The sequence below is a fragment of the Cellulophaga sp. 20_2_10 genome, from assembly GCF_023476645.1.
Taxonomy (GTDB): domain Bacteria; phylum Bacteroidota; class Bacteroidia; order Flavobacteriales; family Flavobacteriaceae; genus Cellulophaga.
Map to the genome: position 1 here is coordinate 3,750 of NZ_JAMCOJ010000013.1, position 57,671 is coordinate 61,420.

The 57,671-nt window shown below is 31.8% G+C and carries 60 protein-coding genes (1 of these 60 only partly in view); 43 read left to right on the forward strand and 17 right to left on the reverse strand.

The features are described 5' to 3' along the window. Window positions 1–163: 163 nt before the first annotated feature. The 5 genes from M4I21_RS16645 (at window position 164) to M4I21_RS16665 (ending at window position 5,654) form a co-directional block, all read left to right on the forward strand. The gene (locus tag M4I21_RS16645; RefSeq protein ID WP_249560357.1) at window positions 164–493 is read left to right on the forward strand and encodes a hypothetical protein; all 330 of its coding nucleotides are present in this window, start codon (window positions 164–166) and stop codon (window positions 491–493) included. A gap of 182 nt (window positions 494–675) precedes the next feature. Then, window positions 676–1,206: a hypothetical protein gene (locus M4I21_RS16650; RefSeq protein WP_249560358.1), complete on the forward strand. Its 531-nt coding sequence runs from the start codon at window positions 676–678 to the stop codon at window positions 1,204–1,206. Window positions 1,207–1,336: 130 nt separating this feature from the next. After that, window positions 1,337–2,896, forward strand: coding sequence for a hypothetical protein (locus M4I21_RS16655; protein ID WP_249560359.1), 1,560 nt, complete (start codon window positions 1,337–1,339; stop codon window positions 2,894–2,896). A gap of 491 nt (window positions 2,897–3,387) precedes the next feature. Further along, on the forward strand, window positions 3,388–4,728 hold the full coding sequence (locus tag M4I21_RS16660) for a hypothetical protein (protein ID WP_249560360.1): 1,341 nt from the start codon (window positions 3,388–3,390) through the stop codon (window positions 4,726–4,728). A gap of 326 nt (window positions 4,729–5,054) precedes the next feature. After that, complete coding sequence (locus M4I21_RS16665; RefSeq protein ID WP_249560361.1) at window positions 5,055–5,654, forward strand: GNAT family N-acetyltransferase; 600 nt, start codon at window positions 5,055–5,057, stop codon at window positions 5,652–5,654. Window positions 5,655–5,884: 230 nt separating this feature from the next. On the opposite strand, the gene M4I21_RS16670 is transcribed toward M4I21_RS16665, so the two are convergent. Next, entirely contained in the window at window positions 5,885–6,478 is a 594-nt protein-coding gene (locus M4I21_RS16670; RefSeq protein ID WP_249560362.1) for a leucine-rich repeat domain-containing protein, read from the reverse strand. A gap of 234 nt (window positions 6,479–6,712) precedes the next feature. Here M4I21_RS16670 and M4I21_RS16675 point away from each other — a divergent pair, with 234 nt between their 5' ends. Both M4I21_RS16675 and M4I21_RS16680 read left to right on the forward strand, forming a co-directional pair. Continuing rightward, the gene (locus tag M4I21_RS16675) at window positions 6,713–7,210 is read left to right on the forward strand and encodes a TPM domain-containing protein (protein WP_249560363.1); all 498 of its coding nucleotides are present in this window, start codon (window positions 6,713–6,715) and stop codon (window positions 7,208–7,210) included. A 33-nt stretch (window positions 7,211–7,243) separates the two neighbouring features. After that, window positions 7,244–7,396: a hypothetical protein gene (locus M4I21_RS16680; RefSeq protein WP_249560364.1), complete on the forward strand. Its 153-nt coding sequence runs from the start codon at window positions 7,244–7,246 to the stop codon at window positions 7,394–7,396. A gap of 82 nt (window positions 7,397–7,478) precedes the next feature. On the opposite strand, the gene M4I21_RS16685 is transcribed toward M4I21_RS16680, so the two are convergent. Further along, a complete protein-coding gene (locus M4I21_RS16685) occupies window positions 7,479–7,871 on the reverse strand; it encodes a hypothetical protein (RefSeq protein ID WP_249560365.1) in 393 nt (130 codons plus the stop codon). A 442-nt stretch (window positions 7,872–8,313) separates the two neighbouring features. Here M4I21_RS16685 and M4I21_RS16690 point away from each other — a divergent pair, with 442 nt between their 5' ends. From M4I21_RS16690 to M4I21_RS16715, 6 genes are all read left to right on the forward strand, one after another. Continuing rightward, complete coding sequence (locus M4I21_RS16690) at window positions 8,314–8,907, forward strand: imm11 family protein (protein WP_249560366.1); 594 nt, start codon at window positions 8,314–8,316, stop codon at window positions 8,905–8,907. Between the two features lie 24 nt (window positions 8,908–8,931). After that, window positions 8,932–9,507, forward strand: a complete 576-nt coding sequence (locus M4I21_RS16695; protein ID WP_249560367.1) for a hypothetical protein — start codon at window positions 8,932–8,934, stop codon at window positions 9,505–9,507. Window positions 9,508–9,537: 30 nt separating this feature from the next. Beyond that, on the forward strand, window positions 9,538–10,329 hold the full coding sequence (locus tag M4I21_RS16700; RefSeq protein ID WP_249560368.1) for a hypothetical protein: 792 nt from the start codon (window positions 9,538–9,540) through the stop codon (window positions 10,327–10,329). A gap of 347 nt (window positions 10,330–10,676) precedes the next feature. Continuing rightward, window positions 10,677–11,078 (forward strand): hypothetical protein, encoded by a 402-nt coding sequence (locus M4I21_RS16705; protein ID WP_249560369.1) that lies wholly within the window; start codon window positions 10,677–10,679, stop codon window positions 11,076–11,078. 139 nt (window positions 11,079–11,217) lie between these two features. Further along, window positions 11,218–11,694 (forward strand): hypothetical protein, encoded by a 477-nt coding sequence (locus M4I21_RS16710; RefSeq protein WP_249560370.1) that lies wholly within the window; start codon window positions 11,218–11,220, stop codon window positions 11,692–11,694. Between the two features lie 197 nt (window positions 11,695–11,891). Then, on the forward strand, window positions 11,892–12,689 hold the full coding sequence (locus M4I21_RS16715) for a hypothetical protein (RefSeq protein ID WP_249560371.1): 798 nt from the start codon (window positions 11,892–11,894) through the stop codon (window positions 12,687–12,689). A gap of 3 nt (window positions 12,690–12,692) precedes the next feature. Here M4I21_RS16715 and M4I21_RS16720 read toward each other — a convergent pair whose 3' ends face one another. Then, the gene (locus tag M4I21_RS16720; protein ID WP_249560372.1) at window positions 12,693–13,736 is read right to left on the reverse strand and encodes a flavin-containing monooxygenase; all 1,044 of its coding nucleotides are present in this window, start codon (window positions 13,734–13,736) and stop codon (window positions 12,693–12,695) included. A gap of 285 nt (window positions 13,737–14,021) precedes the next feature. On the opposite strand from M4I21_RS16720, the gene M4I21_RS16725 reads away from it, so the two are divergent. Next, the gene (locus M4I21_RS16725) at window positions 14,022–14,486 is read left to right on the forward strand and encodes a hypothetical protein (RefSeq protein WP_249560373.1); all 465 of its coding nucleotides are present in this window, start codon (window positions 14,022–14,024) and stop codon (window positions 14,484–14,486) included. 37 nt (window positions 14,487–14,523) lie between these two features. Beyond that, the gene (locus M4I21_RS16730; protein ID WP_249560374.1) at window positions 14,524–14,763 is read left to right on the forward strand and encodes a hypothetical protein; all 240 of its coding nucleotides are present in this window, start codon (window positions 14,524–14,526) and stop codon (window positions 14,761–14,763) included. 168 nt (window positions 14,764–14,931) lie between these two features. Here the strand turns inward: M4I21_RS16730 and M4I21_RS16735 are convergent, their stop codons facing one another. Continuing rightward, entirely contained in the window at window positions 14,932–15,546 is a 615-nt protein-coding gene (locus tag M4I21_RS16735) for an FMN-dependent NADH-azoreductase (RefSeq protein WP_249560375.1), read from the reverse strand. A 118-nt stretch (window positions 15,547–15,664) separates the two neighbouring features. On the opposite strand from M4I21_RS16735, the gene M4I21_RS16740 reads away from it, so the two are divergent. From M4I21_RS16740 to M4I21_RS16795, 12 genes are all read left to right on the forward strand, one after another. After that, entirely contained in the window at window positions 15,665–16,030 is a 366-nt protein-coding gene (locus M4I21_RS16740; RefSeq protein ID WP_249560376.1) for a winged helix-turn-helix transcriptional regulator, read from the forward strand. Between the two features lie 125 nt (window positions 16,031–16,155). Continuing rightward, window positions 16,156–16,944, forward strand: coding sequence for a hypothetical protein (locus tag M4I21_RS16745; protein ID WP_249560377.1), 789 nt, complete (start codon window positions 16,156–16,158; stop codon window positions 16,942–16,944). Between the two features lie 176 nt (window positions 16,945–17,120). Further along, window positions 17,121–17,594: a hypothetical protein gene (locus tag M4I21_RS16750; RefSeq protein WP_249560378.1), complete on the forward strand. Its 474-nt coding sequence runs from the start codon at window positions 17,121–17,123 to the stop codon at window positions 17,592–17,594. 72 nt (window positions 17,595–17,666) lie between these two features. Next, window positions 17,667–18,149, forward strand: a complete 483-nt coding sequence (locus M4I21_RS16755; RefSeq protein WP_249560379.1) for a hypothetical protein — start codon at window positions 17,667–17,669, stop codon at window positions 18,147–18,149. Window positions 18,150–18,229: 80 nt separating this feature from the next. Next, a complete protein-coding gene (locus M4I21_RS16760) occupies window positions 18,230–18,931 on the forward strand; it encodes an SH3 domain-containing protein (protein WP_249560380.1) in 702 nt (233 codons plus the stop codon). Between the two features lie 345 nt (window positions 18,932–19,276). Further along, on the forward strand, window positions 19,277–19,930 hold the full coding sequence (locus M4I21_RS16765) for a sterol desaturase family protein (RefSeq protein ID WP_249560381.1): 654 nt from the start codon (window positions 19,277–19,279) through the stop codon (window positions 19,928–19,930). Window positions 19,931–20,075: 145 nt separating this feature from the next. Next, window positions 20,076–20,615 carry a hypothetical protein gene (locus M4I21_RS16770; protein ID WP_249560382.1) on the forward strand — a complete coding sequence of 180 codons (540 nt, stop codon included), beginning with the start codon at window positions 20,076–20,078 and terminating at the stop codon, window positions 20,613–20,615. Between the two features lie 18 nt (window positions 20,616–20,633). After that, window positions 20,634–21,467 carry a helix-turn-helix domain-containing protein gene (locus tag M4I21_RS16775; RefSeq protein WP_249560383.1) on the forward strand — a complete coding sequence of 278 codons (834 nt, stop codon included), beginning with the start codon at window positions 20,634–20,636 and terminating at the stop codon, window positions 21,465–21,467. A 194-nt stretch (window positions 21,468–21,661) separates the two neighbouring features. Continuing rightward, on the forward strand, window positions 21,662–23,164 hold the full coding sequence (locus M4I21_RS16780) for an aldehyde dehydrogenase family protein (protein WP_249560384.1): 1,503 nt from the start codon (window positions 21,662–21,664) through the stop codon (window positions 23,162–23,164). 194 nt (window positions 23,165–23,358) lie between these two features. Next, a complete protein-coding gene (locus M4I21_RS16785) occupies window positions 23,359–24,120 on the forward strand; it encodes a hypothetical protein (protein ID WP_249560385.1) in 762 nt (253 codons plus the stop codon). A 22-nt stretch (window positions 24,121–24,142) separates the two neighbouring features. Continuing rightward, entirely contained in the window at window positions 24,143–25,357 is a 1,215-nt protein-coding gene (locus M4I21_RS16790) for a hypothetical protein (protein WP_249560386.1), read from the forward strand. Window positions 25,358–25,409: 52 nt separating this feature from the next. After that, window positions 25,410–25,916 (forward strand): GNAT family N-acetyltransferase, encoded by a 507-nt coding sequence (locus M4I21_RS16795; protein ID WP_249560387.1) that lies wholly within the window; start codon window positions 25,410–25,412, stop codon window positions 25,914–25,916. Window positions 25,917–25,925: 9 nt separating this feature from the next. Here the strand turns inward: M4I21_RS16795 and M4I21_RS16800 are convergent, their stop codons facing one another. The 5 genes from M4I21_RS16800 to M4I21_RS16820 all read right to left on the reverse strand — a co-directional run bounded on the left by M4I21_RS16800 (window position 25,926) and on the right by M4I21_RS16820 (window position 35,695). Continuing rightward, window positions 25,926–26,681 carry a LytR/AlgR family response regulator transcription factor gene (locus M4I21_RS16800; protein WP_249560388.1) on the reverse strand — a complete coding sequence of 252 codons (756 nt, stop codon included), beginning with the start codon at window positions 26,679–26,681 and terminating at the stop codon, window positions 25,926–25,928. Window positions 26,682–26,767: 86 nt separating this feature from the next. Further along, entirely contained in the window at window positions 26,768–28,084 is a 1,317-nt protein-coding gene (locus M4I21_RS16805) for a RagB/SusD family nutrient uptake outer membrane protein (RefSeq protein ID WP_249560389.1), read from the reverse strand. 11 nt (window positions 28,085–28,095) lie between these two features. Continuing rightward, on the reverse strand, window positions 28,096–31,434 hold the full coding sequence (locus M4I21_RS16810; RefSeq protein WP_249560390.1) for a SusC/RagA family TonB-linked outer membrane protein: 3,339 nt from the start codon (window positions 31,432–31,434) through the stop codon (window positions 28,096–28,098). A 21-nt stretch (window positions 31,435–31,455) separates the two neighbouring features. Then, a complete protein-coding gene (locus M4I21_RS16815; protein ID WP_249560391.1) occupies window positions 31,456–34,032 on the reverse strand; it encodes a zinc-dependent metalloprotease in 2,577 nt (858 codons plus the stop codon). A gap of 91 nt (window positions 34,033–34,123) precedes the next feature. Then, window positions 34,124–35,695, reverse strand: a complete 1,572-nt coding sequence (locus tag M4I21_RS16820; RefSeq protein WP_249560392.1) for a sensor histidine kinase — start codon at window positions 35,693–35,695, stop codon at window positions 34,124–34,126. Between the two features lie 190 nt (window positions 35,696–35,885). Here M4I21_RS16820 and M4I21_RS16825 point away from each other — a divergent pair, with 190 nt between their 5' ends. From M4I21_RS16825 to M4I21_RS16835, 3 genes are all read left to right on the forward strand, one after another. Beyond that, window positions 35,886–36,605: a 3-ketoacyl-ACP reductase gene (locus M4I21_RS16825; RefSeq protein WP_249560393.1), complete on the forward strand. Its 720-nt coding sequence runs from the start codon at window positions 35,886–35,888 to the stop codon at window positions 36,603–36,605. 77 nt (window positions 36,606–36,682) lie between these two features. Beyond that, window positions 36,683–37,066, forward strand: a complete 384-nt coding sequence (locus M4I21_RS16830) for a hypothetical protein (protein ID WP_249560394.1) — start codon at window positions 36,683–36,685, stop codon at window positions 37,064–37,066. A 3-nt stretch (window positions 37,067–37,069) separates the two neighbouring features. Then, window positions 37,070–37,462 (forward strand): VOC family protein, encoded by a 393-nt coding sequence (locus M4I21_RS16835; RefSeq protein ID WP_249560395.1) that lies wholly within the window; start codon window positions 37,070–37,072, stop codon window positions 37,460–37,462. Between the two features lie 5 nt (window positions 37,463–37,467). Here the strand turns inward: M4I21_RS16835 and M4I21_RS16840 are convergent, their stop codons facing one another. Then, the gene (locus M4I21_RS16840) at window positions 37,468–37,830 is read right to left on the reverse strand and encodes a DUF983 domain-containing protein (protein WP_249560396.1); all 363 of its coding nucleotides are present in this window, start codon (window positions 37,828–37,830) and stop codon (window positions 37,468–37,470) included. Between the two features lie 96 nt (window positions 37,831–37,926). On the opposite strand from M4I21_RS16840, the gene M4I21_RS16845 reads away from it, so the two are divergent. The 6 genes from M4I21_RS16845 to M4I21_RS16870 all read left to right on the forward strand — a co-directional run bounded on the left by M4I21_RS16845 (window position 37,927) and on the right by M4I21_RS16870 (window position 42,618). Beyond that, window positions 37,927–38,802, forward strand: coding sequence for an AraC family transcriptional regulator (locus M4I21_RS16845; protein ID WP_249560397.1), 876 nt, complete (start codon window positions 37,927–37,929; stop codon window positions 38,800–38,802). A 32-nt stretch (window positions 38,803–38,834) separates the two neighbouring features. After that, the gene (locus M4I21_RS16850; protein WP_249560398.1) at window positions 38,835–39,719 is read left to right on the forward strand and encodes a LysR substrate-binding domain-containing protein; all 885 of its coding nucleotides are present in this window, start codon (window positions 38,835–38,837) and stop codon (window positions 39,717–39,719) included. A 77-nt stretch (window positions 39,720–39,796) separates the two neighbouring features. After that, window positions 39,797–40,723 (forward strand): YeiH family protein, encoded by a 927-nt coding sequence (locus tag M4I21_RS16855; protein WP_249560399.1) that lies wholly within the window; start codon window positions 39,797–39,799, stop codon window positions 40,721–40,723. Between the two features lie 90 nt (window positions 40,724–40,813). Continuing rightward, window positions 40,814–41,101: a putative quinol monooxygenase gene (locus M4I21_RS16860; protein WP_249560400.1), complete on the forward strand. Its 288-nt coding sequence runs from the start codon at window positions 40,814–40,816 to the stop codon at window positions 41,099–41,101. A 146-nt stretch (window positions 41,102–41,247) separates the two neighbouring features. Then, entirely contained in the window at window positions 41,248–41,811 is a 564-nt protein-coding gene (locus tag M4I21_RS16865; protein ID WP_249560401.1) for a TetR/AcrR family transcriptional regulator, read from the forward strand. Window positions 41,812–41,871: 60 nt separating this feature from the next. Continuing rightward, window positions 41,872–42,618 (forward strand): SDR family NAD(P)-dependent oxidoreductase, encoded by a 747-nt coding sequence (locus M4I21_RS16870; protein WP_249560402.1) that lies wholly within the window; start codon window positions 41,872–41,874, stop codon window positions 42,616–42,618. Between the two features lie 122 nt (window positions 42,619–42,740). On the opposite strand, the gene M4I21_RS16875 is transcribed toward M4I21_RS16870, so the two are convergent. Then, window positions 42,741–43,250: an acyl-CoA thioesterase gene (locus tag M4I21_RS16875; RefSeq protein ID WP_249560403.1), complete on the reverse strand. Its 510-nt coding sequence runs from the start codon at window positions 43,248–43,250 to the stop codon at window positions 42,741–42,743. A gap of 60 nt (window positions 43,251–43,310) precedes the next feature. Further along, window positions 43,311–44,258, reverse strand: coding sequence for an HU domain-containing protein (locus M4I21_RS16880; protein ID WP_249560404.1), 948 nt, complete (start codon window positions 44,256–44,258; stop codon window positions 43,311–43,313). A gap of 104 nt (window positions 44,259–44,362) precedes the next feature. Here M4I21_RS16880 and dprA point away from each other — a divergent pair, with 104 nt between their 5' ends. Further along, window positions 44,363–45,466: a DNA-processing protein DprA gene (gene dprA, locus M4I21_RS16885; RefSeq protein WP_249560405.1), complete on the forward strand. Its 1,104-nt coding sequence runs from the start codon at window positions 44,363–44,365 to the stop codon at window positions 45,464–45,466. Window positions 45,467–45,747: 281 nt separating this feature from the next. Continuing rightward, window positions 45,748–46,500 carry a BamJ family beta-barrel-assembly machinery protein gene (gene bamJ / locus M4I21_RS16890; RefSeq protein ID WP_249560406.1) on the forward strand — a complete coding sequence of 251 codons (753 nt, stop codon included), beginning with the start codon at window positions 45,748–45,750 and terminating at the stop codon, window positions 46,498–46,500. 29 nt (window positions 46,501–46,529) lie between these two features. Here the strand turns inward: bamJ and trpS are convergent, their stop codons facing one another. Further along, complete coding sequence (trpS, locus tag M4I21_RS16895; RefSeq protein ID WP_249560407.1) at window positions 46,530–47,498, reverse strand: tryptophan--tRNA ligase; 969 nt, start codon at window positions 47,496–47,498, stop codon at window positions 46,530–46,532. A gap of 146 nt (window positions 47,499–47,644) precedes the next feature. On the opposite strand from trpS, the gene M4I21_RS16900 reads away from it, so the two are divergent. Beyond that, complete coding sequence (locus M4I21_RS16900; RefSeq protein WP_249560408.1) at window positions 47,645–48,403, forward strand: lysophospholipid acyltransferase family protein; 759 nt, start codon at window positions 47,645–47,647, stop codon at window positions 48,401–48,403. Here the strand turns inward: M4I21_RS16900 and M4I21_RS16905 are convergent. The 4 genes from M4I21_RS16905 to recA form a co-directional block, all read right to left on the reverse strand. Continuing rightward, window positions 48,400–49,899, reverse strand: coding sequence for an outer membrane beta-barrel protein (locus M4I21_RS16905; RefSeq protein ID WP_249560409.1), 1,500 nt, complete (start codon window positions 49,897–49,899; stop codon window positions 48,400–48,402). The genes M4I21_RS16900 and M4I21_RS16905 overlap by 4 nt on opposite strands. A gap of 25 nt (window positions 49,900–49,924) precedes the next feature. Further along, complete coding sequence (locus tag M4I21_RS16910; RefSeq protein WP_249560410.1) at window positions 49,925–50,491, reverse strand: RNA polymerase sigma factor; 567 nt, start codon at window positions 50,489–50,491, stop codon at window positions 49,925–49,927. A 29-nt stretch (window positions 50,492–50,520) separates the two neighbouring features. Then, window positions 50,521–50,946, reverse strand: coding sequence for a hypothetical protein (locus tag M4I21_RS16915; RefSeq protein ID WP_249560411.1), 426 nt, complete (start codon window positions 50,944–50,946; stop codon window positions 50,521–50,523). A 141-nt stretch (window positions 50,947–51,087) separates the two neighbouring features. Beyond that, complete coding sequence (recA, locus tag M4I21_RS16920) at window positions 51,088–52,095, reverse strand: recombinase RecA (protein WP_249560412.1); 1,008 nt, start codon at window positions 52,093–52,095, stop codon at window positions 51,088–51,090. A 291-nt stretch (window positions 52,096–52,386) separates the two neighbouring features. Here recA and trhO point away from each other — a divergent pair, with 291 nt between their 5' ends. The 4 genes from trhO to M4I21_RS16940 form a co-directional block, all read left to right on the forward strand. Continuing rightward, window positions 52,387–53,418, forward strand: coding sequence for an oxygen-dependent tRNA uridine(34) hydroxylase TrhO (gene trhO / locus M4I21_RS16925; protein ID WP_249560413.1), 1,032 nt, complete (start codon window positions 52,387–52,389; stop codon window positions 53,416–53,418). A gap of 250 nt (window positions 53,419–53,668) precedes the next feature. Further along, window positions 53,669–54,892, forward strand: a complete 1,224-nt coding sequence (locus M4I21_RS16930; protein ID WP_249560414.1) for a PSP1 domain-containing protein — start codon at window positions 53,669–53,671, stop codon at window positions 54,890–54,892. Beyond that, window positions 54,879–55,358 (forward strand): gliding motility lipoprotein GldH, encoded by a 480-nt coding sequence (locus M4I21_RS16935; RefSeq protein WP_249560415.1) that lies wholly within the window; start codon window positions 54,879–54,881, stop codon window positions 55,356–55,358. The genes M4I21_RS16930 and M4I21_RS16935 overlap by 14 nt, the downstream gene beginning before the upstream one ends. 8 nt (window positions 55,359–55,366) lie before the next feature. Beyond that, window positions 55,367–57,671 carry the 5' portion of a penicillin-binding protein 1A gene (locus M4I21_RS16940; protein WP_249560416.1) on the forward strand. Its footprint extends 38 nt past the window's final position, so the window shows 2,305 of its 2,343 coding nt (coding positions 1–2,305); it begins with the start codon at window positions 55,367–55,369; its stop codon lies off the right edge, out of view.

The following is a 57,671-nucleotide window of genomic DNA, read 5'->3' on the forward strand; positions in this document are numbered from 1 at the left end:
TAGCAGGGCGTTGGCATTAATTAAAACCAAGTCACTAAAAACAATGAATGATTAAAAAAATATTCTCTCAATAATTAGATTTAAACCTTAATCAAGGTTTAAAAATATTTTTGAAAATAAAAATAATTATGAATAATAACCTTGAATATATATTTAGTCATTTATGAAAAATCTATTAAAGTATTCTATTTTTTTTGGACTAGTAGCTATTATAATTATTGTTCTAATTTATTTATACACACCAAATACAAGAGGAAGTGATGCAATGGGAAATGGTATTGCAGATGGATACAACACTATTGGATTTATGATATTTATTATTCCGTATTCACTTATAATTATATTTTCTTTTTATAAGTTTTTAATGAATCAATCTGAATTTGAAAATAAATCCATTTGGACTATTATTCATATTGTTCCATTCTTATTTGCTGTTTGGTATTTAGTTGGAAATTATATTTTACAACCTATTCTAGACGCTATACAAAATTGATTGTCAATGAAAAATATCTACTGCTAACACCATAAATAATTTATTACTAGTTCTAGCCTATTCACGAATACAGAAGCGTAGGGACTCGCGGACTTTCTATCTGTGATTTATTTACTAATTTAGTTCCTGAACAACGCAACAAGACATATATAAAAACGTTAGCAACTATTAAAACAAACTATATGAAAACAATAAAATTAATGTTTTGTCTTTTAATTTTCACTTCTTTCACAATTCAAAAAAATAAGAAAAAAATTGATAATAAAGATATTACGCTAGAAGTAAAAGCAGAAAAAACAGAATATAATAGTAATGGCTCTATTAATTTATATATTGTAATTAAAAATAATTCAGACCAAGACATAACAATATTACAACCTTCAAACAAATACGGATTTCAGATGGATTTTTTTAGGGTCGAATATGAATGCGAAGTTCAATATCCCTTTGAAACGACTCAAGCTCGAGTGATAAAAAAAACTGAAACAGATATAATTACAATTAAATCAAAATCAGAAATAGAATTAATATTAAAAGGAAATCTTTACAATGTAAAATGTAATAAACCAAAAATAACGGAAGTAATAGTTACTTATGACACTACTAAAGAACTATCAGAAAGGATTATAAGCAAAATTGGAGTTGAAGAAAATAAAATTAAAGAAAAATTAACAAAGTTAAAAATAGAAAACAATGAAACTACTATTGAATAATAATGCTTGCTAAAAATGCATAAAAAAAATGGGTTTTTGGCTAAGTTCTTAATCAAAAGTTGACTGCTTTTAATTCACGAATTACCCATAGCCTAAGTGCCAAGTGCAAATCATAAAACTCTATTACAAATTGAAGAAAAAAATACTCTTTAAAAATTATATTTTAGTACTATTGACTTTATTTTTAACCAATTGTAAAGACGTAAAAAGCACTAAAACGGAAATTAAATACGTTAATGCCGAATCAGGTTTAAATTATAGAGATAAACCTAACGGTAAAAAAATCGGCAAATTCAATTTTAATGATAAGCTAATTATAGAATCACACTCAGGTGTTTTTCAAAAAATTAATGATGGGGCTAATTCTTTAAATGGCGAATGGGTTAGTACATTATTACATAATAAAAAGGTATTTGTATTCAATAGTTTTCTATCGGATACCAAATCTAAATTAAAAACTCAAATTAATGCTGAAATTGATTCATTAACGGAGGTTCAAATAAAGAAAAACATTGCAGAAGAGCTCCGTAAATCTACACAAGAACGTATAGACGAATATCAAGTTTTTAGAAAAGAACAATTAGACTCATTTAAAGACAGGTATAAAGATCAATCTCCAGGACAAGAGATGCTTGAGAGTATGAAACTTGAAGCAAAATGGTCTAAACAAAGTAACGAAGGTATTAAACCTGTAAAAGACACTGTTGTGGTTACTGATGAAATTAGTTTACTATTAAACTTAAAATCAAATAGAGTTTTTTTAATTGATGCTGCTATTTTAAATTTTCACCAGAACAAAGTATTGTACCACAAAGAAATATTTAATATTAATGACCACTTTGTCTCCACTCAATCTGGCACTCTATTCCTTAGAAATCTTAAAAACGTTGAATTTATTGGCAGAAAGCAACGTGTATATTTCACCTGTTATAGATACGGGGAGTCATTGCTAGAAACGTTAGACGTTGAAAAATTTGTGTTCAAGAATTTCTGCTTCTATTATCCAACTAGACAAGAAGACCTTAAAAAGCAAGAAGAGAACCTGAACAAAGACTATTACGGTTTTTCTGCTATTAGAATAAGTGGAGGATATGGTAAATTTATTAATTGCAATATCAATGGAGCCTTTTTAGGAGCTGACCTTAACAATATATATAATGACAATGGGATACGTTTTGAAAACGCTGCGTTTACTAATATTCAAAAAAATGTGCTGGCATTAAATACTGCAAAGAATATTGTTTTAAATAATGTAAAGATTATGAATAATGATTGTAAATCAATTATTCAAATGAAAAGAGATGAAGGTAGTGGTTCTCATGGTAGAGAAGAAATTAGTATTCACAACAGTTTAATTACCAATAACAAAACCAAAAAGCTATTAGGGTTTGGAAAAAGCTTTGAAAACAAGCCTTTATCCAGTAATGTTTATTTTAAAAACTGTGAAATCAGTAATAACAGCTTTCAAAGAGCTTTCTTAAACTTTGACTACAGAAAAGAAAGGAATGCACAGTTCAACAGTTGTAACATAAACAGTAATAAAATTTTTGATGTTTATGAAGATAGTTCTTCTTTCTTCTTAAAAGGGGCTTATGATAATTCTGTGCAATTTAAAAAAACCACATTTAAAAATAATGATTGGAAAATTACCAGCGAAGAGCATAAAAAATATTTTAGCCGTTTAAACTAAAAGTAAAGTATTTATATTTAGCTACGTAATAAACAGAAACAATAGTGCTTTATCCTCTGGCTTAAGTTCCTTATATTTAAATGTAGCAGTAAGATAAAAACAAATTATTATCTATTCTTTCTATTGATCCGTTACATCAAAATTAGAGAATACCATTTTAGAGATTAAAAAACAGCGACAAACATATGCGGTATCTTTTTGCCATTTTACTATTACTATTTTTTTTCTCTAGTCGTACTATTCATAATAGTAAAAACGATCATAAAAGTCTTGCTATAGATTCTGTTTTAACTATAGACAATAGCAATTTTAGAGTAATTCGTTACTTTGAAAATCAAAGAGAGCAATCAGAAAAATTATATGACACTTTACTGTTCGAAAATAAGATAAAACCACCTAATCACTTTCGGTTTAAACTCTATGACCTCCATGAAGTTTTTTTTAGATGTTATAAAAAAGGGGATAATATTGTTATTAGCTATAATTTTTTAATGGAAAATTTATTCACACAAAAGAGATACTTTTTTCACGTGTATAATAATCTAGGTGAAATTAAAGATTTATCAAAAATTGACTATCTGAAAAAAGAAATTTCGTTACGTGATTGGGCTGGTAAGATGTTATATATTAATACAAAAAAAGATCTTCATTTTACCATAACCAATGACACTCTAAAAATATTAAGTGATAAAAAGATTGAAAGAACCCTTTTTTTTGAAAAAGATACCTTTATACAGGACTATGATTATAGCAAAATAGAAACTTTAAGCTATTTTGAAGAAACAGATAGTCTAAACGAAGGATTTGACTTCAGATTTATAAATATAGTTCCTGTAAAGAAAAAAGATACTATACTGTTTAGAAAGTGGTCTAATGGAAAAAATCAGCTCCTTTTAAAAAACAAAACTTATAAAATAACAACTGGCGAATTCATAGAATATTACAAAACAGGAGACTCTATATTTACTAAAGCTAAGTTTTATGTAAAAAATTTAACCAACAATAAGGAGTTTAGTTTTTACACCTATGCAAATTTAGGCACCAGTACATCTTATGCAAATGAAGAATTAACTGCGTTTGTATCATTAGATAAAAAGAACGACGACACCGGTATTTTTACCTCCAGTTTTGGAAGAACCTTAGAACCCTTTTTTATATATTTTAAAATAGAAAACAATAATTTAAGGATTAGTAACCTATACTCAGATAAATTTTACAGAAATCAAAGAACAACTTATAGTCTAGATACTTTACTGAATATTGGGGAGAATGATTTAATTGATATCAAAAAATTATGGAACAACCACGCACAAAATAACAATAGAATTTACTTAAACGATTATAATACAAAACATAATTTAAAACCAAAGGCAAACATTATTGTAACTCCCAAATATATAGACTATGAATACAATAGAAAAGAGCCTATACCAACAGAGCCACTTGTTTTTAATTTGACATTTGAAAATTATGGCCAATGCGATTTTCATCAATCTTTTGTTATTAATGATCAAATAGATTTTGAGCAAAAGGTAGCATACAATCTTACTTTTAATAAAGAATTTGCCAGCACCTTTAAAATTAAACTAGATCAATACGTAATAGGAAGCAGTCATCAAACATTCACATTAAAAAAGGTAGGAAAAAAAATCATACTAGAAAATGAGTTCAGGACTCAAGATGATACAGGAATACTTGAGACTATCTTTTTTATTTTTGAAAAAGTAGAAAATAAGTATACACTTACAGAAGCATATCAGCACCATAACCATTACAACTATTATTCGGAAATAAAATTAATAGATGGTGTTTACATCTTAGATTCAGATTAAAAATATAAGTGCAAAAATTTAAAGCATACTAATGAATAGGCTATACAGGCTTAAGCAAAAGGTTTTCGTGTTTTTATAAGGTCTTGAAATTTTTGGTTCCAAGGCTTAGGGCTTGTTTTGGATTATAAAAAGCTTATTTACAACAGCTATAATTAATAGAGGGCTTGGTACTTATTATAAATTTTAGTGTACTTTGCCGGGTATGTCAAATCTTTTAAAATTTGGCTTCAAAAATTGATAAGCTAAAAACAAAATATAAAACTTTGGCTCTGTGTTAATTCAAAAAGTTAGCGCTTTATACGCAAAGCCGTTATATCTAAATAAAAATGAAACCAAAACTACTAAAGACAAAAATTAAGCTTGAAAACGATCGTGTTCTACTGCTCCCTTTTGAGGACAAACGAAATGAAGAGCTACAAGAAATAATCTTTGATAAAGAAATCTGGGAGTTTATGGGTATGAGCATAAACAACGAACAGGGTTTTAAAAATTACATTTCCAAAACAATTAAAGATAAAAACAATGGCTTATGCTATCCCTTTCTAGTTATAGACAAACTAACTAATAAAGTGGTAGGGAGCACTAGATACGGCAATATAAATACTGCAAACCAGAAATGCGAAATTGGTTGGACCTGGTATGGAACAGAGTTTCAAGGCACCGGTATAAACAAAGCCTGCAAGTACGAGCTATTAAAATATGGTTTTGAAAAAATAGGGTTTAGAAGAATACAGTTTAGTGCCGATAAAGAGAACTTAAGATCTCTAAAAGCAATTGAAAATTTAGGCGCTAAAAAAGAAGGGGTTTTTAGAAATAACTACATTGCACCCAACGGAGAAAGTAGAACCGATGTTTATTTTAGTATCATTAAAAACGAATGGATTGCCATTAAGGAAGAACGCTTTTCTGAATTTGAAACTTATTAAAAAATTAGTGCCGTAATTATAAAACAACTAAAATTAGCTTTAGTAACAACTGGCTAGAACAACATTTTTAATTAATCTTGACTGCAAATAGTTTTACAAAGAACTTAGTGTCAAAAAAGAGTATGCCCAATAGCATAGAACTAAAATATGGTTGTCCTAATATTTCTGGACAACCATATTTTTTTTAAAATGTAAGGGGCAACCAAACCCAAGCGTATTGTTATAACAACTTAAACTATATCGAATGTAATATTCTCTATATCGCAACCATAAAAAATGCTGTTTTTATAGCTTTCGAACTTTGCTGGTAACGTAACTTTTTTAAGCTTTTTATTATTTGCAAAACCTTCCTTTGGTATTTCTGTTAAATGCTCCGGAATTGTTAGTTCTACAAAGTCGTTCTCTGCAAAACAATCGTTAGCCATATCTAGTACAGTCTCTGGTAAATTTAAACTAGTAAGTGCATTACCAACAAAGCAAAACATTGGTAAAAACTCAATATCAGACTCTATAACAAGTTTTTCAATTTTATTTCTCCCAAAAGCACCACCACCAATTTTGTTCACTTTATTAGGTATTATTATTTCTTTTAATTCATTCACATAAAAAGCATCTTCACCTATATATTCTAATAAACTTGGTAATATAACCGATTCAATTCCTTTTTCACAAAAAGCCTCTTTATAGATATAAAGTACAGGCTTATCATTAATGTAATCTGGTATACTAATGTTTTTAGCTTCCCCTGTATAATCTATAATTGCTATACCATCATTAACTTCTTTAAAAGAGTAATTTTTATTAACTGAATCTGATTGTTCCATAGTTCTATTATTTTATATTAAAATTTACACCCCTTTTGGGTCTAAAATATCTTTTATAGCATCTAATATAAACGGAAGGTAGAAGTCATCAAAAAGCAATTTGTTTTCGTAGCTATTGTTTTTGTATTCGCAACTTTGGGTAATTAATACATATAAAAACAAATAGTTTAAATTTACACTACTAGAGCAGCACAAAACAGAAGATTACAAGCTCTATTATAAAGCAAATTTAAGATGAAAACTGCCGTTAAAATAATAGTTCTACTTGTAACCTTTGTATTAATTTCTTGCAAGGGAAATGCGCAAGAGACTAAAAAAAGTATCTTTCCAGAATCGGTTGGAATTATAAACGACTACAGTAAAATTTTTACGGAACTACAACGTAAGCAATTAGCAAAAACTCTTTACGATTACGATGTTAAAACTACAAGACAAATTGTAGTAATAACAGTAGACAGTATAAGTCCTTATACCAACATTCAGAAATATGCTACCGATTTAGGTAACCATTGGGGAGTAGGTACAGCAGAAAAAAATAACGGACTAACAATAGTTGTCTGTACACCTTGTAGAGAAATGGCAATAGCCACCGGAACAGGCACAGAACTAGTATTAACCAATGAAATTTGTACAACTGTACTAGAAAAAACAATACTACCAGAATTTAAAAAAGGTGATTTTTATAGCGGAATTGAAAAAGGCATAACAGAATTAATTATAAAATGGGAGTAGCCTCTTTTTCTTAAGCAACCTAAAAAAAATACTATGATAGAAACTTTACTTTTCTTATTCTTTACCATTGTTGGCGGTATATTACTTATAACTTCCTTAATTTTTCTAGTATTTGGATTAATTAATACATCATCAAAACTTAAAAAAATAGCTATAGGAACAGGAATTGCATTACAAGCCTTTTAAAAGACAATCTCCTAAAAAATACACTAACACCTGCCAGCAGATAGTAAACCTGCTAAAACACAACAAAACGAACAAGAGCGATCTATTCTTGATCTAACTGCGCTTGTGTAACGTTCTGGAAAGATGGTAAACTCTCTGTAATACTACCAGCACCCTTTTTGTTTATTTTAAAAATAACATCTTTAGTAGTTGTAAATAACAACACAGAAAAGAAAGACTTTCTTAAATACGGTTTTAAAACCAAAAAAGCCTCATCTAAAGTAAGCTCCTCTTCCACGTCTTCAGTTTCTCTAGACCTGTACCTAAATTTAAGTAAAACTGTAAAACCGTTTTTAGAATATACGGGTCTAACAAATATATTTTTTAAGTCTGGCTTACCTATAGTTTTTGCCATAGTTAATTTGGCAAAGTTACCTTCTTTTACACTTTCTTTTACTTGTTCCCAGAAAACAACAAACACATCTTGGTAAGGCATAAACTATAAATTAAATGATATATATTTTGGAGCCTCAAAAGTAACACTAATAATTCAATTCATAAATTCCTAACTGCCTTAATGACTTAAGCTAGTATGTAAATAGTCTATTTTATACTACATTTTAGAGTTAAGATCTACTCCTATTTACAACACTACATTTTAATTGTACAAATACCCATAGTAGTATACCAAACACATAGAATTTACAACCAAGTATACATTTTATTTTTTTCTATTTAAAAAATATACAGAATAATTAACGGAACAAAACTTCCGCATATCCTGCCATATTGGTAGTATAAGTAACCAAAAGTTCTGCATATAAAAAAGTTGCTAACGTTTGTATAATTAATTGCTTGGTTTCAATTTACTAACTTTAGTACTTAAAACAAGTAACTAGCAAAAAACCAAAACCGTTAAGTAAACCCTAAAAAACAGAATGGAAAATAAGACAATGACTGAAAGATTTGCTATCTGGAATTTTAAAGATGTTCCTGGTGCGTATGTTCCTAAAAAGTTATTAAACATGGAGCGTATGCTTCGCCTTTTAATGGGTGTTTCTCTTATCCATGATATGCCAGATAATCTTCAATTTACTGCAGATCCTGACTACCCAAATGATCTGCATATGTTAGATAGCTTTGGCAATACTCAGAGCATTATTCCTATATCCCCAAAGCTAAAAGTTTTCCTTGAAAATAAAAACATACCCAATCTGGAATTTATACCTGTAGCCATGTTAGACCATAAAGGAGCTGTGATAGCGCATTATTTTTTATTACACTCTACAGAGGTCATAGATGCCATAGACAAAGATGAAACAGAGTTAGAGGTAGATAGTTTAAATACCGAAATGTATGATACGGTAGAGGACCTAACCTTGCTTGATGAAAGTGTTCCTGCTCATATTCAAATCTTTAAAGTAAAAGGCTTGTACGATGTTACATGTATAAGTAAAGAACTAGCAAAAGAGATTGATATTAATGGGTTTACAGGTATTTCCTGGAAAGAAATCTCTTATTATAGTTGTTAATAGTAATCTTGAAATACTAAACTAATGAAGAACCTTTTTACTGCACTATTTTTTATAATAACGCTTACTAGTTTTTGCCCCATAAACAAAAACACTCCTGATAACGAGGCTCTTATTAAACTATACATTAAAGCTAGAAACAATTATAAAACATCAAAAATAATAACTTTGGTTGATAAAGGTTACAAGGAAACATTTGTTGATGGAAGTTTAGAAATTAAAGATCTAGAACACCTAAAAGAGACTATTCTATTTCAAAAAGGAATAGAATCTAAAATTAAATTAATAAGCTTAGAATCTACAGATGAGAATACCGTAACAACCATAGAAGAGTACAGTAGCTATATTGATATTGCTCTTGGAAGAAGACTGAGGACGTTTAAAATACTCTACACAATTAAAAATGGCAGAATTTTAAATCAGAAAATCACCCCTTTAAAAGGGTATGATGAAATCACGGAATTCAATACTACATGTTGGGTGCATTTTACGGAGTTTTGTAGTAAAAATAAAATAGACTTTGATAGTTCTAAAATGAATTATGAAATGGCTGTTAATTTAAAAAAAGCATTAGAAAAATACTTGAATAGTAAAAAGTAACTACATACAACAATGTAAAAACATAAAAATATGGGCTGGGATATAAGTTATCATCCAATATCTGAAAAACAAATAAACGAATGGTATTTTGATGTGTTAGAAAACCAAGATCTACTAGAAAAATTAGCATCAGAAAATAACATTGAAGACTTTTATAAAGAAAAGTACGCAGATACTATTAAAGTGGGGTTAGAAACCAAAGAAGATGCTGTATTTGATACGCGTCACGGATATTATGTTGCTGTTGTTCAAGGTTTTTTTCAAAAATATTTCTACACTAGAGGTGCTGCCCTTTCATTTTCAGAAAACTCATCACTACAAAAGTATTTTAAAAATTGGAGAGACATTATACCAAATGATAAACTGACCACAAATGTAAATAATCGTATAGTTAACAATTATTGTTCTGGTGTTTACATTCCAGAAAACAAAGTAATTGAGCTGCTTAACGATTACAACAGCGATCCTGAGATTAAAAAAGAATTAGATCACTTGTTTTCTCACAATAGAATTAATGAATTTCTAAAAGCCTTAAACTTTGCAAAAGATTCTAATTTAGGACTATTAGAGGCTACAGAAGTTGTAGAGCCAAACCCAATAGATTTAAATGATTCTGCTTGCTACTCTAACTTGTTTAATTGCGATGTAGGCGGTGCTTTGCTTTATAAACAAGCTGCTATGGAACAATTTGCTGAAATTGAAAAAAGGAAAAATTTACCTGAAGGAGAAATTGCATCAAAAGCTAAATATGAAGTAACACATATTGCTCCTGTTAAAAAAAAGGAAAAAGTAGGACTTTGGAAAAAACTATTCGCGAAATAAATCTACTGCAAAAACGGAGTATAATTAATTGTCTAGCTCAAGCCTATTTGCAAACATCAAAGCTTTATTGTACTTAAAGTAAATGTTTTACAGCAACTGAAGTTAAATTGGAGGGAACAGTAAATCAGCCAGAAACTTAAGTAATGAAGGTTATTTTTAGAGCAAACTCTAAACTTAACTTAGCACATTTGTAATTGTAGAACGAATATATATTTTACGTCTACGCTTATGCCTTTGGCTTTCTTTTTAAAAGGTAAAACCGCTACTTTTAGTGTACACAAATACAAGTTGTAAAATAATCTTGTGTTTACTTCTTAAAAATAACAGTGACATAATTTAGGTAACTTATGAAAAAAAAGATTCTACTAAACATCCTATTCGCTTTTTTTATAACATCTTGTATAGCACAAAATAATAGAATTGAAAATGCACTTACAGCATGTAGCTACGAGGCTTTTTCTGATAATGGAATAGCATTTAAAAATAAAATTAGTTCTTACCAAAATTTACTAATTAAGGAAAAAATAATAACGGACCTAAGGGGAAAAAGTTACTTACAGCTTTTGCAAAAATTTGCAGACGGAAAAGGGTTAAACAAAGTTCCTTCTAAATTATTTATAGCAGAACTACAAACAATTAAAAGTCCAAACAGTGATAAAACTAGAGAATGTCAGAAAATAATTAAAAACGCATCTGAAGAGTACAACAACACTACTTTTAAAGCTTTTGAGAAAGTAATTAGCAATTAATATTCGCCTAACTCACTTGTTGTAGCGCTTTTAAAACTACTAACAGAAGAAGATCTTGAACTTGATTTTTATAAAAAAAGAATTCTTGTTCTTACTAGTAAAATCTATATGGAATAAAGAAGTAATAAAAACAAACAAAATGAAAAATATAGTTCGTGTTTTAGTATTGCTTTTAGTATTTACTTCTTGTAAAAACACATCAAAAAATACAGTAGAAATTACAGTAGAAAATCTATCTTATACCAAAGACTCAATTTCCCAACCAGCTTTTAATGAGACTCAAATAATTGTTCAAAAAATACTTGACCTTCCTGAACTTCAATGGGTTTACCATCAAGAATTAAAAGAAAGATTACCTGTAAAAGTGTTAGAGTCTAAACTAATTGATAAACGCTTAATCCTCCATAAATTTGGGCAAACGGTTAGCATACTATCGATGTCCGAATTAGAAAAAGAAGGAATTAAAGACTATGTCGTATTTAATAAAATAGAAATAGGTAAAGACATCACTTATTTTGCACTCAATTACAAAATAGAAGGCGCTGGTTGCAGCGGAAAGCTCATAAAAGAAAATGGAGAATGGAGCTTTAGTAACTATAGTGTTTGGGAGCGTTAAAACCAAAACACAACATAGTCCCTAATCTTCTTAAAAAATGAAATACCATAAAACAATAAATACCCTATTTAAGTAATAATGTAGCAAAAGGAGGCCTGCTAAAATTGTAGCACGTATTCTATTTGGTTTCTATTTCCTAAATTAGGCGTTTAAATACTAAATTAACCATACGCTAGCACGTTATTGAATTCTATAAAATGAAACTTCACATTAAAAGATTTCTTCTAATTGTAAATCTTCAAACCTTACTAATTTCTGGATTAGCTGTTATTTCTACAGCAATATGTATTCATTTTAAATATGAAGCCGAGTTTCCGCTAACCTTGGTTGCTACGTCTATTATTTTCCCAATTGTATTTTCTATTGGTGGTGCATACAAAAGAAGAGAAGCCGCTTTAAAAGAATATGCTGCTATTAAAGGTTACTTACGTGCTATATATTTTGTTTCTAGAGATTGGATAGATGCTCCAAAACCGGAGAATGTTACAAAGATGAACAACATAATATACGATTTTTTTAGCAACTTTAAAATTATGTTTACCAGTCCAAAGTCAGATTTAATAGAGAACGAAAAACGTGTGTACGACAGTTTCTCAGACTTTTCTCTGTACATAAAACACGAGTTAAGAGGAGAAGGTTTGTCTGCCGGTGAATGCTCTAGAACAAATCAATATTTACAAAAAATGATGATTTCTTTTGAGTCTATAAAACACATTTACCAATACAGAACACCAAGAACATTACGTGCTTTTAGTTCTTTATTTATAAAAGTACTCCCTATTGTTTACGGTCCTTATTTTGCTTTTAAGGCAGAAGAGATGTCTTGGGGATTAGAGTTTGTAATTCCTATACTCTTAACTATGATCCTTGTTAGTTTAGAAAACATACAAGAACATTTAGAAAACCCTTTTGACCAAATTGGTGAAGACGATATTAAGTTTAATGTAGACAAGTTTATAGAACGTTTAAACCATAAATCTACTGATAATGACTAGCAACTACTCGTTATCTTGCATAACAGCCGCCAAGTAACTAGCATCTTTAGACACACCGCCTAAAGTTGCAGAACCGCGTGTAAACATCCACGGTAAACCAATAAAATACAAGCCTGTAATATTACTAACGCCTCTGTAATTTTTAGGGTAACTATCTGCATCTAGCTCTAGCCCTTCGATCCACTTAAAATTGGGTCTATAGCCGGTTGCCCATACAATGTTTTTAATGGTAGAGACTTTTTTAGTTTCAAACACAATCTCGTTTTGCAAGGCATCTTTTGTTCTACCAGCCGTTATTACATTTTTTCTAGAAAGAATTTCTTTAACATCTGTACCAATAACGGGTTGGGTAGACGAGTTTATTTTTTTTCCGATCCAACTATACTTGCTGTAGCTTAAAAAACCTACCAAGGTAAACCACCACCAAATTGTTTTACCCAAAAAGTGTTGCGGAATAGATTTTACGGTAGTATCTCCAGAGAAATAAACAGTTCTAGAGGCGTCCTTAGAGATCTCGTTTAATATTTGGTATCCAGAATCCCCGCCACCAACAACTAAGGCGTCACCATCTTGTAATTGATGCACACCCTTGTAATAATTGCTATGCATTTGTAATATCCTGTCTGCTATTTTTGTATTGCAAGGCGGCGTATATGGTGTATGAAAAGGCCCTGTAGCTATAACTACATTCTTAGCCTCTAGCTCGCCATCTTTATGGGTAATAAAAAAGCCCTTTTCTGTTTTGCGTACCGCAGTAACCAATGTGTTTAATTGTACCGGTATAGCAAACTCTTTTACATATAATTTAAAATAATTGGCAACCTCAACTTTGGTTGGGTAATGCCCATTAGCAGCGTTAAATTTTAAACCAGGTAAGTGATTATATTGAGTTGGAGTAAATAATTTTAAAGAGTCCCATCTATTTAACCAAGACGCGCCAATTTCTTTTTCGCCATCTAGAACAACAAAATCTTTTTTCATCATTTTTAAATGGTACGCCATAGCTAACCCAGCTTGTGCACCACCAATTACCACATAATCTAACATCTAAACCTTTTATAATTTTATGTAAAAGTAGAAACAAAAGTAGGACTAGCTAGTAGATCTGTGTTTAATTTTAGTTCTGGTTAAAATGTGACATTTATTGTAACTCTATAAAAATTAACAAGTACATGCTATTTAGCTACAATTACAGAAATACGTATTTTTACTATAAAAAATAGTTTTAAATTGTAAGAAAATTAGGGATAAGAGTTATTTCTATAAAAAATATTCAGAATGATAAACGGAACAATAGTTTCGCATATAAGCAAGTTGTACACCATTTAAAAAATGCAGAAAACCGATGAATATATCGCAAGCAGGTTAGTATGGAAAGCTGAACAATATAAGCTTCCTACTGAATATTCATTTTACTTTAAAAATATTACGCAAAAAAAGAAGGACTATTATTCTGAATATATAATAAACCAAAATATTGGAATACCAACGTTACTTCTTACACAACCAAATAGTACTAAATGGACTATTATTGGGACTCGAAAAATTGTCTGGGGAGATACTAGAAAATCAGAATCCTTATTATTTTCAAATATTAAGAAAATCAACACTCATTCTCTTAATAGTAAGGAGGAAATGGAAGAAGTATTTAACGGTGCTTTACCAAAAATGGAATGGAATGAATTGACTTTGACAAAAAAAAGCGATGAAAAAGCCATTGTTTATGCATTAAAAGGTTCTGACTTTTTTGCTATGTGGAATATAATAAGAATGGTATGGCAGCTAAATTCCCAATAAAAACTGTGTACAAAAAAGCCTAAACGTAACCTATAATATGAAAAAATCAAGACGAATAATAAAATTTGAATTTCTGTTTATAATTATTGGTGTGCTATTGAACTCTTGTAATTTAAATAAAAATAAAGTTTTAAATCAAGACACTAAGACTGAAAAAAAAAGTGAATTAGTATACCTTGAAATTAGGTTACCTTTTGAATCTTCTAATAATTGGAAGGGAAACGATGTCAATTTTAAATTAACTGATAATCACGGAAAAATAGTAGAATCTGAATAAAATACTATAAGCAACAATGCATATTAAAAATAGGATTTACTCAAATTTTATCACTTATAAATTGCCTACTTTACAGATACCCAACCGTTGTAAATAATTCCCAAATCAGAACTAAATTAATTACTTTGAAATAAAAAAGCTGACTGAAAAGGGAAATCCTTAATTAGCTTAATACCATATATCACTTACAACTTTAATTTCTTCTTTTGCATCCTCTATCATTTGTTCCAATTTGTCTGCATACTGTATCATACCAAACTTAGTAATTGTTTCAGCAGGAATCCCAAGAAAATCAAAAGCTGTTATTAAAAAAGGAGTTGCGAAATTAACACTTTTATAAGGTTCCAATCCAAAATCACTTCCACTTGTTATTAATATCAAAGCTTTTGTGTTTTTACAGAATCCTTGAACGCCAGTTTCTGTATATCCAAAAGTTTTCCCAGCTTGTATAACTGCATCAAACCAAGCTTTAACTGTTGCAGGTACAGAAAAATTATACATAGGAGTTGCCAAAACAACAAAATCTGTGTCCAATAATTGTTGCATCATTTTATCATTTTTAGCTAAAACTTTCTGCTGCTCATCAGTAAGTTCTATACCACCAAAATTTCTATTTACATAAAGATTCAAATTTTCTTTTAATAATAAATCTGGAGCTTCTTCTGCTAAATCAACAAATGTTATTTCTGTTTTATCTTGATTATTTTCTATAAAGAAATCAAGCATTTTTTTTGTGTTTGAATTATCTCTTGGAGTGTAACTTAAAACTAGTGTTTTTTTCATTTTAATATTCTTTTATTAGTATCAACAAATTTATATTAAATTTGCTATACAAAATATAGCACTATACTAAAGTATATCAGTATCCTTTAGTATACCACCTTATTAAAGTACATCTAAAATGAGCACAAAAAAGAGTGAAACTACTATTTATACTCCAACAGAATGTAAAAAATTTATTCTTCCTGTTCGAGATGTTATAGATATAATTGGGGGGAAATGGAGATTACCAATTATTATAGCTCTTTCTTTTAAAATTCATAGATTTAAAGAATTAGAACGCCAAATTGAAGGAATAACTCCCAGAATGTTATCTAAAGAACTAAAAGAGTTAGAAATAAATGGATTAGTCAATAGAGAAGTTTTTAATACTATGCCCGTTACTGTAGAATATAGCCTTACAGATTATGGAAAATCATTAGATAAAGTAATTGAAACAATGAGGGACTGGGGATTAACTCATAGAAACAAAATAAGCAATGAATAACAACGATGACTAACATTGGCTATAATAAATAGAGTGCAAAATACTATATTTAACTAAGTACTAAACCGAAACGATAGTCCTTATTACCCAAACTGCGTTTCTTAAACTAAACATTACCAATAAAATTGAAAAATAAAATTCACATCCTTATTTTTATTGCCGTTTTAACAGTAATGTCATGCAGTCAAAACTCATACGAAAAGGAATTAAATGGAAAGTGGTATGGATTAGAAAATGATGGGTACACAAGATTTTTCTTTTACCCAGATAGTCTTATTATAACAGAATTAGGTTCTCAAAACGTTCAATGGACAGCTAATAACGCTACAATAGAATATAATTATAATTTACGTTTTGGCCCTTCTGCCAATAGTATTAAAAAATTTAAAACAGCATATATTCTATCTAAAAGCAAGGATACACTTTTTTGTAAAATCAAAGATTCAACTGAAGAAATAAGTTTCAGTTTGATGAGAGCAGACAATTATTTGAATTTTTTAAGTAAAAAAAATGAGGTTGACTTTGAACTTCCCAGTAATACTAAAATTGAACATTTTGACCTGGACGGGAATTATGGCTTTAAGATATTTATCGGGACTAAAAATGGCACTCTAAAAATTATGACAGAATACGGTAACGGACTTGATTCGATCCAATCTGACATTCTAAAATTTAAACAGAATATTAATCCTCAAGAAGAGTATGAAAAAAGAATATTGAACTATAAAATTCATTTTAGAGTATTCGCTGACAAATCAATTTCTAATGAAAAGCTTAACAGCTATATTCAAGAATTAGATGGCGGTGAAATAAATAGAGTATATCGGATTTATAAATCGGAAGAATATGAAAATCTTAGATACTTGAGAGGAGAGCGGATAAACACTAATGCCAACATAAGCTATATAAAATAGAGTACAAAGCGCTATATTTAAAGGCTTTTGCGTATTTGCTAAGCCAGCCATTTTTTTTTGATTTGGCTTTAGAACAAAAAAAGTAAAATAAAAATTTGGGGCTAAGTACGTGTCGCAAAATAAACCATTGAGCATCATTTAAAAAATCGAACTCTAAAGTTAAAATTTAAGAAAAAATGAAAAAGAAAATCTTATTTATTGGATTCGGAATTTTCCTGTTAGCGTTTTTACTATATTACGTAAGTTGGTCTTTTTCTCCCGGAAGTTATGGCAAAGCTGAAGCATACGAGCTACCTATTTCCGAAAAAACTTTAATTGAAATAATAACAACCGTAAAAACAGAAAATAACCTAAAAACAAACAGTTTAAACGACCATAAAAACGGACATTGGTATTCAATTTATTTTGAATATAAAGACAAGAAGCAATTAATACACGCACTTACCAGACCAAAAAACGAAACAAATACAACATTGTACTTTTCTGGCTATAAAAGCAAAGAGGATCTTGGAAATTGGATTGATGCAAACGAATATTTTTGGTGGTGGAAAAACTCAAAAGTCAAAAAAGAATTTGAATCTAGAATTTTGGATAAAATTAAAGACAAAATAAAAAAGCAAAAGCCGAACACCGTAGCTAATAACAATTAGAAATTAACTCTTAAACAAGAGCTCAGCAGCTTTAATTTAAGTCCTAACCCTTACCGTAACCTTGTACTAATTATGAAAAACTTAATATCTATTTTAGCTTTAGTTGTGTGTTTTTCTTCCCTAGCACAAAACAAAGATTTGAAAACAGAAAAAGATGAAGAATTCATCTACAAAAATATTTTAGGAAACAATCAGGTTGCAAATTTTACAGGTATTGGAGCTAGAGCTAATAAAACTGTAACAAATGCTCTATTAATAAAATCTGTAGATAGTAGCGCTATTGAATACCGAATTGAAACCTTAATAAACTGGAAGTCTCAAAAAGATAAAAAAGGAATTGCAGTTTTAGATACGTCATCACTAAACAGCGAAAAATGGAAAATTAAAAGCAAAGATGATCGTTTAAAACCTGCCTTTAGATTTGTAGATAAAAGAAGTGATTGTATAATAGAGATTCTAATATCAAAAAAAGATTACAAAAACTCAATAGCACTAGTAACCAAAATTTGTAACGAGAAATCTACGATACTAACGGCGAAAATGAGGTATAAATAAAAGGCTCAGTCCAAGTTATTAATTTATAGTTTATTACCTTTAATTTAAGTCCTAACCATTGCCGTAACCTTGTACTAATTATGAAAAACTTAATATCTATTTTAGCTTTAGTTGTGTGTTTTTCTTCCTTAGCACAAAACAACCATTTAACAACGGGAAATAGCGAAAACTTAAATGAATTATTTTCTGCATATACTACAGCCGAAAATGGTCTTAACTATCGTAAAGAACCAAATATAAACTCCGAAATTTTAGGCACGTTTAATTATGGAACTAAAGTAGCTATTGTTGAAAATAAAGATCGCTCACTATTCTGGATAGACGACCAAAAACGCGGAAGTTTATATGGAAAATGGGTTGGAGTAAAAAAAGATTCCTCTGTTGTTTATGCTTTTAATGCCTACCTATACAAATCGTCACCCGAAATTGAAAATAAAATAAAAATAATAGACGGAAAATTAGAAGTGATCCATAATGAGGTAAGAAATATTGATTCAAACAACCACATAACAATTGAAATGCATATTCAAACTTCAAATCACCTTGCAAATTATGTACTTGTGAAACTTGAAACCACTAATAAAATAGTCTATACACATAAGATTAAGCACTTGTTTAAAGAAAATTATGAGTTAAAAAGAACTAAAGATACAAACCCAATATTTGAATATTTTACCTTATTTGATGAATGTCCTAGCCAAGAGTATAAAGAAACATTTACAATCAGAAAAAATAAAATCATAAAAATTAGTGACTATTATAATGAGGCAGATGAAGAATAACCAATAAAAAGACCTATTAATTTTAAAATGCTACTCTCTAATTTATTTATGGCTATTTTGGTCTTTTAAATGGCCTTAACGGCATACAATATTTGGATTCTGTAATTAGTGCAACGCAACCAATAAAAGTAAAACAAGACCATCTATATGGTTCGTACAACCTAACAGATACAAAATTAATAGAACTCGGTTTGTTTGCGTATAATTTAGTCTTATTTAAAAATCAAAAGAATAACAGTAGCTGTATAAATCATAACAAAAATAAATAGTATAAATAACTACACAATACTTATAAAACTGCATTTTAGTAGTACCATTTATAAGCTATAGAATTAAAAAAAAGTAATGAATTTAAAAGAACCATACGCCTTTTTCTCTTTAATAGTGCTTCTAAATATTGCTGCTTATTTGGCCAATATTGGCATTAGCTATTTTTGGAATAAAGCTTTTAAGTACCAAACAACAATTAATAAAAAGGAAGTTTTATCTTCTCTACTTACCCTATTTATAAATATTACAATAGCTATTCCTGGCTATATATTATGGACAAAGGGCATAATTACATTTTCTAGCCTAAATATGTGGTTCACTTTTATACTTCTTTTTGTGGTTATGGATCTTCTAATGTATCTTTTACATTGGGCATCTCATAACATACCACTTTTAAAAAAAATTCATTTAAAACACCATGAACACACAGATAGCTTTAATTGTGTAAGCCTGTATTATATGTCGCCTTGGGAGTCCGTTTTATTTGGAGTATTACTAACTGTAATTGCAATGGTATTACCTGTATCTATCTATGGTTTTATAGTATTTCTTATTTTCAATTGGCTTTATGGCGTTATAACACATTTAAATAACAGTGCTAACAATCCGTATTTCTTAATTTTTACAACCAATAATTTTCATAAAAATCATCACCATTTATTTTTTAAAAATTATGGCTTCTATACTTTTTTTTGGGATAAACTCTTTAAAACAGAAAAGAGCGATTAATAGCTAAAAACAAAAGACGATTAGGCTGTTGTCTAGTATCTTAAAATGGATTCTGATTGTATTATTTTTTCCATTTTCATTAATTTTTATCGCATATTAGATGCTGAAAAAAAGCTCAAATAAAATTTAATGCAACACTATAGATATGAGAATTTTTAGAATTAAAATCCTGGCACTTATTTTAGTTGCATTTTCTAGTAGTTGTATTTCTATAAAATCTACTGCAACTGAAGAACTAGTAGAACTTAACAACGCTACTATTTCCAAGTTTAATGGGACTTACTCTAACCTAGCAAAAGATAAATTAGAAACTGAACACGCCTCTTTATGGAAACAAATGAAGTTTTTAAAAAAAGACACAATCCCGAATTGGGAAGAACATAAAATTGAATTAGAAGTAAAGAACAGACACAGAATAAAAGCCAAATTATGGCATAAGAACGTCCTAGTTTCCGAAAGAATGCTAAGAGGCAGAATTAGGAACAATCATTTTTCTGTAAAAAGACAAATTAAAATAGTTGGTGTTCCTTTTATATTCTTTTTTACAAGTGATAATAAGTACGAAATAGGACTTACCAAAGACAAGCAGTTAGTACTAAACAGGGCTACAGACGATATAGGAATGCTATTTCTAATGTCTGCCGGTAAATCTGAGCAATTTAACGCTGTCTATACTAAAGAATAATACAAAATAAATTAGTAAATGCCCATAGAAAACATACCCGAAATTTACATTGACAATCCTACCAAAAGCAAAGATATCTTTGTGTACGATTTTAAAATGACCAACGATGTTGTAAAAAGCAAAGTTAATTTAAGTATGAATATGTTTAGCTTTCTTCAGGTAGGAAAAAAGCAAGTGCATTTTGCAAATACCTCTAAGGCTGTAAATAGCGAACAATCGTTGCTCTTAAAAAAAGGAAATTGGCTTTGGACAGAGTTACTAGATACAGAAACCATTTACTATTGCAAATTGTTCTTTTTCTCTGAAAAAAAACTAACCGAATTTTTAAGCAAATACACCAAAAACGTAAAGCCGTATCAAGAAAAGGTGCCTTATTTTGTAATAGAAAACGATGCCTATATTGCGTCTTTTATAAGCTCGTTATCTTCTATCACCTTTGAAGACTCTCCTTATTGCGATGCTATATTAGCCCTTAAATTTGACGAAATACTATTGTATTTACTAGATAAATATGGCAACGAGTTTGAGCATTACTTACACGCATTAATCTCTAAAGAAGTGTCGCCTTTTAAAAATATTGTAGAAGACAATATACACTCTAATTTAAAGCTAGAAGAGATTGCGTTTCTATGTAATATGAGTTTATCTACCTTTAAAAGGCATTTTACAACAGAGTATAAACAAGCGCCAGGAAAGTGGTTAAAAGATAAACGTCTACAAAAAGCAAAAGAACTTTTACAAGGAGGCGATTTAAAAGCGTCTGATATTTATTTAGAGGTCGGTTACAACAACCTGTCTAACTTTAGTGCAGCCTTTAAAAATAAGTTTGGAGTTAGCCCAACCGATATTTAAAAATTATCATTAATTCAGTTCATTCGCAATTAATTAAGGTTTAATCAACAGCGGTTATTATTATTTGAGCTGTTTTCATAAGTTATTGAGCCTTATCAATAAATAAATAACTCCTACTCCATTATACATTTGCATCATAATTACAAACGCTTGTTTTTTCAAGCTTCATTTAAAAACAATTAAAAAATAGTAATATGGCAAATGTAACAAAACCCGAATTTAAAGCGAAGTATGGTAACTTTATCGGAGGTAAATTTGTTGCCCCTATAAAAGGGCAATATTTTGAAAACAGATCTCCTGTAGATGGTAAAGTATTTACCCAAGCTGCCCGCTCTACACAAGAAGATATCGATCTTGCTTTAGATGCAGCACATGAAGCGTTCCCTGCCTGGAGTACTTCTTCTGCTACAGAACGTAGCAATGCGTTATTAAAAATTGCTCAGGTTATGGAAGATAACCTAGAGTATTTAGCAACTCTAGAAACCATAGATAACGGTAAACCAATTCGTGAAGCTCTTGCTGCAGATATTCCTTACTGTATAGATCATTTCCGTTATTTTGCAGGTGTAATCCGTGCAGACGAAGGTAGTATATCAGAACATGATAAAGACACTGTTAGTATTGTATTACACGAAGCTGTTGGTGTTGTTGGAGAAATTATCCCTTGGAACTTTCCAATGTTAATGTTAGCTTGGAAAATTGCTCCAGCTTTAGCTGCTGGTTGTACTGCAGTTGTAAAACCCGCAGAACAAACACCTACTAGTGTTATGATGTTGATGGAACTAATTGGTGATATTTTACCAGCTGGCGTATTAAATATTGTAACTGGTTTTGGTAAAGAAGCTGGTGCCGCTTTAGCAACGTCTAAACGTATTGCAAAATTATCGTTTACAGGTTCTACAGAAACAGGGCGTACGGTATTACACAATGCAGCAGAAAACATAATTCCTGTAACTATGGAATTGGGTGGTAAATCTCCTAATATTTTTCTTCCGTCTGTAGCAGATAAAGATGACGAATTCTTTAGCAAGGCTATTGAAGGTGCATTAATGTTTGCCTTAAATCAAGGTGAAATTTGTACGTCTCCATCTCGTATTTTAGTACACGAAGATATTGCAGATCGTTTTGTAGAAAAAATGCAAGAACGTTTAAAATTAGTAAAACCAGGAAACCCATTAGATCCAGAAACGATGATTGGTTCTCAGGTATCTAAAGCACAATACGAAAAAATTCTTAACTATATTAAAATTGGTATAGAAGAAGGTGCTACTGTATTAGCTGGTGGTGATGCTGGTAATTATGAAGGTGAATTATCTGAAGGTTACTACGTACAACCAACCGTTTTAAAAGGAGATAACAAAATGAGAGTCTTCCAAGAAGAAATTTTTGGCCCTGTTGTAGCCTTAACAACTTTTAAAACTACGGAAGAAGCAATTGCTATTGCAAACGATACACCTTACGGTTTAGGTGCTGGTGTTTGGTCTAGAGATGCACACGAATTATACCAAGTACCACGTGCTATACAAGCAGGTAGAGTTTGGGTAAACCAATACAATACCTATCCTGCACACGCTCCTTTTGGTGGTGTTAAGGAATCTGGTTTTGGTCGTGAAAACCACAAAATGGCCTTAGATCATTACCGTGTTGTAAAAAACATGCTAATCTCTTACGATAAGAAACCAATGGGCTTCTTTTAATTAAATTTTTCTAATGCATAATATAGGGCAGGTTTCAGTTTTGACTGAGACCTGCCTTTTTTAATACGACATCAAAATAAAACCAGAAGACCCTAAATTTTTCTTCACGAATATACATTCCCTCCTTTTAAATATAAAGTGTCTAATACGTCATAAGTCAAGTATTTCTATCTTAGTGAAAACAAAGATTTTTTATGAGGATGAATAAAATTTTAACGATTCTAGTTTTGGCCATCTTATGTACAGCCTGCACAAAAAAAATAGGAAAAGACAAATTAGATTTAGAAAACTTTAGCCTAAGTTTTAATGTAGATGATTTTTATGCAGATGAAATAGCAAAAGAAAAAACGTACGAGTCACAAATAGTTCAAATTTATAACGATGAAAAAAAAGAAGAAGACTTTGGAGATGACTTAGTAACTATGTGGGATTTTTTTTCAATAACTACAGATACAATTCACATAGGTCATTTTTATGACGATAAAAAAAATGATATTGTTGGTATAGATTATACGATGGGATCTTGGCGTGTTAACGATAGCCTAGCCTATTACAATAAAATGTATTTTGAAAAAATTAATATAATGAAAACTTCTGATGATGATTTTATTGCTTTAGCTGCTACAAATGAAAGTTATGGTGTAGAAAATTTCGAGAACTTATTACGCTATATAACCAGTAAGCACGGAGAACCTAAAATAACTGAAGATATTTCTGGTTATTATTATTTGTACTCTTGGTTAATAGATAACAATTTAGTAGCTATAACATCTACACGTGATAATAAAAATAATACATTAAACCTAGATCTTATTATAAACAAAGGTAATGCTAACCTAGACACCGTTAAAAAACCAATAGTAAACACAAGATTGTTTGTAGTAAATAAAAAATACAAAGAATCTATTACTGGACAACAATGGAGTGGAGATTGGATTTATCTAAAGCTAAAATAACCAATACGCAACTCTAATAAATATGAAAAACAACATAAAACTACTACTGTTAATATTACCTTATTTTCTATTTAGTTTTACTACACAAGAAGATCAATTAAGCTATTTTGTTACAGCTAAATCTGGGCTTAATTACCGTGATGATGCAAACGGAAAAATACTAGGAAAACTACCCTACTTAGCAGAAGTAAAAATTGTTGCATACACAGGTGTTTTTGATGAAATTAAAGACGAAAACAAGCTCATAAAAGGAGAATGGGTAGGTGTACAGCAAAACAATAAAACCGTTTATGTTTTTAATGCATTTTTATCTACATCCAAAGTAGAACTTAACCAAGAACAAAAAACTATTCCAAACAACGATCAAGAAAATTTATATGCAGGGTTTAAGTTGTTTAATCTAAATGCTAATAGCGATGTAGAAAACTCACCAGGCTTTGTAAATCTATCAGAATTACTAGACTACGAAGAAGAACAAGGTGTGTCTATGGTTCCTCAGAAATATTTAGATAGTATAAGCAAAGAAGAATCTAGAAGTTATTTAAAAATAGAGGACACTTACAGAGATTACTTTTTTAAAAATACAAAAATAGCTAAAACTGATAAATTGTTTATTTACAATTATGAGTTAGATGTACTTTTAACTTTTAATCTAAAAGATTTAGATGTTGTAATTTATTTAAGCCCCTACGAAGGTCACACTAGCGGAATTACCGATAGTGATTACATGTATGGTTTTAAAATTGATGCAAAACACCTGAAAAATTGGGGCTATTATTATCAGAACTCTTTTGTTTATTTAGGCAAAGAAAATCCGTTTACAAGAGGTAAAATGAAACCTATGGTATGGACAAGGATTTCTCCTAGTCAATTCCCTGTAGACTTAAAACAATACGACGTTAACATAGATCAAAAACTTAAAGGTTTATATACATTCATAAATGATGATTTAACGTATTACTATTCAGATTATGGGCATTTAGTTGTTTTAGATGCTGAAAAAAAAGTGAAGCTTAACAAAATTCTATACCAAGGAGAGTCTGCTAGTTTAGCTCCAATTTCTATAGTAGGAGAAGAAAGTTCTGAACTAGAAAAAAAACAATGGGCAGGCACATTATTTAAAGACAAACCCTCTGTGTTATTTGGTTTTCATTACGTATCGTTTGGTTGTCCGGCTATAACTGTCTTAGATGGTAAGTCTAGCTATATTCGCATTCTTTGCGACAATAGACATTAGTAATAACAACCAAACATATTAAAGTTTAAAAATAAAGTTGTATTTTACTAGAATGTTACAAAGTCAAAGAATACAATTTAAGCCCTTAAGTACAACCTACAAAAAACCATTAGAAGACTTGTTTTGCAAAAATCCACTTGTAATGCAAAACACGTTAAAAGGGCGCGTTTTAACTGCTAACGAACTACAAAAAATAGTTGAAGATGATTTTATTACCACAATAGATGAAACTGTTGGTTTCTGGTGCTTAACCAATAAAGAAGATAATGCCTTTATTGGTGTATCTGGTTTATTAAAATGCAATTACCTTGGCAAAGAAAGTTATGAATTTGGTTTTATATTAGACGATAATTTTTGGGGGAAAGGCATTGCTACAGAAATAGGAGAATTTTGGATAGACTATGCTAAAAACCAACTTAAACTAGATGAAATCTTGGCTACGGCTAGCCCAGAAAATCACGCATCTAGGAGAGTATTAGAAAAGTTAAACTTACAAATGGTACGCCAGTTTACCTCTAAAGAACGTGGAGCAAGGTTATTGTTTAGTAAAAAACTATAATTTACACCCTTACTTGTCTAACCAGATTTTAAAGTTTTTAAGAGCAAACTTACTAACGAGTATAGGTTTTGTGCTTGCGTGGGCAACCTTTAAATGCAATTCTATTTTTTGAGGACTGTGTTTTACAATTTTTTTTATGGCATTTATATGTATAATATAATTTCTGTTCACTTTAAAAAAGACTTCGGTATTTAGTTTTTCAGATATGTCTCGTAAGGTGTCTTTATACAAGTAGTTTTCTGAATTAATTGTAAATAGAAATAAATTTTTTCCTTCGCTATAAAAAAAAGCCACATCTGTGCTTTCTATAGATTTTAAATGATGTCCAGAATTTACCAAAAAGCGTTCTTGCAACGTTTTACTCTCTAACGCCTCTATTGACTTAGCCGTATTGTAAAATGAAAAATTCTCTTTTATTTGTGTATACTTTTGCAAAGCTGTAATTACATCTTGCGACTCAAAAGGCTTTAATAAATAGTCTATTGTAAAGTGTTTAAAGACCCGTATGGCATAATCATCATAAGCCGTAGTAAATACTATAGGAGCTGTGATATTTGTTTGTGTAAAGGCTTCTAAACTTTTGCCGTCACCCAAATGAATATCCATAAAAATTAAACTTGCTTGTGTGGTACTAAAAAAAGACACCATTTCTTGTACAGACGTTAAATGCTTTATTTCTGTAATAGGAACAACGGTCTGTTTATTTAATAAACCAATAAGATAATCTGCTGCTAAATCTTCATCTTCTACAACAACTACAAGCATATTCTTTTTTTATCAAAAAAAAAAAAACCCGATAGAACTATCGGGTTTAATTGGACAATAATTGTCCGTCGACTAACTCGTGAATACTATAATTCCGGGTTATTAAATCTTGCAGCCTCTGGAAAAGGCAATGTATATCTTGGATCGTTTTCTATAAGTATAAAATCTTCTCCGTTTATTGTATGTGTTATTGTTTTTTGGTTGCTTCTACGTAAATCAAACCAACGGTGCCCTTCTAATGCCAATTCTCTTCTTCTTTCTTTATATAACTCTGATAAAAATGTTGTAGAAGACATACCATCTATAGCCATTGTTAAGCCAGCCATATAAGAGGTTTGGTATCTGTTTTTAACGAAATCTAACAATGTAGCTTTGGCAGCGCCTAAGTTGTCTAATTTAGCTTCTGCTTCCGCTTTTGACAATAGCAACTCTGATACTCTAAACGAGCATTTAAGTTCTTGCTCACCACCTTTAGCCGCTTTGTAATTACTACCATCTGCTGTAAAATACAATCCAAATCTTAAATCGTTTGTAGTATCATAAATAGCCAGCAAATCTGGAGAAATAGTAGAACTGTTTCTAACTCTAGAATCAAACACATCCTCTAATGCCATAATAGACTCCGCAGATGTATATAAATTTGGTAGTTCTGGCGTATCATTTAAATTTACAACAGAATTGTTTAGTGCTAGTGCTGCATTAATTGCTGTTAAAGCAGCTTCGCTATTATTCATATAGGTGTGTACACGGGCTTCTAAAGCTAAAATTGCAGTTTTTGTAAATCTGTAATTTAAACCAGCATCAAACTTTGTAACATTTAAAAGAGACTTTGCTGTTGCTATATCCTTTAAAACTTGGTCATAAACTGCCTGTACAGATACTGGTGTAAAAACCTGTTCTAAATCTATTGCTAAGGCCAAAGGCACTGCTAAGTCCGTAGTTGCTGTTGCTGCATTGTATGGTTTACCATAAAGGTTAACTAGATCAAAATGGGCATATGCACGTAATGCATAAGCCTCACCAATTAATTGATTTTTTTCCTGAGACTCTTCAATGTTTGTAGAGCCATCTTCTATAACGTGGTTGGCATAGAAGATAGAATTATACATTTGTATGTAAGGGTACGGCGTTGTTTGCGGATCTGGATTTGCATCTTTCCAAGAATAAATATCTTTATAATCAGAAAAATTGAAGCTATTCTCATCTAAAACCAACTCATCTGCTCTATAGGTAACTACAGATTTTTGCTCAGGAAAAACTCTATATCCTGTTGTTAAGACAGCTCTAAATTCTTCTAAAGTTTCTGGTATAACTTTTCCTTCTGGTTCTATTTCCAAATAATCGTCACAACCTACCATAAAAAGAGTAAGTAAAGCCAGTATATATGTTTGTATGTGTTTCATAATTTAATTTTTTAAAAAGTTACATTTAAACCTAAGGCAACTGTTTTTGAAATAGGCTGCGCGTAGATATTTCCGTAAGTTTCAGGGTCAAAATAACCATCATAATCAGAACCAAACACCAATAAATTTCTTCCTTCAAGACTTAAACGAAAACTGTTAATATTCAACTTAGAAGTTAAAGATTTAGGGAAACTGTAGCCTACGCGCATACTATTAATTCTTACATAACTCATTTCTTTTACCCAGGTATCTAACAAGGGCATTGTTTCTATAGGGTTTATACCTCCAAACCATTTGTATGCCATCCAAGAATCTCCAGTTCCTGAAGTCTCCCCTACAATAGCAGGTAAATTACTTGCTGTATTTGTTGGTGACCAGGCATCTAAAATTCTTGCTGAGTAATTTTGACCACGATCTGTTTGTGTACCATTGTATGGTTGGCGCTCCACTACTGTCTGCTTTAAATTAAAGTTAGCAGCAACCGTAAAATCTAAATTTTTAAACTTAAATGTATTTATTATACCACCACTTAACTTAGGGTCTCTATCGCCCACATAGGTAAACAAGTTTCTAAATTCTTCATTACTTAATTCAGATTCCGTTAAAAATCCTGGGAAAAAATCTGCCCAAGGATCTTTTAATTTAAAAAGCTCAACAGCAGAAACTACCTCATCTCCTTGTTTAAATAATGGGTACCCATTTTCGTCTATACCTGCTGTTTTTAAAGCAAATACAGCGTTAACAGGCAACCCTTCTCTAGATGGTAAAAAACTATTTTCTCTTACCTGTATATTATCTACAGTACTCTTGTTATGAGAGATATTAATATTTGTAGTCCAAGAAAAATCTTTAGTTACAATGTTTCTAGTAGACAAGCTAATCTCGTATCCCTTATTGGTAACCTCTGCCCAGTTTAAGTTGGTAAATTCAAACCCATTTTCTAATGGTACAGAGCGCAAACCAATTAAATCTGTACTGTTACGTCTGTATACATCTGCAGCAATATTAATTCTACCATTAAACAAACCTAAGTCCATACCAACATTGGTATTTGTTGTTTTCTCCCAACGCAACTTAGCGTTTGGGGGCGATGTTACCACTATTGTTTCTTCAGATGTTCCTGGTAAAATGCTAGTTTTATCGTACTCACCAACAACAAAGGGAGACGTATTACGGTCTATATTACCTTGCAAACCATAAGATGCTCTAAAACGTAAATTGGACACAATATCACTAGTCTTTAAAAATTCTTCTTCACTAGCCAACCAAGATCCAGAAACAGACCATAATGGCAAGTATTTGTATTTAGGATCTACACCAAATAAGTTAGACCCGTCATAACGTACACTACCAAAAAATGTGTATTTACGATCGTATGTATAAGAACCTGTAGCGTAAAAAGAGGCATATGCATTCTCTGCTGTAGATTTCTCATACATCTTATATGTACTCTCGTTAGCAACGCTTTCGTTAGGGAAAATTATAGGCGTAGTAGTTAAAGTGTTACTATTGTACCCAAAACCACGACTCATAATATTAGTATATTTAGAGCGTCTAAACTCAGATCCTAACAAACCTTCAATTTCGTGTTTACCAAAACTAGTATCATAGGTTAACAATGATTTCCAGTTGTACTGAAAAAAGTCATCGTTCCAGTTCTGTATAATTCCACCTTCTGGCAAAAAGTAATAATAATCACTTATGCTAGAATCGTAAAGTCTACTCTTCTCGCGTTCTTTTCTAGAAAAATAAGTTTCTTCTGCTGCATATTTCTCTGTGCTTGTTTTATCAAACTGTAACCCTAATTGTGTAGAAAGTGTTAGGTCGTTTGTAATTTTATAAGCACCATCAAAAATAGCTTTTATAGCCTGATTTTTTAGATCGTAAGATGTATTTTGGCGCTCTTCTAAAAAGTTAAATGGTACATACCTACCATCTGTACCCTCTATATCTTGATCATAATTGTAAGAGCCATCTGCTGCGTAAGGTGTAAAATAAGGATTTACATTTCTACTATAATTAGCAGGATTTGTAAATGCATCTGTACCCGTTAAATATGATTCTTTTTTAGACTGAGAAAGAAAAATTGAAGCACCAGCACTTAAACGGTCGCTAATATCAAAATTATTTTTTAGAGTGATATTGTAACGCTCTAAACCCGTACCAATAGTAGTACCTTCCTCATCATAATACCCTAAAGAAAAGTAATAATCAGATGTGTCTGTACCACCAGAAATACCTAAACTATATTGTTTGTTTGCACTAGATTGATATAATAAATCTCCCCAATTAGCATTGTTATTTTTAAGTGAATTTATAGCCGTTTGTGTACCTGCATCTAATGAAGAAAAACCGTTAGTTTGGTACGTTCCTAATTCGCCCGAAGCATTTAAAATACGAGCAATTTCTCCTTTATTAGTTCTGTAATCTAAATCTGTACGTGCCGCTAAACCTAGTTCAAAATCTACTTTCTGCTGGGCATTCATTAGATTTAACTTGTCAAAATTTGGCTTAGAAGAAAAGAAAGTATTCGCAGAAAAGTTAACGCGCATTTTACCACTCTTACCTCTCTTAGTTGTAACTACTATAACACCATTTGCAGCTCTAGCACCGTAAATTGCCGTAGCAGCAGCATCTTTTAAAATCGTAATATCTTCAATATCACTAGGGTTTAAGCCCGCAATTGCATAGTTACGTAATTGGTCTATATTATCTTTATCACTAAAATCTGGTACATCGTTACCCTCTAAAGGCAAACCATCTACAACCCATAACGGATCTTGTGGTCCAGATAAAGAAGCAGTACCTCTAATTCTAATTTTAGCTGGCGCACCAGGAGCTCCTGTTTGTGTTGTAGCAACCACACCAGCAACTTGCCCTTGCAATAACTGATCTACACTAGCAACACCAATTTGCTCAATGTCTTCCATTTCTATTTTAGCAACAGAAGAAGTTAGTTTTCTTTTCTCTACCTTTTGGTATCCTGTTAGTATAACCTCATCTAAACTATCTATGTTTTCACTCAAAGAAATAGAATAGCTTTTTGCATTAGTTAAGTTTATTATTTTTGTCTGATAACCTAAGTAAGAAACTGTAATCTGAGTTACTGTAGTTGGAAGTTTTAAGGAGAACTTACCATTAAAATCTGCAACAGCACCAATAGATGTATTTTCTATTACACCAGCAACTGCCGTTTCATTAGCAATCATATTTTTAGAGACGTAAACCGATGCTCCAGGCAGCGGTAAACCATCCTCTGCTCCTAGTACCTCCCCGGTAATTGTTCTCGTATCCTGTGCCCAAGCTGCGGTAACAGCAAGGAAGAATAACGTAAAAAGGAATTTATTCATAAAGTTGGTTTTGGGTTAAAGTTAAAATTTTAGAGTGTTTTTAATGCGATAAATTAGATCATTATAATGTGCCTGCGTATTTGCATCACCTTTACGCTTCTTTTTTTCTAGCAATTGCAATACATTTTGTAACTCTTGACGTTTGTATGATGCAATTTCTGATGTACGCCTCATAGAGGTGTAATTAATATTACGTGCTTGCTTTTCTTCATTTAAAGCCACCGCACAAAAACTAGAATTTGTACTATTATCTAGGACGCTTACATTTTTAACGGTTGTCTTTTCCATTATATTTTGTGTATCAATAAGCAACACATCTACATAATTCTTCTGTGCCATACGTTCTAATACTTCTAGGGATTTCCCTTTCTGAGTTTTGCTAAATATGTGCGAACGTACATCTGCAAATAAGTCTTGCACCGTGTAACGTGCTTCTTGCTTAGGATTGTACAAATTGGCCTCTACCAAACGCAGCAAACGCTCATCTCCTAACAATTGGTACAGGGTATTGTATTGTAATTCTCTAGATAGGGTGTAAGGCGTATATTCAAACGGACCTATTGGTGAATCCTTAATTGCATATGTATGCTGCAATACCGGATTAAAAAACAACCACTCTGGCACCGTAAATACATTTTTATTAAGGTAAGCAATAGCATCTTTTTGCATATCGTAAGGAACAGGCTCATAGCTTTGCTTGCTATCTCCGTGCTGGGTTGTATTTAAATACACACCGCCAATATTATTTAGGACATGGGCATTGTACATATTCCACTGACCAATAACACCCATATACAACTTACCTGTATTGTAATAGTCGTCTCCTTCTTTAAACGTCCATTTTTCTAGGTTTTCTGCTACACGTTGTAAATTTTTAAGTCCGTATGTACTAGCAAGCATTGCATTATCTCCTAAATCTTCAGATTGTGACCTAGGGTCTATAGTGTTTTTATAAGGCTGCTGTTCGCCATAAAAATAAAGCGGATCGTTGTTATGACTGTCTACTAGCTCTTTAAGTTTTTGCTTTTCTTCTGATGTAGACTCAAACCATTGGTAACCCCACTGAATAGCATACATATCATAAACTCCAATTTTTGGTGTAATTGTAGTTACATTATCTTCTGGTTGTGCCACATAATTGTAACGAGCATAATCCATTATTGATGGTGCTGTACCACCCATTTTATCTGTAAATGTTTTAGAGCGAAGCGAATCTACAGGAAAACTATATGAAGACCCCATATTGTGTTTAAGTCCAAATGTATGCCCTACCTCATGAGAAGATACAAACCTAATTGCCTCTCCCATATGCTCATCATTAAAAACATTGCCTCTAGATTTACTATCTATTGGTCCTGTTTGTATACGCATCCAACTTTGTAAAGACGTCATTACGTTATGCCACCAAATAATATCTGCCTCTATAATTTCCCCACTTCTTGGATCTACAACAGATGGTCCCATTGCATTTGCCTTAGGTGATGCCGCATAAGTAATAACCGAATAACGCACATCATCTACATCAAAATCTTTATCGTTTGCATCTGGCTCTTTTGCTGTAATTGCATTTTTAAAACCCGCTTTTTCAAATGCAATCTGCCAATCTTTAACTCCCGCTATAATATAATTTCGCCATTGTTTTGGCGTAGCTGGGTCTATATAATATACTATTGGTTTTTTTGGTTCTACCAACTCACCTCTTGCATATTTTGCTATATCTTCTGCCTTAGGCTCTAAGCGCCATCTGGTAATAAGCTCTTGCTCTTTCATAGCTTGTTGCTTATCATTAAAAGACCAATGTTTTTCTGTAAAAAAGCCAACACGTTTATCTAACTGCCTTGCTTGCATAGGTGTTTTAGGTAACAAAACAATATTACTTGTTACACCCAACGTTATGTACATTGCCGCGCCACCCTCACTAACCGTTGTTGTTAATTGCGACTTAACCACTACGTTTTTAGGAAAGGTTTTTATTTTTTCTATGTATGATAAATCACTCTTAACACTACCTCCTAAACCAATGTTGTTTAGCACATCATTAAAGCTTTTCTCTTTACCGTTAAAGACTTTATTCGCCTTAATTAAAATGGCGTTTGTTTTAGGATTGTAGCTTTCAATATCAAATTTTTCTATAATAGATTCTGCAAAATTATCTTTTACAGACAATGTAATAGCATCTCCTTCTGGAGAAGAAACCATTGGCTTGCTTGTTTTTACCCAAATTGCTTTAGAAATACTATCCTTATGAAACGTTATTAACTTATTTTCATAATTCATTCCTTTATTAAGACCAGTCTCATTTATAGCCAAAGGCACTTGAGAAATTTTGTTTACGACCAAAAACTCTCTTGTAAAAAGGCTATCAGGAATCTCAAAATAATAATCACTATCAGATTTAATTATAGAAAACAAACCTTTAGTAATGGTTGCTTTTTCTATAAGTTTATCATAGTCCTTATACCCTTTATTAAGGCTATCTTTAGGTTCTTCCTTATCTTTTTTACTAGTGCTTTTCTGAGCAGAAACAGCAAAAGTACTTCCTAAGAAAAAAATAAACATTCCTATTTTAAGAATAGAAACGAACTGATTTTTACGCATAATAAAATTTTTATTTTGCCTAAAAATCTAGATTTTAGAAGATACTAACAAAAAAACAAGAGTGAGTGGATATTATTGCGGAGTGAATGGTTTATTTAACAACTATGTAAGGTAAAAAACATACGTATTGCTTATTTTTCTGATGATTTGTGAAATTGGTTACATTGTAAAATGAATAGATGTGTTTTAAATAATCTATACCAAAATGGTTGCTTTCTTGTGGCTTTACAATCGGCTGGTAATTATTTACGACTTCTATACCATCCTTTTTTAGAGTTACTGTAATTGTTAGCGGCTTTGTTTTGGTTACCTCATTATGCTTAATTGCATTCTCTACCAGAGTCTGCAAGGCTAAAAACGGAATATAGTACCCTTTTACCGCTTGCTCGTCTCCTAAAATAGTAACAAGCAAACTCTTATTAAATCGTGTTTGTTGCAAGTAAATATATTCATTTAATAAAGTAAGCTCCTTTTCTACTGGTGTAATATTATTTGCTGGGGGAGATATAAAATACCTATAAAGCTTAGACAATTTTAAAGCAAAAACCTTAGACTTCTCTTTATTAACATCTATTAGCATATACAACGCATTTAGAGCATTAAACAAAAAGTGCGGATTTATTTGCTCTTTTAACTGCTGCAACTGCAAAAAGGAACTTTCTTTTTCTGCGATCTCATTTTGTACAATAAGATTATTCTTCTCTTTTAATAGTCGTTCTTTTTCTATGTATTGATTTTTTATTCTTCGGTTAAAAAAATAGAATACAAACACCAATAGCATTGTAGAAATACCATAGATTAAAAAAGTATACTGTCTTATTTTAGTGACATTTTCTTCGCTTATATTTTTAGGAGAACTTACAGCAATATACCAAGAGGTTTCTTTTAGTTCTAAAGGCTGTAAATACCGGATAACATCTAGCTGTAAATAGTCAGATTTTACAATGGCTGGCTCCTCTTTACCCAGAGATAAACCAACAGTATCTTTAGGAGAAATAGAGCTAAATGAAAACACACTTTTTCCCAATAACTTTTCATCAGGGTGCAGTATACACAAACCATCTTTATTAAAAACATAAGCATAATTAATAGACTTAGAATCTACGTTAGCAAAATACTTTTGTAAGTTAGCCAAAGGAATATCATACCCTAAAAACAACGAATCTTTTGCGGCATTTAGAACCGTAAGTTTATTGCGCCAAACATATCCATTAGTAACCGGCACTATAACACTTTGCTTTTTTATAACTGACAAAGGCTTGTTACTGTTTGTAACAGAAAAAACAGTGTCTTGCAGTATTGCTATAGACGTTTCTGAAGCAGATTTTTGAGTAAAAGAAACTTGCTGCCAAGAAATAAGAGAGTCTAATTCTTCGGGCTGAAAAGAAACCCAAGTATTAAAATTATTTTGAAGCTCTACTACAGAATTAGAACTTTCTACAATAGTTTCTATTCGCCCTAAAAAACTCTCTAGCCGGTTTAGATCTGAGTACACATCATCGTATTTTTCCCTAAAATTACGTTTGGCTATATCCTCACTAACTATATTAATTTCACTGGTAATTAAATAACTCAAAGCTAAAGTGCTAAGCACAGTAACAATGATCATGACCAAGACCAAAGTGGTGTATTTAATTTTAGTAAAAAAGGTGGTAATCTTCATAAATAAAATAGTAGTTATTCTGCTTAATTGTGCAAATAAACAAAATTGAGTTTCAGCAAAGAAGATAGATTCTCTAAAATAAAAACCTTAACAAAAAATCAACATTAATATTTCTATAAAAACTGAATTGTTCTATACTTTTGTAATTCAAATAACAAAGTATACTTTATCTATTTCAATATAACAAACAATGGAAAACATAAAAGGACAAAAGGCTCTTATTACAGGCGGTAGTAGAGGCCTTGGCAAAGCAACAGCTATAGCTTTAGCCAAAGAAGGCGTTGCAATTGCGATAACAGGAAGAAATAAAGAAACATTAGAAGCAACAGTTACAGAAATTAAGGCCTTAGGCGTAGATGCAACTTATGCTGTTTTTGATGTTGGCAACCAAACTGAAGTTAAAAAAGGAATCAAATCTATTTTTGATGCTTTTGGAAGCATAGATATTTTAGTAAACAACGCTGGTATTGCTGCTTTTGGCTCTTTTAACGATATGGAAGCAGACCAATGGGCACAAATTATGCAAACTAATGTAATGGGAGTTTACTATGTAACTAAAGAGATTTTACCTCATTTAATAGAGAAAAACTCTGGCGATATTATTAATATTTCTTCTACTGCAGGTTTAACTGGTAACGCTAATACATCTGCATACTCGGCATCTAAATTTGCTGTTATTGGTATGTCTGAATCTTTAATGAAAGAGGTACGTAAAAACAACATTAGAGTTTGTACTTTAACACCGAGTACAATTGCTTCTGATATGTCTATTGATTTAGGTATTGCAGACAAAGATTCTAAGGATAGTGTATTACAACCTGAAGATTTTGCAGAGCTTATTGTTGCTGGTTTAAAATTGCCTAGAAGGGCTATGCTTAAAAATGCTTCATTATGGTCTACTAACCCATAAAAACAGATAAATATAAAGTATTGCGCTACCAACTTTTAGCGCAATACTTTTATCAAGTTTATGCTAAAAAAAATCTAATGACCACCAATATACCTTTAGAGAAAAAATTAAATAAACTTGAATCTAAAAAGAGTTTTTACATAGCTATAACAAACCACTACAAACCAATAACTGAGGATAAAATACCAGAAAGTATATTGTCTGATCTGTGCAAGTACTTAGCACGTTCGCTACACAAATCTTATAAGACATTAAGAAAAAGACATCCGCAGTCTAAAGAGCGGTATTCCGTATTTAAAACCACAGACTTATACTACCCATTTACACAACATTGCATTACTGATTTTTTAAAAGAAAAAGATGCTATAAATTACTCCAAGTATTCAAAAATTATTTTTCAAATGACAGAAAATGAATTTAAAGAATACGAAAAACAAAAACACGCTTACGAAACTAAATAGACTATGACACACGCTATAAAAAACGCCACTCTTTTAGTTCTTAATTACGATGATGCTATTACATTTTATACTCAAAAACTAAATTTTATTTTGGTTGAAGATGTACAACTTGGTGATGACAAAAGATGGATTACAATACAAGCAAAAAGTCAACCTGATTTTGGTTTAGTCCTATCCCTAGCTAGTTCTGAGTTGCAAAAAGCAACTGTAGGCAAACAAGCTGGTGATGGCGTTGCATTTTTTATGCAGACTAGTGATACCAAAAGAGACTATACCCTTTTTAGTAAAAACGGGGTTGTATTTATACAAGAACCTATAGAACAACCTTACGGCATTGTTGCTATATTTAAAGACTTGTACGGAAATAAATGGGATTTAATACAACCTACACCATAGTACACTTACACCTTCTTTTCTCTATAAAAAAGGTAAATCCATATAATTCTAGAATACCTGTAATTTGTTGTACTTAAAAGAAGTGCAAAAAATATTACACCAAAAAAAGTGTAAAGAATTGGCATTTTTAAAATGAAGTAAAAAAGAATAGAAAAAGCAATAAACTCCGCAACAGCCAGAGCATAACTCACAAACATAGCACCAAAGAAAAAACCCGGTTCTTTCTCGTACTTAAAATTGCAGTTTTTACACACTTGATCCATCTCTGGAATAGAGAAGAAAAACAAACCTTGCACAGCATTAAAAATATTTCTTTTTTTACACTGTGGACATTTTCCTTTTAAGAGTGATGTTGCTAATGATGCCATAACCTTATTTTTTGTACAAAGATAATTTCTATCATCCATAAAAAAGTAGTACAAATTTCTCCATTTTTTGTATTTTTAGGACATATTAGTGATTACATGAAGGTTATTCCGGTATTAGACATAGAACAATTTGAGCATAAAGTTCCTTTAACGGACTTTTATAGCAACGATTTATGCTCTCATCTACAGAAAAATGCAGCAGTTGTAAATAAACCACATAGTCACAACTTTTATCTATGCGTTCTGTTCACAAAAGGCAATGGTATACATGAAATAGATTTTAATAGTTATGCGGTAAGTACTGGTAGTGTTTTCTTTTTAAAACCTGGACAAACGCACCATTGGAAATTTACCAACGAACCAGAAGGCTACATTTTTTTTCATACACAAGATTTTTATGAACTTCATTTTTCAACCAGTAAATTAGAGCAATTTCCTTTTTTCTATTCACACAAAAACACACCTTCTTTAAACATAAACACCAACAAGCTTGCACAACTAGCTCCTATCTACAATGCTATAAATAACGAGTATTATGATAATTTACCTTATAAAAAGCAAAAAATAGCAAGCTTAATACATACTGCATATATAGATCTAGCAAGGTTATATACCTTAAAAACACCAACAACAGAAACCAACTCTATAGCATATATAGAAACATTACGAGCCTTAGAAAAAGAGATTGAATTAAACTACAAAACAGAGAAATCTGCGCAATTTTATGCGGATAGACTGCACATTACAGCAAAACATTTAAACCGCATTTGTAAAGCAACGTTAGGTAAAACAACAACAGAATTAATTACAGAACGCGTTGTTTTAGAGTCTAAAAGGTTATTGGTACATTCTAAAAATACAATGTCATCAATCTCTGAAAATTTAGGTTTTAAAGACTATGCCTATTTTTCAAAAGTGTTTAAATCTAAAACCAAGTTAACTCCTCTAGAGTTTAAGAAAAGTTATCAGTAATTTTGTAGTTACAAGCGGCTCAATTTTTACGAATGAAAAATAAACTTCACATATTTAAAAGCGTTGCACAGCACGCAAGCTTTACCAAAGCAGCAGAACAGCTATTTATATCGCAACCAGCAGTTTCTAAAGCTATACGTAATTTAGAAAACGATTATAAATGTGCATTTTTCATTAGAAAAAGAAATTCTATAGAACTAACGGCAGATGGCAAATCGTTTTTGGTTTATGTAAACCGAATTTTAGATATTTATACAGAATTAGAGCACCAATTTATACATAAGGAAAAAGCTTTTCCAGATCAAATTAGTTTTGGCGCAAGTACTACAATTGCAAACTATATTCTGCCAAAAGTAATTGCAAAGTTTAAAACTCAGTTTCCCGATACAACTATTAAAATTGATAGTGAAAACTCCGATGAAATTGAGAAACTCATTCTAAATCAACAAATAGATTTTGGAATTACAGAAGGCAAAAACACCAATCCAAGCCTACAATTTACCAAGTTTATTAAAGATGAGATTGTACTTGTAACAAACGTAAAAAACCTTAGCCATAAAAAAGGAATAATTGAAGTACAAGAGCTTAAAAATTTACCAATTATAGAACGAGAAATTGGCTCTGGCACAAAAAAGATTATTCAGCAATTTTTACACCAAAACAGTATTAAAAAACTAAATACGGTTGTAACGCTAAATAGTACCGAAGCCATAAAAAATTATCTTTACTACTCTAATAGTTATGCACTACTTTCTATAAATGCTGTTACCGAAGACTTACTACACAACAAATTAAAAGTAATAGAAATTAAAGATTTCACTATAGAACGCTGGTTTTACTTTGTGTACAGAACTGGATACCAAAATGCCACTATGAGTAATTTTGAAAATTACATTCGCTCTAACTATAACTTTTAGTTATACCATATAGCTATAATGTTTGCATATTAGTTATGCTTTAGAAGTAGTTTTGTATCAGATTAATATAATTTGATATGAAAACCAAGGTTTCAAATATTTTATACTTTAGCATTGTTATAGCAGCAATAAGCGGATTAATAAATAGTGCCACAGCGCTAACTTCAGGTTTTATTTTTACTCTAATTTTTAAAAACCCTTTTAAAAGGCATAGTCACAAAGCTATTCACTACTTTTTAAAAGTATCTGTTGTTGGCTTAGGATTTGGAATGTTTTTAAAAGAAACCATACAAACCGGTAAAGACGGCTTAAGTCTTACTTTTTTCTCTATAGTACTAACGGTTAGTTTGGGTTTAATTTTAGCTCGACTATTAAAAATGGATTTAAAACTTGGGCATTTAATAACCTCAGGAACCGCCATATGTGGAGGCAGCGCTATTGCCGCAATTGCACCTGTTATAAAAGCCAACAGTAAAATAATAAGCATTGCGCTCGGCGTAGTGTTTTTACTAAACTCAGTTGCTTTATTTCTATTCCCTGCTATTGGTCACTGGCTTGATCTTAGTCAGTCACAATTTGGACTCTGGTGTGCTATTGCCATTCACGATACCAGCTCTGTAGTTGGCGCAGCATTAGATTATGGCGAGCAAGCACTAAAAATAGCTACAACCGTAAAATTATCTAGAGCATTATGGATAATACCACTATCTATATTATCTATGTTTATCTTTAAAACTAAAGGAGAAAAGATAAAAGTCCCTTATTTTATTTTACTTTTTATAGCTGCAATTGTAAGTAACAGTTACCAATTATTACCTACAATAGCAACAAGTACAATTGTACTATTTTCTAAGAGACTATTAGTTTTAACCCTATTTGTTGTGGGTACTACAATCTCTATTAAAGATCTAAAAAACACAGGACCAAAACCTATAATACTAGCTGTTAGTTTGTGGGTTTTTATCTCTATATTTTCACTAATATACATTCTACATATGAGTTAAATAACTGTTGGTATATTTAATATGATATCTTCCCTTTTCTAAAAAAGGATATAATTATATATTTACGGTAGCAATTTAAAGATTAGAAATATGAAAATTTATGTAACCGCAATAGTTAAAAGTAAACCAGAGTTTACTGAAGAAGTTAAAGCAGCTTTACAAAATATGGTAGTTGAAACTTTAAAAGAAAAGGCTTGTATTAAATACGACTTACAACAAGGCTTAACAGATAAGAATACTTTTGTTTTTCATGAAATATGGGAAAACGAAGAAGGATTAGATTTACACGGAAAACAACCTTACATAACTGAATTTAAAACTTTAGTAGTTACTAAATTTGCAGAAAAACCAGTAGTTTTAAGATCACAACTTATATAAGCTAAACTAAGAATATCATTTTTAACAAAAAACTACAAGTACATTCCTATAATAAAAAAAGAGCGACGCTATAAAAACGTCGCTCTTCATTTTTACAAAAACAGACAGACTTGTCTACTTTAAATAAATTATGTTATATTTGCAGTGTGAAACATTCAGAGGTAAAACAAAATATAATAGAAACAGCATCTACCCTATTCTATAGAAATGGGTATAACTCTACAGGTATAAATGAAATTATAGCCGAAGCTGGAATTGCAAAAGCCACGCTTTACAATCATTTTAAATCTAAAGAGGATATTTGTTTGGCTTACCTAGAATTTATGAATGTTACTTTTATAAAAGATATTAAAAGCTTTTGCGAGCGTAAACCAAAAGGAGCGCAACGTGTTCTTGCCTTATTCGATTTTTTAGATGTATTCTTTCTTCAAAAAGATTTTAATGGATGTTGGTGTATAAAAACGGTATCAGAAATACCAAAAGACAACGAACGCATTAGGCGAGAAATACAAAACCAGAAGACAAATTTTATTGCCTTAATTTCTAATTTAATTGCTGATAATTTAGAACTTAAAAACAATAAAAGTCTTGATAGCTATGCAAGACAAATATACCTGTTGTATGAGAGTGCTGTTGCAGAGAGCCACTTACACCAAGACAGTTGGCCTATAAAAGAAACAAAAAATATATGTTCGCAAATCATAACCTAAAAAAATTTGCAACAAAAAAGACAGACTTGTCTGTTCATAATTAAAACTAAAACATAAAATATGGAAGATTTAAAAAACAAAGTAGCCATTGTAATTGGTGGTACTAGCGGAATTGGAAAAGCTACAACAGAAGAGTTATTAGCTAACGGAGCAAGTGTAATTGTGGTTGGTAGAAATACCGATAAAATAGAAGACACTCCAAAACTATTTAAAATAAAGGCTGATATTACCAATAGTGAAGACTTAAAACAATTGGTAAGTTCTATTGATGCTTTAGAAGATGTAGATTACTTAGTTAACGCATCAGGTATATTTAATCCAAAACCTTTTTTAGATCATAATGAAGAAGATTACAATTCGTACTTAGACCTCAACAGAGGCTTTTTCTTTTTAACTCAGGCTGTAGCCAAAAAAATGAAAGCTACCAAAGGTGGTTCTATTGTAAATGTTGGTTCTATGTGGGCAAAACAAGCTGTAAAAATGACTCCATCTTCTGCTTATTCAATGCAAAAAGCAGGCTTACATTCTTTAACGCAACATTTAGCAATGGAATTGGCAGATGACAACATTAGAGTTAATGCTGTATCTCCAGCTGTTGTAGACACTCCAGTGTATCACGGTGTTTTTGGCGGTAAAGATGAGGCTAAAAAAGCATTAGAAGGTCTTAATGGTTTTCACCCAATTGGTCGTACAGGGACTCCGCAAGATATTGCCAATAGTATTGTATTTTTATTATCAAACAAAGCATCTTGGGTTACAGGTGCCATTTGGGATACAGATGGTGGCGTAATAGCTGGTAGAAATTAAGACATATATTAAACTAAAAAATCGATTTAGAGAATTTTCTAAATCGATTTTTATATATACCCATAAGTATATTTTATAATAACATCTTATAAATTAACAAGTTAAATAAAATATACCAACTATTATTTATCTACAAATAAGGCTTTAAGCTCAGTTGCCTGGTTCGGTTTTAATTTCCCCGCCAAAACCAAACTTAATTGTTTTCTACGTAAGGCAGCTTCAAAACGTTCAATTTCCAATGCTGTTTCAGGAATTAATGCAGGTACTTCTGTTGGTTTTCCTGTATCGTCTACAGCTACAAAAGTATAAATAGCTTCGTTAGCTTTTGTTTTTTCACCACTAAACCTATCTTCTATCCAAACATCTATAAAGATCTCCATAGAGGTCTTAAAAGCCCTAGAAACGGCTGCTTCTACAGTAACAACACTACCAAGGGGAATAGATCTATTAAATGCTACGTGGTTTACAGATGCCGTTACAACTATACGTCTACTATGTCTACGGGCTGCAATACTAGCAGCTCTATCCATACGAGCTAACAGTTCGCCTCCAAACAAGTTGTTTAGCGGATTGGTCTCACTAGGGAGAACCAAATCTGTCATAACAGTTCTACTATCTTTAGGTGTATGCATTTCTTCTTTTTTAAATTTTGCGCAAAGATACTGCGCTTTTACTTTAAAAAAGAAAATATTTTACTTTAGAGAAAGCATCCATGCATCTGCAGACACCGTTGTTTTTATCTTATTAAGGAATTTTAAGCCTTCGTTTACCTCACTAAAACTAGCATAAGCAACTTGGTGTAAACCATATTTGTTTACGCCTGCATAACTAGCATTGTAACCTTCCTTTTTAAGCTCTTCTATTTTTCTGTTTGCGTTTTTTTCTATTCTAAACGCTCCAGCAATTACAAAATGCTCTTGAGAGGCTGGTTTAGCAATAATATCTAAAGATAAAGAAGGCAACTCCAATGGAGCTGTATTAAAAAATGTTGCTTCTTGTATGCTTCTAGATATTTGCTCTTGGGCTTCTTGCTGTGCAATTTCTTGCATCGCAATTGTAGTATTATAATAACGTAAACCTGTTAATCCGGTAGAAATAGCCAATAATGCAACTGCTGCATATTTTAACAATGGTCTAAACGTAGTTTCTCTTCTTCTTTCTGGAGTTATAATAAAAGGAACTTCTTGCTCTAAAGTAACAACTTCCTCTTTTAACACTTCTCTAATTACTGGCGATGCAACAACAGATGACAACCCAAAAGAAGAAGTAAGGTAATTTATTTTGTTTGCAGGTATAAATTCAATTTTATCATCCTGATTTAAAGACAACTCACCTACTGATCCAAATTTTATATTTTGACCAAGTTTCAGCATTCTATTCCAATGCTCAACTTCTTTTGTTAACGCTTCTAAAACTACTTCGTAAGTAGATTTTTCTGCAGTTGCTATATAAGTTACTAACAAGCCATCGTTAGATTTTACTTGCTGATTAAATGATACTATTTTACTTGGAGGTGTAAATGTGTTGGTGTTTTCATCTAGTTGTGCAGCCCTTTTTTGCGTTAAAAAAGCCCCAAACGCTGGTATTACAACACAGTTGTACCTATATAATAATTCTTCGATATAATGTTCTGTTCGCATTGTGACAAATATTGTAAAAAATCATCATGCTTTAAACACTTTGTCTAACTTTTTATTAACATTTTATTTATTGTATTTTGCGGCCAACTATAGAAACCACCTAAATGACTACTACAGAATTAATTGCGATACTACGATTACAGAACATACCCAACATTGGTAGCGTAACAGCCAAAAAATTAATTACACATTGTGGTAGTGCCGCTAATATTTTTAATGCTCCTAAGGAGCAACTCTTAAAAATAGATGGTATTGGCTCCTTAAAACTAAAAAATATTTATGATACCGCTCATTTAGAAGCTGCCGAAGAGGAATATAAATTTATAAAAAAGAATACTATTGACGTACTCTATTTTACTGATGCCGATTATCCAGATTACTTAAAACACGCTATAGACGCCCCAATAGTTTTATTTAAAAGGGGTAATATCGATTTAAAAAACAGAAAAATTATTAGTGTTGTAGGTACTCGTAAAATTACAAGTTACGGCACAGCCTTTTGCGAAAAATTTATAGCGGACATAGCTCCTTTAAACCCTATAATAGTTAGCGGATTTGCATATGGCGTGGATATTTGTATACAGAAAGAAGCCGTAAAGCATGGCTTACAAACTATTGGATGTTTGGCACACGGATTAAACCAGATTTACCCAAAAGCACATAGCAAGTACACAACAGATATAGAAAAAAATGGTGGCTTTTTAACTGAATTTTGGAGTACTAGTACTCCAGAACGTGAGAACTTTTTAAAACGAAATAGAATTATTGCAGGCCTAAGTGAAGCCACTGTGGTTATAGAATCGGCAGAAAAAGGCGGAAGCTTAGTTACTGCAGATATTGCGCATAGCTACAACAGAGATGTTTTTGCAGTTCCTGGTAGAACAGAAGATAAATACAGCTTGGGATGTAACAATTTAATTAAACAGCAAAAGGCACATATGATAACATCGGCAGCAGATTTAATTTATTTGCTAGACTGGGATACCCAACAGAAAGAAAAACAAAGTGTGCAAAAACAACTCTTTGTAGATCTAGATGATACAGAACAAAAAATACACAATTACCTACAAGCAGAAGGCAAACAACTTCTAGATAGTATTGCATTAGCTTGTAGCCTTCCTATTTTTAAAACCTCATCTACTTTATTAAATATGGAAATGAAAGGTGTAATTAGACCTTTACCAGGAAAACTATTTGAAGCCCTGTAAGTCCCAAAATACAAGACAAACTCTGCATTTATTACTTAAAAGTTACGTATTATAAAAAGACTAGTCAGTTTGCTTGTCGCGATTTTCCCGGTTTACCTTGTGTCAATAAGGGTATTTACCAGTAAAATATAGCAACACACCTACCAAACAATACTTTTTACTCCATTTTTAAGACACATCACAAACTAAATGGTTTGTTTTGGGTTTTTGGAGTATAGAAACGTCCGAATGTAAGAATCCTATAGAATTTAGTTATTTTCGCATTAAATTATATATCAAAAATGAAAAAATTAGTAGTTGTAGCAATAGTATTTTTTATAAGCACAGGGAGTTTTGCTCAAAAAAAGAAAGATTTAATAAAGGAGGTAGCCGCCTTAAAAACGAAAGCCTCTAACCTGAAAAACGAATTAAATCAACTTAAAAAAGCCAAAGAAGTAAACTTAAATGATAGTATACATGAGTTTAGTTATGCTTTTGGTGTTGAAATAGGAAACAGTTTAAAATCAGTTGGTGTAACATCTATTAATTATGATGTTTTTGCTGTTGCTTTAGAAGAAACCCTAAATGGAAATGAAAAAATCTCTAAAGAAGATGCCCAAGAATACATACAAAAAAGTATTGTTGAGATAAAAGCAAGAGAAGCGAAAAGACAAACTGCTGAAGGCGAACTTTTTTTAGCAGAGAACGCTAAAAAAGAAGGCGTAAAAACTACCGAAAGCGGACTACAGTATAAGGTTTTAATTGCTGGAGATGGACCAAAACCTACTGCCGACAACAAAGTAGAAGTTCACTATGAAGGAAAACTAATAGACGGAACTGTTTTTGATAGTTCTATAAAACGTGGTGAATCTATAGTTTTTGGAGTATCGCAAGTTATTAAGGGATGGACGGAAGCATTACTATTAATGCCTGTAGGATCTAAATACGAACTTTATATTCCGCAAGACTTAGCTTACGGAGAAAGAGGAGCAGGAGGCCAAATACCTCCTTACGCCACTTTAATTTTTGAAGTAGAATTAATCTCTATAGAATAATATAAAAATTGATACCGTAAGAGTAAAAGTTAATACCCAACTTTTGCTCTTACTCTACTTAACACTTCGTTTGCAACCGTAGCTGCCTTTGCTGCCCCTAATGCCAAAGCTGCATCTATCTCTTCTAGGTTATTCATATAATAATCATACTTTTCACGAGCATCAGCAAACTTAGTTACAATAACTTCATACAAAGCCTGTTTTGCATGACCATACCCATAATTACCTGCTTTGTAATTGGCACGCATTTCTTCAACTTGTGCTGGTGTTGCTAGTATTTTATACAACTCAAACACATTATCACCTTCTGGCTCCTTAGGATCTTCCATTGGTGTACTATCTGTTTGGATACCCATAATTTGTTTACGCAACTTCTTATCAGTCTGAAACAAATTAATTAAGTTCCCTTTACTCTTACTCATTTTATCCCCATCTGTACCAGGAATAAACTTCGCCTCTTCCTGCACTTTACCTTGTGGCAAAACAAATGTTTCTCCTAATTGCGCATGAAATCTAGACGCTACATCTCTTGTAATCTCTAAATGTTGCATTTGATCTTTACCTACCGGCACTATCTCAGCATCATACAACAAAATATCAGCCGCCATTAACATTGGATATGAGAATAACCCAGCATTAACATCGTCTAATCTATCTGCCTTATCTTTAAAAGAGTGCGCTAAGGTTAACCTTTGGTACGGAAAAAAACAGCTTAAGTACCAAGATAATTCTGTCGTTTGTGGAACATCACTCTGTCTATAAAAAACAGTTTTATCTATATTTAAACCAAAAGCAAGCCAGGTCGCAGCAACTGCGTATGTATTACCACGCAATTCTTCTCCATTTTTTATTTGCGTAAGCGAGTGCATGTCCGCTATAAAAAGAAAAGATTCATTTTTTGGGTCATTAGCCATTTCTATAGCTGGCATAATTGCACCTAAAATATTACCTAAATGTGGCACTCCCGTGCTCTGTACTCCTGTTAAAACTCTTGCCATTTTATTTAAAATAATTGTAAAAATCAAAGGTAGTGCAAATAGAAGAATAGACCAACATTTTGGTTTTTGGTTTTTTTTTAGTTTGATGTGATTTAAAAAGTAAACTTTTTTAACCATAGTTTTAATTAATTGCTATTTTTGAAGCTATGCTAACCTTCCTAAAAAACATTGGACATTTATTATACCGTATTTGGTTTTACATTCTTGTTGCCCTACCTATAATATTGTTTTTCCCTTTCCTATTTGTATCATGTATTAAAGAAAAATGGTATCCGTACTTTTTTTGGCTAGCACGTAACTTATGGGCTAGACCTATTTTATTAGGCATGGGCTGCCCGCAACAAATAAAAAGAGAGCAAAAGATAGAAAAAAGAAAAAGCTACATGTTAGTTGCCAACCACACCAGCATGCTAGATATTATGCTTATGCTACGCGCAAGTAAAAATCCGTTTGTTTTTGTTGGCAAAAAGGAGCTCTCTAAAATTCCAATATTTGGTTTCTTTTACAAACGTGTTTGTATTATGGTAGACCGCACAGATACAAAAAGCAGAACAGCAGTGTATATGCGTGCGCAAAGAAGATTAAAACAAGGACTAAGTATTTGTATTTTTCCTGAAGGCGGTGTGCCAGAAGAAGATATTATTTTAGATGAGTTTAAAGATGGTGCTTTTAAAATGGCTATTGCTCATAAAATACCGATTGTTCCAATGACATTTTTAGACTGTAAAAAACGTTTTTCTTTTACTTTTTTTAGCGGAAGCCCAGGATTATTGCGCGTAAAAATTCATTCTTTTTTTGAAACCAATGAGTTAGATGAAGCACACAAAATTACCTTAAGAGAAGATGTGCGAAACGTTATCCTTAAAGAGCTACAAAGCAAAAAACCAACTGGTATATCGTTTTAAAACTTAAAACTAAGCCCACTATACACACCCATAGAAAAAGGTTGAAAATCTCCAGAGCTATTAGAAAAAGTATTTAATTGGTATTTAAACATTGGCTCTACATTTAACTGCATTTTAGGTGTAAACTTATAGTTTAATCCAAAACCAATATTAGCACTAAAATTAAGCGTGTTTATATTGTTAGATTCTCCTATTTTAGTTATTAAATCATCAGATTCTAAAGAAATAGAATCATCTACCAAAAACAAAGAACTTACACCACCAATTAGGTGTACACCAAACTTACCATCTGTTAACGCATAATTAAGTTCTAAGGGCACCTCTAAATACCCAAACTGCTGTACCATTTTACCTTCTCTACTAGTGCTTTTAGATGCATAACTAACTTCTTCTAACTTAGAATTACTTGGTGCCAAAAGTGCATCTCCACTAGTTTCTATAACAATACTTGCCGCGTTAACATCATAATCTATAGAACTAATCATACTATTACTTGCTGGATCAAAAGAAGATTTAAAAAAAACATTATTGGTATTGTAGCCATAGTCTACTTTATGTACACCAGAACGTATGCTTAATTTTTTACTTACCTCATAAGCTACAGTAATACCGTAACTCATATTAACATTACCAGATTTTGAGTTAGACACCAAACTTGGATCTACAGGAGAACCTTCTTTTAAAGAATTAAAATACACAGGCGCAACATTAGCACCTACAGACCATTTATCTGTTTTGATAGACGCAACTGCTTCTTCTTCCGTCTCTTTTATGGCATCATAAATAGATTTTTTACCAATAGTATCTGTATTTGCAACTGCTTCTTCTATTTGTTTAGACAATAATTGTTCTTTTTCTTCCTTTAAGGTTGATATAGATTTTGTTTTAATCTCATCTACAGGGTCAGTTTCTACATTCTTTTGTACAGCGTTCTTATTTTTTATTGAAGCATTTGCAATACCATTAGTATATCCGTTTTTAGTATCTGAAGAGCTATTAACCTCTCTTATTACACTATTGCCATTCTTCTGTGAAGCTGCAAAAGCATTAGACCTATCATTACTCTTATTCTTTTCATGAGCAACAGCCGTATTTTTTACAACTGAAGCATCCGTATTCTCTTTAGTATTAGTTCTAGTCACAACTGCCTCTTCATCTATATTTAAATCTGAGTTAGTTTTACTAGAGCCTTTTTCTTCAATTATTTTAGCATCTTTATTTACAACCTCTACATCAACCTTAGGTAGTACATGCTCTGTGTCTGTAATTACTGGTAATGTTGCTTCATCAGTCTTAAAAAAAGGTTTTATTGCAAAAAACAACAACGCTAAAACAGCTGCAACCCCGCCAAGTTTACACCACATAGGAACTAAAAACCTATCTTTTTTCTTTTGGTCTAAAGACGCATTAAGCCGTTGCCAAACTTTTTCGTCCGGCACATCTCCAAAGTCCTTAAACTTATCCTGGAAAAGCTTGTCTAAATTTTCTTTACTCATTTTATCTTTTATAAACCACCAACAATTACCATTGCAGCAGACAAAACAGTACTATTGCTACTACTATTTTTAATTTTGTTTTTTCAATTTTACCCTTTAATATTTGTCGTGCTCTAGCCAAATTAGATTTAGATGTGCCTACTGTTGTTCCTAGTAAATCTCCTATTTCTTTATGTGTGTAGCCATCTAAAACATACAAACTAAATGTGGTTCTGTATTTATAGGGCAACTCTTGTATATACGCCAACAATACAGATAAGGAAGGTGAATTTTTATCTACCTCTATTTCTACAGGCTCCTCTATGGTCTCTTCTTCTTTAATGGAGACGTAGGTCTCTTTTCTGTATTTCTGTAAAACAGTGTTTACGGTTATTCTTTTAACCCAACCATCAAAAGAGCCATTAAATTTAAACTGACCAATTTTATCAAAAATGATCATAAAACTATCGTGCAAACTATCTTCTGCCTCTACTTTGTTTTTAGAGTATTTTAAACAAACACCATAAAGCATAGGTGCGTATTGGCGATAAAGTTGCTCTTGCGCAGCCCTATTGCCCTTTACACAATTATGTATAGTTTCATTTAAGTCCAAAAAAGATAGTATCGTTGGTTATAAACATTTTATTCGTTTACTGGTACTGCAATTTCTATGTATTCGTCTTCACCATCTACATTTTTCCCTGTCCAGAATTTAAATAAATAATCTTCTTTATAAATTACTTCAAAATCAAAAGTCACCTCTACTTCTTCTGTACTTTCTTGGCAATCATCATTCCCCGTTAATTCTGTGCCAATTGGGTACACTTCGCGCTCTGTTAATTGATGTTTATGAATATCAAACCCTTCAAAATAAGTACAGGTATTTGGATTAGCATAAGTAACGCTAATTGTATATTTACCTCCAAACTCAAAAGCTTCTGGAACATCTGCACTAATCACCTTTAAATTTACATATTTAAAATTAGTAGCATCATCATCATCTAAAGAGCAAGCCGTAAAGGAAAGACTTGCTATCACAAGCATTAAAATACTTAAACTTTTTTTCATCTTTTATAAAAATTTGTAGTTACCTGTTAGATGTAGCACAAAGAGTAGGGTTGCGTTAAAAACGACAAAATCCCGAAAAAATCGGGATTTTGCATCTATTTCTTCATTATAGCAAAGAAACAATAGTATTTAAAAGCAGTTTTAAGACATTAACGCCTTAATAGCTTCCTTAATTTTTACTTCTAATTCTTCTAGCAATTCTGGATTATCTGCTAATATACTTTTAACAGCATCTCTACCCTGACCAAGTTTTGTATCACCATAACTAAACCAAGATCCACTTTTCTTAATTATTTCGTACTGTACTCCTAAATCTAAGATTTCCCCAATTTTAGAAATACCTTCACCGTACATAATATCAAACTCAGTAGTTCTAAAAGGCGGTGCTACTTTGTTTTTTACAACCTTAACACGTGTTTTGTTACCCAACACATCACCGTCAGTATTTTTAATTTGTGTAGACCTTCTAATATCTAAACGCACAGAAGCATAGAATTTTAATGCATTACCACCAGTTGTTGTTTCTGGGTTACCGAACATAACACCAATTTTTTCTCTTAATTGGTTAATAAAGATAACCGTACAATTAGTTTTACTAATAGAACTAGTTAACTTACGTAACGCTTGCGACATAAGTCTTGCGTGTAATCCCATTTTAGAATCACCCATTTCACCTTCAATCTCACTTTTAGGTGTTAATGCTGCAACTGAATCTATTACAATAATATCTATAGCACCAGATCTAATTAAATTATCTGTAATTTCTAATGCCTGCTCACCGTGATCTGGCTGAGAAATAATTAAATTATCTATGTCTACTCCCAATTTTTCTGCGTAAAAACGATCAAAAGCGTGTTCTGCATCTATAAATGCTGCAATACCACCTGCTTTTTGAGCTTCAGCAATAGCGTGCAACGTTAATGTTGTTTTACCAGAAGATTCTGGTCCGTATATTTCTATTACTCTACCTCGAGGATAACCACTTACACCTAACGCAATGTCTAAACCTAAAGATCCAGAAGAGATAACAGCTATATCCTCTACAACTTTATCGCCCATTTTCATTACAGCACCTTTACCGTAAGTCTTATCTAGCTTGTCTAAAGTTAATTTTAACGCTTTTAATTTTGCTTCTTTTTCGTTGCTCATTTCTAATAGTGTTTGTAGCGCTAAATTACCATTTCTTTTGTCATAATACAATGCCAACGCAACCTTTTTACCAAAGCTACATCTACAAGGTGTGTTTACCTTCTATTAAAAAAAGAAGGTGCTTCAATTTTTTATAATGTTGAGGCATAATTACTTTTTTCAGCTTTGTTGGTTAAGCAGAAAAGAACCTAAAAAGGGTTTTGACTTATGTTAAGACCCTTTTTTGTTGGGTATAAGTGTAATATTATCTAATTTTGCAGCTATTCTTTAACTTAATAAATTTAGTATAGCATGCAACTGTACAATACATTAAGCGCAAAAGAGAGAGCAGCCCTTATTGAAGAGGCTGGCAAGGAACGCCTAACCATTTCTTTCTACAAGTACGCGCACATTGGCAACACCTCTTTATTTAGAGATCACCTATTCATTACGTGGGACCAAATGGAAGTTCTTGGTCGTATCTACGTAGCTACAGAAGGCATTAACGCCCAATTATCTGTGCCTGCAGAAAATTTTAATGCTTTTAAAGAACATTTAGATAGCATTACTTTTTTAGAAAACGTACGACTAAACATAGCTATTGAGCAAGACAATATGTCTTTTTTAAAGTTGAAGGTGAAAGTCCGCAATAAAATTGTTGCCGATGGTTTAAACGATGATTCTTTTGACGTTACAAACAGAGGTGTGCACGTTAATGCTGAAAAATTTAATGAACTTATTGAAGATCCAAACACTGTTTTGGTAGATATGCGTAACCACTACGAGAGCGAAATTGGTCATTTCAAAAATGCCGTTACACCAGACGTAGATACTTTTAGAGATTCTTTAGATATTATAGAGAACGATTTAAAAGACCATAAAGAAGACAAAAAACTAGTTATGTATTGCACCGGCGGTATTCGTTGTGAAAAAGCAAGCGCATATTACAAACACAAAGGTTTTAAGAATGTGTACCAATTAGACGGCGGTATAATTGAATATACCAGACAAGTCAATGACAAAAAATTAGAAAATAAATTTATTGGTAAAAACTTTGTTTTTGATCACCGAAGAGGAGAACGTATTACAGATGATGTAATTGCAAATTGCCACCAATGCGGAGAGGCTTGTGACGAACACGTAAATTGCGCTAATGAGGCTTGCCATCTATTATTTATACAATGTAAAAAATGTGCTGCGGAAATGAACAATTGCTGTTCTACAGAATGTAAAGAAGTACACGAACTACCGTTTGAAGAGCAAAAAGAATTGAGACGCGGAAAAACTGTAAGCAATAAGATATTTAAAAAAGGAAGGTCAAAAGTTTTAAAATACAAAAAATAAGGACTTTTTTAAGCATATAAAATAAACGTTAAAGCTGTTGAAAATATTAAATTTCAACAGCTTTTTTTTGTTAAAACAACTCCCTTTTTTAGATCAATTTTTTACATTTTACACCATTACCATTATCCAATAAAGTACTGCCTTATTATTTTCAACTTAAAAATAGTATCTTTACCGTTAAGTAAATTAATATGAACCTTTTTTGACAAAAAAGCAGCTTTGCTTTTAGAGTCAAATCAATATATATAATATGGGTTGTAGCAGTTGTTCAACTGGTAAAGACGGCCAACCAAAAGGATGCAAGAACAATGGTACTTGCGGAACAGATGGCTGTAATAAATTAACGGTTTTTGATTGGCTTTCTAATATGTCATTGCCAAATGGCAGTGAGCCTTTTAATTACGTAGAAGTACGCTTTAAAAATAGCCGAAAAGAATTTTTTAAAAACACAGATAAATTATCACTTTCTATAGGTGACTTAGTTGTAACCGAAGCAAAATCTGGCTTTGATGTAGGCATGGTAACGCTAACAGGTGAACTTGTTAGAGTTCAAATGAAAAAGAAAAAAGCTATTATAGACGGTGAAGAAGTTTATAAAATACACAGAAAAGCACATCAAAGAGATGTAGATACGTGGCAAAATTGCAGAGATCGTGAAGAAACAATAAAAAAGCGAGCTAGAGAAATTGCAATTGCACTAAAACTACAAATGAAAATTTCAGATGTAGAGTTTCAAGGTGATGGCTCCAAAGCAACATTTTACTACACTGCAGAAGACAGAGTAGACTTTAGACAGTTGATAAAAGATATGGCAAAGGCATTTTCTATTCGTATAGAAATGCGCCAAATTGGATACAGACAAGAAGCTCAACGTTTAGGTGGTATTGGTTCTTGTGGTAGAGAACTATGTTGTTCTACTTGGTTAACAGATTTTAGATCTGTAAGCACAGCAGCAGCACGTTACCAGCAACTATCTTTAAATCCGCAAAAATTAGCTGGCCAATGCGGCAAGCTTAAATGTTGTCTTAATTACGAGTTAGATGTGTACTTAGATGCACTTAAAGACTTCCCTAATCAAGACACCAAAATATTTACAGAGAAAGGCGTTGCTTATTGTCAAAAAACTGACATTTTTAAGGAGATGCTATGGTTTTCTTACAAAGATGACGCTGCAAACTGGCACATGCTTAGTAAACACCAAGTAAATGAACTTGTTGCTCTTAATAAGAACAAAGAAAAAATTGCAAGTTTAGAAGACTACGCTATAGAAAACGTAGTGGAAGAAAAAGCAATGGTTTTTGAGAATGTTGTTGGTCAAGATAGTTTAACTCGTTTTGATAAGCCTAAGAGCTCTAACAAAAAGAAAAAAAACAATACTAAAAGAAACAACAACAACAACAACAACAACAACAACAACAACAACAACGCTAATAGTAAGAACAAAAAAAGACCCGTTAAGAATGTTAAGAAATAGCTTTATCATTTTTTTACTTATTGTCTTTGGTTCTTGCAATTCTACTATTGTTGAGACCGAATACAAGGCAACTAAAAATGGTGTTTGGAACAAAGATGAAGCCGCTGCGTTTTCATTTAGTGCTCCAGACACAATTAATAGATATAATATTTTTATCAATCTTAGGAACGATAATACTTTTCCGTACAGCAACTTATTTTTAATATCAGAATTAAGTTTCCCAAACGGCACTATTATAAAAGATACCCTAGAATACCAAATGGCTTTACCAAATGGCGAATGGCTAGGCAAGGGTAATGGCTCGGTTAAAGAAAGTAAACTGTGGCTTAAAGAAAACATCGTTTTCCCAGAAAATGGCGTATATACACTAGACATATCACAAGCTATGCGCAAAAACGGTAACGTAGACGGTGTTGTAAATTTAGAAGGCATCACAGATGTTGGGTATCAAATAGAAAAAAATTAAGAGTAGCAATGGCAAAGGCTGTAAAGAAAAAAGAGAGTAAACCATTTTTTAAATTTGTAAAATGGTTTTGGATATTATTTTTAGTAGGTATTATCTCTGCTGTAATGGTATTTTTATTAGCATCTTCTGGTGCTTTTGGCGAGTTGCCAGACTTTGAACGTTTAGAAAATCCACAAACAAATTTAGCTAGTCAAATTATATCTTCTGATGGCGAATTACTAGGTAAGTACTATCTAGACGACAACAGAACAATTGTTGCTTACGACCAATTACCAAAACACCTAGTAGATGCTTTAGTTGCTACTGAAGATGCACGTTATTTTGAGCACTCTGGTATAGATGCTCGTGGTACACTAAGAGCTTTTTTCTACTTAGGTAAAAAAGGTGGCGCGAGTACAATTTCTCAGCAATTAGCAAAGCAATTGTTTACGGGTTTAGCCGCTAGAGGATGGCAACGTTATACTCAAAAAATTAAAGAATGGGTTATAGCAACCCGTTTAGAGCGCCAGTACACCAAAGAAGAAATTATAGCAATGTATTTTAATATCTATGATTTTGGTAACAACGCAGATGGTATACGTTCTGCTTCTCGTATTTATTTTGGAAAAGAACCTATAGATTTAGATGTTAAAGAATCGGCTATGTTGGTAGGTATGTTTAAAAATTCATCTTTATACAACCCTACTCCAAAAAGAAACCCAAAAGGGACATTAAACCGCAGAAATGTAGTCTTAGCGCAAATGGCAAAATATGGCTACATTACTCAAAAAGAGAAAGACTCATTGCAAAAAACACCTTTAAGTCTTAACTTTTCTCCAGAAAACCATAATGAAGGCCTTGCTACATATTTTAGAATGTACCTGCAAGGTTTTATGAACGGTTGGGCAAAGAAAAACCCTAAGCCTGCATTAAAAGGAGAACGCGACAAATGGAACTTATTTTTAGACGGATTAAAGATTTACACGACTATTGACTCTAGAATGCAAAAAAACGCAGAAGTAGCTGTAGAACAACATATGACAAAGCTACAGGCTGAGTTTTTTGTACAGAATACTCCTGAACGCAATAAAACTGCTCCGTTTTTAGATATTAATAAGGACGAAATAAATAGAATTATGGAGCGCGGTATGAAAACATCTGACCGCTGGAGAGACATGAAAAAAGCCGGTAAATCTGAAAAAGAGATTAGAGCCTCTTTTACAAAACCTATTCCAATGAAAATCTTTAGCTGGACGTCTAAAACCAAAAGCAAAGACACCGTAATGACTCCACTAGACTCTATTAGATACCACAAATCTATTTTAAGAACAGCAATGATGTCCATGGAACCACAAACAGGACACGTAAAAGCTTGGGTTGGCGGTATAAACTACACTCATTTTCAGTATGACAATGTATATAGGGGAACCAGACAAGTTGGCTCTACCTTTAAACCATTTGTATACGCCGCAGCTATAGATCAACTGCGCATGTCTCCATGTGACCATATTATGGATACACAACACTGTATTGCCGCTGGCAAACACGGAAACACAGATGCTTGGTGTCCTAAAAACTCCAATGGTAAGTATTCTGGTGAAATGATGACGTTAAAAGATGCGTTAGCCAATTCTGTTAACTCCATAACAGCTAAATTAATAGATGAAGTTGGCCCAGAACCAGTTGCCGCTATGGCAAAAAGATTAGGTATTACAAGTGATATACCTGCTGTACCATCTATAGCCCTAGGAACAACAGATGTTAGTGTATACGAAATGGTAGGTGCTTATGGCGCTTTTGCAAATCAAGGTGTATATGTTAAACCTGTAATGGTTACAAGAATTGAAGATAAAAACGGTACTGTCTTATACGAATACACTCCAGAAACAAGAGATGTAATGAGTAAAGATGTTGCCTACGCCATGGTAAACCTTATGGAAGGTGTTACACACGGCGGTTCTGGAACACGTTTAAGAACAACTGGCGCAAACAGCAATATGTACAAAGAAATTATAACAGGATACCCATATGAATTTAAAAACCCTATAGCTGGTAAAACAGGAACTACACAAAAACAAAGTGATGGTTGGTTTATGGGTATGGTTCCTAACTTAGTTACCGGCGTATGGGTTGGTGGCGAAGAAAGAGCAACTCACTTTAAAAGTGTTCTATATGGTCAGGGTGCATCCATGGCTTTACCAATTTGGGGATTATACATGAAATCTAACTACGAGAACAAAGATCTAGGTATATCAGATAAAGCTTTTACCAAACCCAAAAACTTATCTATTAACGTAGATTGTGCAAAAGTAAATCAAGAGTTGGAACAGGAGA

Excerpts from the sequence above, each read along its gene's own strand:
- M4I21_RS16645 (WP_249560357.1), top strand. The coding sequence starts at position 164 with ATGAAAAATCTATTAAAGTATTCTATTTTTTTTGGACTAGTAGCTATT.
- M4I21_RS16650 (WP_249560358.1), top strand. The coding sequence starts at position 676 with ATGAAAACAATAAAATTAATGTTTTGTCTTTTAATTTTCACTTCTTTC.
- M4I21_RS16660 (WP_249560360.1), top strand. The coding sequence starts at position 3,388 with ATGGAAAATTTATTCACACAAAAGAGATACTTTTTTCACGTGTATAAT.
- M4I21_RS16665 (WP_249560361.1), top strand. The coding sequence starts at position 5,055 with ATGAAACCAAAACTACTAAAGACAAAAATTAAGCTTGAAAACGATCGT.
- M4I21_RS16670 (WP_249560362.1), bottom strand. The coding sequence starts at position 6,478 with ATGGAACAATCAGATTCAGTTAATAAAAATTACTCTTTTAAAGAAGTT.
- M4I21_RS16675 (WP_249560363.1), top strand. The coding sequence starts at position 6,713 with ATGAAAACTGCCGTTAAAATAATAGTTCTACTTGTAACCTTTGTATTA.
- M4I21_RS16680 (WP_249560364.1), top strand. The coding sequence starts at position 7,244 with ATGATAGAAACTTTACTTTTCTTATTCTTTACCATTGTTGGCGGTATA.
- M4I21_RS16685 (WP_249560365.1), bottom strand. The coding sequence starts at position 7,871 with ATGCCTTACCAAGATGTGTTTGTTGTTTTCTGGGAACAAGTAAAAGAA.
- M4I21_RS16690 (WP_249560366.1), top strand. The coding sequence starts at position 8,314 with ATGGAAAATAAGACAATGACTGAAAGATTTGCTATCTGGAATTTTAAA.
- M4I21_RS16695 (WP_249560367.1), top strand. The coding sequence starts at position 8,932 with ATGAAGAACCTTTTTACTGCACTATTTTTTATAATAACGCTTACTAGT.
- M4I21_RS16700 (WP_249560368.1), top strand. The coding sequence starts at position 9,538 with ATGGGCTGGGATATAAGTTATCATCCAATATCTGAAAAACAAATAAAC.
- M4I21_RS16705 (WP_249560369.1), top strand. The coding sequence starts at position 10,677 with ATGAAAAAAAAGATTCTACTAAACATCCTATTCGCTTTTTTTATAACA.
- M4I21_RS16710 (WP_249560370.1), top strand. The coding sequence starts at position 11,218 with ATGAAAAATATAGTTCGTGTTTTAGTATTGCTTTTAGTATTTACTTCT.
- M4I21_RS16715 (WP_249560371.1), top strand. The coding sequence starts at position 11,892 with ATGAAACTTCACATTAAAAGATTTCTTCTAATTGTAAATCTTCAAACC.
- M4I21_RS16720 (WP_249560372.1), bottom strand. The coding sequence starts at position 13,736 with ATGTTAGATTATGTGGTAATTGGTGGTGCACAAGCTGGGTTAGCTATG.
- M4I21_RS16725 (WP_249560373.1), top strand. The coding sequence starts at position 14,022 with ATGCAGAAAACCGATGAATATATCGCAAGCAGGTTAGTATGGAAAGCT.
- M4I21_RS16730 (WP_249560374.1), top strand. The coding sequence starts at position 14,524 with ATGAAAAAATCAAGACGAATAATAAAATTTGAATTTCTGTTTATAATT.
- M4I21_RS16735 (WP_249560375.1), bottom strand. The coding sequence starts at position 15,546 with ATGAAAAAAACACTAGTTTTAAGTTACACTCCAAGAGATAATTCAAAC.
- M4I21_RS16740 (WP_249560376.1), top strand. The coding sequence starts at position 15,665 with ATGAGCACAAAAAAGAGTGAAACTACTATTTATACTCCAACAGAATGT.
- M4I21_RS16750 (WP_249560378.1), top strand. The coding sequence starts at position 17,121 with ATGAAAAAGAAAATCTTATTTATTGGATTCGGAATTTTCCTGTTAGCG.
- M4I21_RS16755 (WP_249560379.1), top strand. The coding sequence starts at position 17,667 with ATGAAAAACTTAATATCTATTTTAGCTTTAGTTGTGTGTTTTTCTTCC.
- M4I21_RS16760 (WP_249560380.1), top strand. The coding sequence starts at position 18,230 with ATGAAAAACTTAATATCTATTTTAGCTTTAGTTGTGTGTTTTTCTTCC.
- M4I21_RS16765 (WP_249560381.1), top strand. The coding sequence starts at position 19,277 with ATGAATTTAAAAGAACCATACGCCTTTTTCTCTTTAATAGTGCTTCTA.
- M4I21_RS16770 (WP_249560382.1), top strand. The coding sequence starts at position 20,076 with ATGAGAATTTTTAGAATTAAAATCCTGGCACTTATTTTAGTTGCATTT.
- M4I21_RS16775 (WP_249560383.1), top strand. The coding sequence starts at position 20,634 with ATGCCCATAGAAAACATACCCGAAATTTACATTGACAATCCTACCAAA.
- M4I21_RS16780 (WP_249560384.1), top strand. The coding sequence starts at position 21,662 with ATGGCAAATGTAACAAAACCCGAATTTAAAGCGAAGTATGGTAACTTT.
- M4I21_RS16785 (WP_249560385.1), top strand. The coding sequence starts at position 23,359 with ATGAGGATGAATAAAATTTTAACGATTCTAGTTTTGGCCATCTTATGT.
- M4I21_RS16790 (WP_249560386.1), top strand. The coding sequence starts at position 24,143 with ATGAAAAACAACATAAAACTACTACTGTTAATATTACCTTATTTTCTA.
- M4I21_RS16795 (WP_249560387.1), top strand. The coding sequence starts at position 25,410 with ATGTTACAAAGTCAAAGAATACAATTTAAGCCCTTAAGTACAACCTAC.
- M4I21_RS16800 (WP_249560388.1), bottom strand. The coding sequence starts at position 26,681 with ATGCTTGTAGTTGTTGTAGAAGATGAAGATTTAGCAGCAGATTATCTT.
- M4I21_RS16805 (WP_249560389.1), bottom strand. The coding sequence starts at position 28,084 with ATGAAACACATACAAACATATATACTGGCTTTACTTACTCTTTTTATG.
- M4I21_RS16810 (WP_249560390.1), bottom strand. The coding sequence starts at position 31,434 with ATGAATAAATTCCTTTTTACGTTATTCTTCCTTGCTGTTACCGCAGCT.
- M4I21_RS16815 (WP_249560391.1), bottom strand. The coding sequence starts at position 34,032 with ATGCGTAAAAATCAGTTCGTTTCTATTCTTAAAATAGGAATGTTTATT.
- M4I21_RS16820 (WP_249560392.1), bottom strand. The coding sequence starts at position 35,695 with ATGAAGATTACCACCTTTTTTACTAAAATTAAATACACCACTTTGGTC.
- M4I21_RS16825 (WP_249560393.1), top strand. The coding sequence starts at position 35,886 with ATGGAAAACATAAAAGGACAAAAGGCTCTTATTACAGGCGGTAGTAGA.
- M4I21_RS16830 (WP_249560394.1), top strand. The coding sequence starts at position 36,683 with ATGACCACCAATATACCTTTAGAGAAAAAATTAAATAAACTTGAATCT.
- M4I21_RS16835 (WP_249560395.1), top strand. The coding sequence starts at position 37,070 with ATGACACACGCTATAAAAAACGCCACTCTTTTAGTTCTTAATTACGAT.
- M4I21_RS16840 (WP_249560396.1), bottom strand. The coding sequence starts at position 37,830 with ATGGCATCATTAGCAACATCACTCTTAAAAGGAAAATGTCCACAGTGT.
- M4I21_RS16845 (WP_249560397.1), top strand. The coding sequence starts at position 37,927 with ATGAAGGTTATTCCGGTATTAGACATAGAACAATTTGAGCATAAAGTT.
- M4I21_RS16850 (WP_249560398.1), top strand. The coding sequence starts at position 38,835 with ATGAAAAATAAACTTCACATATTTAAAAGCGTTGCACAGCACGCAAGC.
- M4I21_RS16855 (WP_249560399.1), top strand. The coding sequence starts at position 39,797 with ATGAAAACCAAGGTTTCAAATATTTTATACTTTAGCATTGTTATAGCA.
- M4I21_RS16860 (WP_249560400.1), top strand. The coding sequence starts at position 40,814 with ATGAAAATTTATGTAACCGCAATAGTTAAAAGTAAACCAGAGTTTACT.
- M4I21_RS16870 (WP_249560402.1), top strand. The coding sequence starts at position 41,872 with ATGGAAGATTTAAAAAACAAAGTAGCCATTGTAATTGGTGGTACTAGC.
- M4I21_RS16875 (WP_249560403.1), bottom strand. The coding sequence starts at position 43,250 with ATGCATACACCTAAAGATAGTAGAACTGTTATGACAGATTTGGTTCTC.
- M4I21_RS16880 (WP_249560404.1), bottom strand. The coding sequence starts at position 44,258 with ATGCGAACAGAACATTATATCGAAGAATTATTATATAGGTACAACTGT.
- dprA (WP_249560405.1), top strand. The coding sequence starts at position 44,363 with ATGACTACTACAGAATTAATTGCGATACTACGATTACAGAACATACCC.
- bamJ (WP_249560406.1), top strand. The coding sequence starts at position 45,748 with ATGAAAAAATTAGTAGTTGTAGCAATAGTATTTTTTATAAGCACAGGG.
- trpS (WP_249560407.1), bottom strand. The coding sequence starts at position 47,498 with ATGGCAAGAGTTTTAACAGGAGTACAGAGCACGGGAGTGCCACATTTA.
- M4I21_RS16900 (WP_249560408.1), top strand. The coding sequence starts at position 47,645 with ATGCTAACCTTCCTAAAAAACATTGGACATTTATTATACCGTATTTGG.
- M4I21_RS16905 (WP_249560409.1), bottom strand. The coding sequence starts at position 49,899 with ATGAGTAAAGAAAATTTAGACAAGCTTTTCCAGGATAAGTTTAAGGAC.
- M4I21_RS16915 (WP_249560411.1), bottom strand. The coding sequence starts at position 50,946 with ATGAAAAAAAGTTTAAGTATTTTAATGCTTGTGATAGCAAGTCTTTCC.
- recA (WP_249560412.1), bottom strand. The coding sequence starts at position 52,095 with ATGAGCAACGAAAAAGAAGCAAAATTAAAAGCGTTAAAATTAACTTTA.
- trhO (WP_249560413.1), top strand. The coding sequence starts at position 52,387 with ATGCAACTGTACAATACATTAAGCGCAAAAGAGAGAGCAGCCCTTATT.
- M4I21_RS16930 (WP_249560414.1), top strand. The coding sequence starts at position 53,669 with ATGGGTTGTAGCAGTTGTTCAACTGGTAAAGACGGCCAACCAAAAGGA.
- M4I21_RS16935 (WP_249560415.1), top strand. The coding sequence starts at position 54,879 with ATGTTAAGAAATAGCTTTATCATTTTTTTACTTATTGTCTTTGGTTCT.